Here is a 56651-nt window from a genome sequence, read left to right as displayed (position 1 = left end):
TCGCTGGCCACGCATCCCCTGATGCCCGGCGAGCATATCGAAGTCCGACTGTAGGGTGTGCCTGGGCGGCCCCGCGGGCCTCCGCCCACGCGTCCAGCTCCTCGATGAACGGATGATGCGCCTGCCATTCACGCACTGTTTGAACGCGTGGGCGGCGAAGCCGCCCACCCTACGATGCGCGGCCATGCAAGCGTTACGAGTCAATCGATCAAGGTCTTGACCATCACCCGCCCATCCGGCAGCGGGCTTTCCTGCCGCACCATCTGCTGGCTGCCCTTCGCAAACCAGAACGTCGACTCGCTCCCCGGCCGGTTGTAGTCGGTCTTCACCACCCAGCAATCCACCGGCCCGCCTGGGCCCGCGATGGCGGCCGAGCCGGTCACGCGGAACGAATATCGCTGCGGCGCCATGCTCCCGCCCGGATGATAGAAATTCACGCGCGCATCCAGCCCCTCGGCCAGCGGCAGCGCCTGCATGAACTCGATATCGGTCTCGAAGTTGTAGGTCGGCTCGTTTGACACCACCGACAGATCCTTGTGCGTGTTCTCGGCGAGATCCTGCATGCCGGTGACCTTGTCCGGCGCGAACACGAAGCCCTCGACCACGCGCTTGCCGTCCATCTCGCTCACGCGCTGGTGCGTCAGCGGCCGGAAGGTGCCCGCCTCGAACCACGAATCGAAGGTGCGCACCGACGGTTTCGGCAGCACGCCATCCCAGCGCTGCACGATGCGCATGCGGCGCTTGCCGCCCCGCTCTTCGAACCGGATTTCGCGCGTCCAGATATCGATCGGCTGGCTCGCGCCGGTCGACGGGGTGCGCATGAAGCGCAGGTAGTGGTGGGTGCCGGCCTTGACCAGGTCGATGCGCGGCAGCTGGCTGCCGACGTCGACATTCAGGACGGCGGCCTGGCTCGACAAGGACAAACCGAGGGCCAGGGCGGCGATGAGGGGGCGATACGGGACAGGCATGGCGGCTCCGCGAGTGGGTTGATCCACCCGAGTATCGAAGCTGTGCATGCGAGGCCGCAAGCAAAAATGGATATGCATGCCTGCGCGGGGCGTAAAAAAACCCGCCAGGCATACGCCGGCGGGTTTTGTCTATCCAGGCGGGCCCGGATTACGCTGCGAAGGATTCCAGCGCGGCGTTGAAGGTCGCGCTCGGACGCATCACGGCCTTGACTTTCGCGTCGTCGGCCTTGTAGTAGCCGCCGATGTCGACCGCCTTGCCCTGCACTTCCAGCAGCTCGGCGACGATCTTCTGCTCGTCGGCTGCCAGCTGCTTGGCCAGCGGCGCGAACTTGGCCGCCAGTTGGGCGTCCCCGGTTTGCGCGGCCAGCTCCTGGGCCCAGTACATCGACAGGTAGAACTGGCTGCCGCGGTTGTCGAGTTCACCGGTCTTCGGCGACGGCGACTTGCGGTTGTCCAGCAGGCGGCCGGTAGCGGCGTCCAGGGTCTGGGCCAGCACCTTGGCTTTGCTGTTGCCGGTCTTGAGGCCCAGGTCTTCCAGCGACACGGCCAGCGCCAGGAATTCGCCCAGCGAGTCCCAGCGCAGGTGGTTTTCCTCCACCAGCTGCTGCACGTGCTTCGGCGCCGAACCGCCCGCGCCGGTTTCGTACATGCCGCCGCCGGCCATCAGCGGGACGATCGACAGCATCTTGGCCGAGGTGCCCAGTTCCAGGATCGGGAACAGGTCGGTCAGGTAGTCGCGCAGGATGTTGCCGGTCACCGAGATGGTGTCCAGGCCGCGCGAGACGCGTTCCAGCGTGAAGCGCATCGCACGGACCTGCGACATGATCTGGATGTCCAGGCCGCTGGTGTCATGGTCCTTCAGATAGGTCTTGACCTTCTTGATCAGCTCATTCTCGTGCGGACGGTACGGGTCGAGCCAGAACACGGCCGGCATGCCCGAGTTGCGCGCGCGGGTGACCGCCAGCTTGACCCAGTCGCGGATCGGGGCGTCCTTCACCTGGCACATGCGCCAGATGTCGCCGGTTTCCACGTTCTGGCTCATCAAGACTTCGCCGGTCGCGAGGTCGACGATGTTGGCCACGCCGTCTTCGGTGATCTCGAAGGTCTTGTCGTGCGAGCCGTATTCCTCGGCCTGCTGCGCCATCAGGCCCACGTTCGGGACGGTGCCCATGGTCTTCGGATCGAAAGCACCGTGCCATTTGCAGAAGTTGATCACTTCCTGGTAGATGCGCGCGAAGGTCGATTCCGGGATGACCGCCTTGACTTCCTTCAGGCGGCCGTCGGCGCCGTACATCTTGCCGCCGGCGCGGATCATCGCGGGCATCGAGGCGTCGACGATGACGTCGTTCGGCGAGTGGAAGTTGGTGATGCCCTTGGCCGAGTCGACCATGGCCAGCGCCGGACGGTGTTCCTGGCAGGCGTGCAGGTCGCGTTCGATTTCTTCGCGCTGCGAGGCCGGCAGGTCGGCGATCTTGTTGTACAGATCGGCCATGCCGTTGTTGACGTTGATGCCCAGGCTGTCGAACAGGGCGCCGTGCTTCTCGAACGCTTCCTTGTAGAACATGCGCACGCAGTGGCCGAACACGATCGGGTGCGAGACCTTCATCATGGTGGCTTTCACGTGCAGCGAGAACAGCACGCCGGTGTTCTTCGCGTCTTCGATCTGCTTCTCGTAGAAGGCCAGCAGGGCCTTGCGGCTCATGAACATCGAGTCGATGATTTCGCCGGCCTGCAGCGCGACCTTCGGTTTCAGCACGATGGTCTGGCCCGACTTGGTCACCAGTTCCATCTTGACGTCGCGCGCGGCGTCCAGGGTCATCGACTTTTCGCCGTGGTAGAAGTCGCCGCCGGTCATGTGCGACACGTGGGTGCGCGATGCCTGCGACCATTCGCCCATCGAGTGCGGGTTCTTGCGTGCGTATTCCTTGACGGCCTTCGGTGCGCGGCGGTCCGAGTTACCTTCGCGCAGGACCGGGTTGACGGACGAGCCGATGCACTTCGCGTAGCGCGCCTTGATCGCCTTTTCTTCGTCGGTCTTCGGGTCGGCCGGGTAGTCCGGCAGGTTGTAGCCCTTGCCCTGCAGTTCCTTGATGGCCGCGGTCAGCTGGCCCACCGAAGCCGAGATGTTCGGCAGCTTGATGATGTTCGCGTCCGGCTCGAGCGTCTTCTTGCCCAGTTCGGTCAGGGCGTCGGGGACGCGCTGTTCCGGGGTCAGGTTTTCCGGGAACTGCGCCAGGATACGGGCAGCGACCGAGATGTCGCTCTGCTCGACCTTGATGCCGGCCGGCTTGGTGAAGGTGCTGACGACGGGCAGGAAGGCGTGCGTCGCCAGCAGCGGCGCTTCGTCGGTCAGGGTGTAGATGATGGTCGGATCACTGCTCATACGCTTTTTCCTCGATGATCGCGCGGGTGGCGCGATGGCTGAAAACGGTGGGTAACGCTCCCCTGTCTTGCTGAGGTCTTCTATAAGACATAAGACGGGCGTTTCACATTATGCACCAGTATTTTACTGTGCGCTATGGTTTTAAACGCTGCGCCCCTCCGGCCATGCCCGGCAGAAGGCAAACTCGGCAGTGAAGGCCAAACGACAAAACCCGCCGGGACCGAAGTCGGGCGGGTCTTGCTCTGCACAGAACTGCCTGCGCGGCCCTAAAGCCGCACGCACCTCGCTAATTAAGCGGACAGTGCCTTCAGGGCAGCAGCCAGACGGCTCTTGTGGCGGGCTGCTTTGTTCTTGTGGATGATCTTCTTGTCAGCGATGCTGTCGATGGTCGACACGGATTGCTGGAAGATGGTGGTCGCAGCGGCCTTGTCGCCAGCCTGGATGGCTTTGCGGACGGCCTTGATTGCGGTACGCAGGGTCGAACGCTGTGCCGAGTTGTGCGCGTTTTGCTTAACTGCTTGACGAGCGCGTTTGCGCGCTTGTGCGGTATTTGCCATGAAATTTCCTAAATCGGGGTCAAGTTGCGTTTGCAAACATTCGCGAGTGAAACTGGCATCTTGTGTGCCCGCCCAACGATTCGTGTCTGCTAACAGAATTCAGTACAGCCCACGATTATAGCGAAGGAAACCCTTTAGGGCAAATCATAAATGCATTATTGTCTCGGTCCGGGCACGTACTCAGGGTGTTGCCCAAGTATAATCGCCCGCCATGAACCTGCTCCGTACCCTCGCCGCCATCTCCAGCATGACCATGGTGTCCCGCATCACCGGTCTGCTGCGCGACAGCCTGTTTGCCGCCACCTTCGGCGCGAACAACTTCACCGACGCCTTCAACATCGCCTTCCGCCTGCCCAACCTGCTGCGGCGCCTGTTCGCCGAAGGCGCGTTCTCGCAGGCCTTCGTGCCCATCCTCACCGAATACAAGGGCAAGCACGGCCAGGAGGCGACCAAGTCGCTGGTCGACCACGTGGCCACCGTCCTGATCTGGGCCACGGTGCTGACCAGCATCGTCGGCATCCTGGCCGCGCCGGTGCTGATCTACCTGATCGGCGGCGGCCTGCAGCGGGAACCGGCGGCGTTCGACGCGGCGGTCCTGATGACGCGCATGATGTTCCCCTACATCGCCTGCATGGCCTTCGTGGCCCTGGCCAGCGGCGTGCTCAACACCTGGCGCCAGTTCAAGATTCCGGCGTTCACCCCGGTGCTGCTCAACATCTCCTTCATCGCCTCGGCCCTGGTGCTGGCCGATTATTTCGAGCAGCCGATCTATGCGATGGCGGTCGGCGTCTGCGTCGGCGGCCTGGCGCAGGTGGCGATCCAGATTCCCTCGCTGGTGAAGCTCGGCATGATGCCGCGCATCTCGCTCAACCCCTTCACCGGCCTGCGCGACAGCGGCGTGCGGCGCATGCTCGGCAAGATGGGGCCGGCCGTGTTCGCGGTGTCGGCGGCCCAGATCAGCCTCCTGATCAACACCACCATCGCCGCCAGCCTCGCCGCCGGCGCGGTCACCGCCCTGCAATACGCCGACCGCCTGATGGAATTCCCCACTGCCCTGCTGGGCGTGGCGCTGGGCACCATACTGCTGCCGAGCCTGGCGAAAGCGAATACCGAGGGCGACACCCAGGAATATTCCTCGCTGCTGGACTGGGGCCTGCGCCTGACCTTCCTGCTGGCCCTGCCCTCCTCGGTCGGCATGGCGACCCTCGCGGTGCCGATGATCGCGACCCTGTTCCACTACGGCGTATTCGACGCGGCCGACGTGGCGGCGTCCTCGATGCCCTTGATGGCCTACAGCGCCGGCCTGCTCGGCTTCATCCTGGTCAAGACCCTGGCGCCGGCCTTTTACGCACGCCAGGAAGTGCGCACGCCGGTCAAGATCGCGGTGGGCGTGCTGGTGGTCACCCAGCTGCTGAACCTGGTGTTCGTGCCGCTGTTCGGCACCGCCGGCCTGGCCCTGTCGATCGGCCTGGGCGCCTGCATCAACGCGACCTTCCTGTATTCCGGCCTGCGCCGCCGCGGGATCTACGTGCCGCAGCCGGGCTGGGGCACTTTCTTCCTCAGGCTGATCGTCGCGGTGTGCGTGATGGGCGCGGTGTCGTGGTTCGGGCAACTGCAATTCGACTGGATCGCGCTGCGCGCCACGCCGCTGCTGCGCGCCGGCGCGCTGGCGGCCATCATCGGCGCCGCCGCCGTTGCCTACTTCGCGGTCTTGCTGCTGCTGGGCTTCCGTCCGCGCGACTTCAAGCGGCGGGCAAAATGAACAAGCTCCGGCACCAAACGGCCGCGGGGCTGCTCTAATAGTCGTCCGAGATTGAAAGGAAAAAATGAGCATCCAGAACAATCCGCTTCACCAAAGCGTCGCCTGTGAGATCGAATCGGGGCTCAAGCTCGAGTACGAAAATGTGCCGCAACTGACCGACGCTCTTTGCATGATCGGCCTCGACAATGCGATCGTCGCGGTAAAACAGTAATGTGGATTTGCGAAGAACGAGACCGTCCTGAAGCATCCTGCCATCGATGGAATCGTGGCGCGCATGGTCGAGATCGGTCTTGCGCACATTCGCGATGCCAATGATCTCACCGTCAAGGAATTTACCGGCATCGTCACCGAAATAAAGAAATCGGTCGCGCGCCACTCGGAATACGGCCCTGGCGCCTATTACGAATTCATCAAGGATTTCGTTTGACGACACTGCCCCCAAGGCAGGGCATCGGCATCCTCTTGACTATCGCGTGAACCGCATCAACGGAATTTCCTCCGGCTCGATCAGGGAGGGATCGATCATTCCTTCGAGCTGGTACCCGAAGAATTCCTTCAATGCCGCTTCGCCGAGTTCCAGCGGATGAAATACGAAGGGATAGCTGTCGTCCTCATCGTCGGGATCGACTGCCGGGTGCTCGCCCGCCCAAAAAGGGACTTCGAAAGGCAAGCGTGGGCCGATGTCATCCAGGATTCCAGAATCGGGGCTCAGGCTCAGCGAGCGCTGCAGCGTCCCATTCTTCCAGATGGCGAAGCCAAAAAAGTCCACCACGCTATGCATCGCGTGCAGGTACAAGGTTCCAGGAGAAAACGCTTCGATGAACGCCGGGTCCAGCTGCGAGGGATAGTCAAGACAGAATTCGCCTGCTGCCACGACGGCGAGCCCGGGAAAGCAAGCGGCGACGATTTCCTCGTCACGCGGCGAGGTGTGCGACAGGTCGCCATCTTTTTCGAGAGGGCGGACTTGCAGGCCAAACAGCCGCTCGACCAACCCGGTCGTCGCACCGCGGTCCAGGACCGGGTTACTCCTTAAGATATCTGCAGCGTTGCCTTCGCTATAAAGCAGCATCCAGGTTTTCGCACCCATTTCCAGTCCCGACGATTGTTGAGATACCACGCAGTATAGGCCAGCAATGACGGCATCTTCTCCATTTCTTCTTGCGATGTCATTGCTTTTCGAACTTCGCCGGGGGGAAGCCGTTTTCACTTATGCCTGCAGGATAAAACAAAGGCAGATACCCCGATGCGCTTGCTCGTTCCAGGCTCATCATACATATTGACGGGTTATAAATCTCCGCCCCGGTGATTTGCCACGAACCTTTATTCCCAACCTACAAATGAACGCTGTCGAGCTCGATTCCGTCATCCATCGTTACGGCAAGGTCAAGGCGCTCGACGGCCTGAGTCTCACCGTCCGCCAGGGCGAAATGTTCGGTTTCCTCGGTCGCAACGGCGCCGGCAAGACCACCACCCTGAAAATGCTGATGGGCCTGCTACGGCCCGACAGCGGCCGGATCACCGTGCTGGGCCGTTCGGTCAAGCGCATCCCGGCCAAGCTCAAGCAGCGCATCGGCTACGTCTGCCAGGAACCGAATTTCTACCCGTGGATGACGGCCGACCAGCTGGGCGCCTTCGTCGGCAGCTTCTATCCGACCTGGGACGCGCCCGAATTCCAGCGCCTGCTGCGCATCCTCGACGTGCCGCGCGATCGCCGCGCGTCGGAGATGTCGGGCGGCACGCGGACCAAGCTGGGCCTGGCGCTGGCGCTGGCGCCGCGGCCAGAACTGCTGCTGCTCGACGAACCGACTGCCGGCCTCGACCCGGTGGCGCGGCGCGAATTCAACGACCAATTGCAGGTCTTGCAGCGCGAGCAAGGCACGACGGTGATGTTTTCCTCGCACCTGGTGGGCGAAGTCGAGCAGCTGGCGCAGCGCGTCGGCATCGTTCAGAGCGGCGCCTGCCGCTTCGAGGGCGAGGTGAGCGATTTGCGCAGGCAGGTGCGCAGGATCGTCGCCGATGCCGGGGTCGCGCCCGGTGAAGGATTCACGCAATTGCGCGGCGATATCTGGCAGGCCGACCCTGCGCTGTGGGAACAAAGCGCATGGCCGCCGGGCGTCGTCGTCGCATCCCTGTCGCTGGAAGATATTTTCCTGGCCTTCGCCCGCACCGACAGCGTGTCCGCCTGATGCGCGCCCTGCTCTACAAGGAGTGGCGCGAACACCGCTGGGTGCTGCTGGCCATCCTGCTGCTGCTGGCGCTGACCCAGGCCGTGGCGCTGCATGGCGCCGAGACGATGGGCAGTCCCATGGTGGCCTACCAGAAAGTCGTCGTGCTGATGGCGCCGCTGATGTCGCTGGTGTTGGGCTACCGCCTGGTCGTACGCGAATACATGGGCCGGACCCAGCTGTTCCTGGAGACCTTGCCCGTCAGCCGGACCCAGGTGCTGACAGTCAAATGGCTGCTGGGAATGACGGTGCTGTTGCTGGCCATGGCGGCCTGTCTTGGCGCGACCCTGCTCGCCGCCCGCGGCCAGGTCTCGCTGACGCCGCACTATGTCGCCCTGGTGGCCATCCGCAGCGCGAGTTTCGTGTTCCTCTGCTATTCACTGGCCTTCATGGTCGGCTTGACCGGCCGCTACCGCTTCGTGTTCTGGCCCCTGCTGCTGATATGCCTGATCGCGGCGGACACGACCGGCCAGTTGCCGGTCGCGAAATGGGCGCCGTTCTACCTGGTGCAGGAATCGATGGTCTTCGAAAGACTGGTCCTGCCCTTGCAGGCGGTCCTGACCACCTGCGCCATCGGCGCGGCGCTGGTCGCGGCCACCTTCGCGCTGGCGCTGTCGGCCGAGGGCTCGCTGGTGGTCGCCCTGTCGCGCCGCATGCGCCCGCGCGAACTATCCGCCGTGACGATCGGCTTCCTGGCGGTGATCATGGCGATCTCGGTGATCGAGGAGCGCAAACCCAAGCCGCCCTTCGAACTGGCGCACGCGGTGCGCAGCACCGGCAGCCCGCCGGTCGCGGTCGGCTTCGCAGGAGCCGCCGGCGAAGCCAGGACGCTGGCCAATGGGCTGTCGGCCGACCTGGCGCGCATGCAGGCTTTCCTGGCCCTGCGCGATGCGCCTGCGCTGACGGCCCTGCCCGACGACGCCCTCGATGGCGACGCCTTCCAGCGCGCCGCTCTTCCGAATACCGATGGCGTGGTGCTGCGCGCGGCCTTCACCAACAGCGCCTTCGACGCCGAGGGATTCCGGGCCTACGCCCTGGCCTCGTGGATGGGCTGGCATTCGCGTGGCCGCGCCGCGAATGAAGACCGGCGCTGGCTGCTGGACGGCGCCGCGCAGTGGCTGGTCGCACGCGACCTGCCGCGCCGGCAGGAGAAGCTGGCGCTGCGTGCCGCCTTCGGCGCGCGCCTGCTGCAGGCCCGGCCCGATGGCGCCCGGCGCGTCGTGCACGAGTGGCTGAGCGTGCGCGAACAGCTCGGCCCCTGCCTGGCCGACGCGCTGGCATGGCGCATGGTCGCCTCGCTGGCCCAGGACATGGGCGCGCCGCGCTTCCAGGCGCTGGCGCGCTCGGTGCTGGGCGAACGGCCATCCCGCGAAGCGGGCGACTCGCTGTTCGCTCCGGATTTCCCCGCACTCCTGGCGCAAAGCGGCGCACCGGACCAGGCCACCTTGGTGCGCCGCTTCGACACACTGTTCGCCGCCGAGGAGACGCGCCTGGCGCCCGCGCTCGACGCGATCGCGCTACCGCAGGCGCGCTTCAGCGCGCAGCGCATGGCCGGGAAAACCTACGAAGTGCATTACCGGCTGGGGCCGACGGACGGCGAGGTAGCGCCCTTCTCGGTCCTGTACGTCGCCCTCGGCCCCTGGGATGGAGAGATCCGGTCCGAATCGCTGGCCCGGGTCGACGCCACGCGCGCCGGCGTGCTGCCGGCATCGTTCGCGCGCGGCACCCGCCTGTTCACCGCGGTGGAGCGGCGCGACGCGCTGCTCGGCTGCAGCGTCAGGCTGGCGGCGCGCCGCTGGGAGCTGCAATGAGCGCCGCACTGCTTCGCAAGGAGCTGCGCAGCCTGCGCCCCTTCCTGTTCATCGTGCTGGCGCTGCTGCTGATGGAGACCGCCGGCGTCTTCCTGCTCCCCTTCGACGCGGTCCCCTTCCCCGCCCGCATGCACACGCTGTCCGAGGGACTGGGCGTCATGCAGCTCCTGTTCGGCTTCGCCCTCGGCACCAATCTGCTGGTGCGTGAAATCGACGAAGGCACGCTGAACTTCCTCGACGGGCTGCCGCTGACCCGGCGCGCGGTGTTCATGGCCAAGGTCCAGGCGGCGCTGCTGGTGCTGCTGATCTACCCCGCCTGCGCGCTGCTGTGGAATGCGGCCCTGCACACGGCCACGCGCGGCTCGCTCGACCATGCCTTGCGGCCTTCCCTGCTGCTGACGATGTTCGGCCTGTGCATCCTGGCGACGGCGGTGGCGCTGACGGCCGGCATGCTGCTGGGCTTCCTGCGCCACGTGGCCTGGCTGGTCCTGGCGCTGTGCGCGATCGGCATCAAGCTGCTGCAGGACAAGGCGCCGTCGCTGGCCTCGGCCCTCGATACGACCGACCTGCTGGCCCTGCGTTTCACCGGCGCCGCCTGGCAACTGCCGATGTCGTCCATCTGGACCCAACTCGGGGCGGCGCTGCTGTTCGGCGCCCTCGCCTTCGTCCTGTTCTGCAGCGCCGGCAAGGTCGGCGCGCGGGTGCGGCGCATCGGCGGGCTGCGGCGCTGGCTCACGCGCTTCGGCATCGGACTGATGGTCGCCGCCGTGCTCGCGGGCGTCGCGCTGCTGGCCGCGCGCAGCAGGGACGACGGCGCCCCGGCCGGCAGGAAAGGGGCCAACGCCGTCGAGTTCATGCCCGTCGCCAGCGGCCAGGCGACCACCCGGCACTACAGCTTCAGCTACCCGGCCCTGAGCAGCGCGCGCGTGCGCCCCTTGATCGCGGAAGCCGACCGCACCTTCGAGGCCGTCGCCGCCCTGCTCGGAACGAAGGGCGGCGCGCCGATCGACGTCGACCTGTCCGGCACCACCCGCAACCACGCCGGCACCGCCTATCTCGACCGCATCCGCATACGCGTGAACGACCGCGGCGCAAGCGACACCCTGGCGCACGAAACGGCGCACGTGCTGGCCCTGCGCCTGGCCGGCGGCGCCCAGTCGTCCCAGCTCGACGACATGATGGTGCTGAACGAAGGACTGGCCGAGTGGGTGGAGAACAAGGTCGGCACGGGGACGGGCGTCACTGAAAAACAGGAACTGGCGGCGGCCATCGTCTCGGCGCGGCGCCTGGTCAAGCCGCGCCAGCTGACCGACCAGGCCGCTTTCGCCGGCACGGTCGACGACAACCTGAAATACCCGCTGGGCGCGATCCTGGTCGATCGCCTGGTCAAGCGCTACGGCGCCGCGGCCCCGCACACCCTCCTGCGCACACTGGCGCGCGAGGATTTCCCGCGCGACCTCGACGGCTACGCCTTGTGGCAGACCGCTTTCCAGCTCGCCGGCTTCGACCTCGACCTCGTGCTGGACGATTACGCCCGCCACCTGAAAACCCTGGAAGCGACCCATGCGCGCCAGGTCGCGCGCTTGCCGCGCCCGCGCGGCAGCCTGGTCGAACAGGACGGGGAATACGCGATCGTCCTGCGTTTCGACCTGCCCCTGCCCGACGACGCCATGCCGCTGGTGCGCTACCGGCCCGGCAACAGCACCGATTCGTCCAGCTACCGCACCCGCTTCGGCGACGAACCGGATGCGGGAACGACCACCGTGGAAGTGCCCGAGGAGATGATCACGCGCGACCAGGTCTGCTTCCAGCCCGGCGTGGTGGTCGAATCGCTGACCTTGTATGAACCGTGGGTGTGCCTGCCGCTGGATGCGGCGAGCGCGGAGTGAGGCCGCGGTGCGCGGCGTTTCAGAGCGCCTGCGGCACCGATGCCAGCTTGTCGGGATTGCGCATGATGAAGACGGCCACGATGCGGTCGTCATCGACGATGAAGGACTGCACCGACTCCAGCTTTCCCTGCACATAACGCAGGATACCCGGCTCGCCGTTCACGAGCGCGGCCCGGTAGGCGACCTGCAGGGGAAACCGGTGTTCGAGCGCCCAGAATACGCCGGCGACGCGGCCCGCGCCCCTCAAGACATGCTGGAAGGACGCGACCTTGCCGCCGCCGTCCGCCACCAGCTGCACCTCGTCCGACATCAGGGCGCGCATGTCGGCGCGGCTGCCATGCCTGGCGGCCTGGATGAACCTGTCCAGCAGTTCGCGGTGCTTGTCCCTGGGGACGTCGAAGCGCGGACGCTCCTGCCGGACGCGCTCCGACGCACGATGCACGAGTTGCCGGCAGGCCGGCTCCGACTTCTTCACCACCTCGGCGATGTCGGCGTAATCGGCATCGAATACCTGGCGCATCAGGAAGGCTGCACGCTCTTCCGCCGACAAGCGTTCCAGCACCCACATGAAGGCGACCGACACCTCGTTCGCCAGTTCGAGCGTGCTCTCGGGTGTCGTTTCGTCCAGTTCCACCAGCGGTTCCGGCAGCCACCAGCCGACATAGGCTTCACGATCGGCCTTGGCCAGGCGCAGGCGATCGATGGCGAGACGGGTCGTCACGGTCACCAGCCATGCTTCCTGGGACACGATGCCCTCCTTGGCCGCGCCATGCCAGCGCAGCCAGGCGTCCTGCACCACGTCCTCGGCGTCCGCGCGCGTGCCGAGCATGCGGTAGGCAATCGACAACAGGCGCGGGCGCAGCATCTCGAAGGCCGCTTCCGGGGGCGTGTCGGCTTGGTCGGTCATGGTGCAGCTTTCCTTTCTTTTCCTACCGCGGCCGACATCAAAAACCTGGCGCGGGTTGATCCGGAATCTGGTTACGCAGCGAGATGTTCAACACGTTCCAGCCACGGATGGCGGCGATGCAGTAGCTGAGTTCCACGATCTCGGTCTCGCTGAAGTGCCTGGACACTTCCTCGTAGGCGGCATCGGTGTCATCCCGCTGCGGCAGCGCGTTGACGGCATCCGCCCAGGCCAGGGCCGCACGCTCGCGCGGGTTGAAAAACGGGGCTTCGCGCCAGCCGGCGATCGCGTTCAGGTGGCGCGGATCGGCGCCCTGCGCGAGCAGGAAGCGCCAGTGCATGTCGACACATACGCCACAGCCGTTCACCTGCGACACCCGCAGGTTCACCAGCTCGAAGAGACGCTCGCCGATCGAACTTTGACCCACTGTCTTCGACAGCTTGATCATTGCATGCAGCGCGTTGGGCGCCAAGGAAAAAAATGGAAGACGAGCAGTATGGGACATGGTGGCCTCTGGTCAGGGTGGAGGGCGCACCGCGCGCCCTCCTGCTCCTTAGACGGGCCAGGCCATCTCGCTGTGACAGGTTTCGGGCATTTTTTTCGACGCTGTCACAAATCGTGCATGGCGCCCGTCTTGTCGACAGCGGTGGCGCGAACGGCCCGCCGCCAGACCATAGATAAAGGAAAAACCGCCATGAAACGCCCAAACTGGTTCCAGGTATCGGCCGACGGTGCGAAAGCCGTCGGCGCACTGCACCATTACGCCACCACCGGGACGAACTTACCGAACGACTTGATCCACCTGGTGTTCCTGCGAACGTCGCAACTGAATGGCTGTGCGCACTGCATCGATATCCATACGCGCGACCTGATCAAGAGCGGCATGTCGATCGACAAGATCGTCCTGGTGCCGGTGTGGGACGAGGTGCGCTATCTGTTCTCGGACCGGGAGCAGGCGGCGCTGGCATGGACGGAAGAAGTGACCCGCGTCGGCGAAACGCATGCCTCCGACGAAGCCTACGCGGCGGCGCTGGCCAGCTTCGCCGAAAAGGACCTGGTCGAACTGACCATCGTGATTGCAACGATGAATGCCATCAATCGCCTGGGCGTCAGCTTCCGAATGAAGCCGCTCGCCAGGGCGTGATGCCGTGCGCGTTCCGGCTACCGGCCGGAATCCTGTGACTGGCCCGGCGGGTCTTGCGGCTGCGACGGCGGTTCCTCCGGCGCTTCGGCCGGTCCTTCGTCCTGCGACGGGTCCGGAACCGGCACGGGCGAGGGCTGCGGCGTCGGCGGCGCGGGCGTGGCGGGCGGGGTCTGCGGCCGCGCCGGCACGTTCGGCGGCAGCAGAACCGGCGCGCCCGTCTCCTGCGCCATGAATAGCCACTGCGCCAGGTGTTCGCGGTTCTCGAAGCCGCTGAAGCGCGGTTCGAAGTTCGCCTGCTTCAGCGGCGTCGCCTGCGACAGGCTGTGCACGCCGAGGATGGGACCGGCCTCGCCTGCCCGCACCAGGCCCCATTCGGGCTTGCCGGTGACCGGGTCGATGAAGACCTTGCGCAGGTGGCGGCGCGGATTCGGGAAGCGCTTGTCGCGCAGCAGGTCGTCCAGCGCCATCGGCGCACGCGGCTGGCCGCGCGGGGTCGCGGCGGCGTAGCTGTTCAGGGCCGCGCTGAACTGGGCGCCGGTTTCCAGCAGCTCCCGTTCCAGCTGGGCGCGGCGCAGCAGGGCCTCGACCTTCAGGGTGGCGGCGCCCACCAGGCCGATGATGAAGACGAAGACGATCAGGCCGAGGTAAGTGAACCCGCCTTGACGATGTTTACCACTCCGCATAGGGCTGCCCCTTGCGGTCGTTCCCCGGCGCGCCGCTGCGCAGGTTGCCGACCACGCCCTGCTCGCCTTCCGGCGGCGGCTCGATGATCCAGCCTTCGCGCGACTCCAGGATCGGGTCCATCGGCAGCTCGCGCAGGTATTTTTTCTCCACCAGCTGCTCGAGCGACTCCGGATAGCGCCCGGTGTCGGAGTGGAACTGGTCGATGATGTCGCGCGTGTTCCTCAGGTTCTCCTGCAGGATGGTTTCGCGGCTGGTGTCGATGCTGGGGAAGAAGCGCGGCACCGCGAGCGTGAGCAGCAGCGCGACGATGCCCAGCACCACCAGCAGTTCGATCAGCGTGAAGCCACGCGGGCGCTCGGGTCGGGTTGCCATCACCATCTTCTGTAGGGAATGCCGTTCAGGCCCGGTTTTTCGGACGTCGAGTAGACATCGTAGACATCGTCGCCTTCCTTCGGCTCGTCCGGCTCGCTGACGTAGCTGCGCTTGCCCCAGGTCTCGGCGTCCGGCGTCTCCGGGTCGGAATGGAAGGGGTCGCGCGGCAGGCGGCGCATGAAGTAGATCTTCGCTTCCTTCGGACTGCGCATGTCGCGCACGCCCTCGACCAGCATCTCCAGGCGCGGCGGATAGCCGGTCGCGCCCGCGGCCTTGGCCACCCTGCCCTCGTCGCTCGCCTTTTTATAGGCGTCGATGCCGGCGCGGATCTCGCGCAAGCCGCGGCGCAGCTCGGCCTCGTCGCGGCGCTGCGCCGTGATTTGCGCCACCGGCACCACCATGGTCCCCAGCAAGGCCAGGATCGCCAAGGTGACCAAGAGCTCGATGAGGGTGAAGCCGCGCCTGTTCATGGCTACTGGACCGGCGGATTCGCGGTGGTCGCGGGCGGCGGCGCGGGCACCGGCGTGACCTGCACCTCGGGCTCGGTGGCCGGCTGCGAGGCCGGCGGACCCGATTGCGGCGAACCGCTCGGCGGCGCCGACGGCAGCTGCGACGGCGGCACCGAGAACGGACGCTCGGGCGCCGGCGCCGGCGTGGCCGTGCCGGTAATCGGCGCCGCGCCGGCGACGGGACGCGGCGCGAGGACGGCGCCGGACGGCAGCTGCACCGGCACCCGCACCGTGCTGTCCGGACGGCGGCGGAAGCTGGCCTCGGTGCCGGCGCCGAATTCGGACGCCGCAGCCGGCGGACGCTGCACGGTGCGCACCAGGTGCGGCGTGATCGACAGCACGATCTCGGTGCGATCGAGCTGGTCGCGGGTGCTGCCGAACAGGCGCCCCACCACCGGAATGTCGCCGAAACCGGGCACCTTGCTGCCGCTGGAGCGGTCTTCGTTGCTGATCAGGCCCGCCAGCACCTGGTTCTCGCCATCCTTCAGCTGCAGCATCGTGGTGGCCGAACGGGTGCCGATGCGGTAGGCGACGCTGCCCGAGCGCGTGGTCACCGCTTCACCCAAGGTGCTGACCTCGAGCGCGATGCGGATGCCGACTTCGTTGTTCAGGTAGATGGTGGGCTCGACGTTCAGGGTCAGGCCGACGTCGACGTAGTTCGGCGTCTCGGAAGCGAAGCCGCCGATGCCCGAGGACACGGTGGCCGAGATGTTCGGGATCTTCTCGCCGATCACGACCTTGGCCTTTTCCTTGTTGCGCACGCGGATGCGCGGATTGGCCAGGGTGTTGGAGTCGCCGTCGGCCTTGTTGGCGTTGACGGTGCCGACCACGCCGCCGACCAGGATGGTGTCGCGGTTCAGGCCGCGCAATTCGTTGATCGTCACCGGCTCGCCGTTCGGCCCCTGCAGCGGCGAGAAGGACAAGGCGCGCGGCCAGGCGATGCCGAGGTCCACGATGCTGCTGCGCTTGATTTCCAGGACCTCGACCTCGAGCATGACTTCCGGCTCGGGCACGTCCTGCAGCGCCACCAGCTGGGTCGCCACCTTGATCGCTTCCGGACTGTCGCGCAGGATCACGAGGTTGAGCTTTTCGTCGACCACCACGTCGCGCGACTTCAGGATCGTCTTAAAGGTGTTGGCGATGTTCTTGGCGTCGGCATTCGCCAGGAAGAAGGTCTTGACCGTCATCTCCTGGTATTCGCGCAGCTTGGCCGGCACGTTCGGGTAGATCAGGATGGTGTTGCCGTCCATGACCTGGCGCTCGAGCTGGTTGCTCATCAGGAGGTAGTAGACCGCCGCCTCCACCGTGCTGTTCTTGAGGAAGATCGAGCTGCGGGCCTCAAGCTTGACGTCCTTGTCGAAGATGAAGTTCAGGCCCGAATGGCGCGAGATGATCTCGAAGATCTGCTTCAAGGGCGCGTCGCGGAATTCCAGGCTGATCGGCTTGCGGAAGGACGCCGCCAGCGCCGCCTCGCCGGTGGGCGCTTTCGCCGCGGCCTCGTCGACCTGCAGCAGCATCAGGCGCGCCGCTTCGTGGCTGGGACGCTCGGTCAGGATCGCGGCCAGCTGCTGGCGCGCCGTGTCGTATTCCTTGCGCTCGAAGGCCGCACGCGCGTCGCCCAGCATGGCGGCGTGGCGGCGGTCGGCCTCGACCTGGCGCAGGCCGGCGCGCGCGCGCTCGTTGGCGGGGTCGAAGGCGAGCACGCGGCTCCAGGCGGCCGCGGCTTCGGCGCCCTGGCCGGCCGCCATCGCGTTCTCGGCCTGCAGGATCAGGCGGGTGGCCGCCTTGTCGCGCGCGACCAGCAAGGCGCTGCGGTACTGGGCGTTGTTCGGGTCGGCGGCGACCGCCTCCTGGTACTTGGCCAGCCCGGCCGCGACCTGGTCCTGGGCCAGCAGCGCATTGCCCTCCTGGTAGGCGCGCTGGCCCGCGCAGCTGGCCAGCAGCAGGACCCCGAAGGCCGCGCAGAGCGCGCGCAGTGGTAGGCGAAGCATTAGTCGAACACTCCAATATTGAGCTGCTGAACCTGGTTCAGCGGCAGGTAGGTCAGGGTCAGCACCGGCGGCCGGATGGCGTCCACCCGGTAGGCGCCGTCGATCACGGCGGCTTCGCGCACGAGGTAGGTGCGGTCGCCGCGCGCCAGGAAGATTTCCCACCTGCCCTCCTGCAGCGACTTGCCGATATAGGTGAAGGGCAGCGGCGGCGCGCTCGGCGGCGGTGGCGGCGGCAAGGCGCCGGCGGGCGGCGGCGGCGGGGGCGGCGGGGTCCAGTCCTGGCGCGCGAACACGTCCCTGCCCTCGTCATCCTGGCCGAAGCGGTCGTCGCCGCCGATCAGGGTCTCGCGCGGGATCAGGCGCAGGATCGCCGGCGCCTCTTTCGCGGCGACGGCGCGTGCCCGCGGCGCGGCCTGGGCGCGTTCGACCGGTTCGGCCACCGCATCTTCCGGCGTGTTGTCGCCGAAGACGAGCAGGCCCGCGGCCAGCACCAGCGCCGCTCCCATCGCGATGTGGCGCGGCTTCATCGCGCGGCTCCGGACAGGTACAGGGTCAGGCGCAGGCGCGCCTCGACGTTCTCTTCACCGATGGCGTCGCGCCGGAAGCTGACGTCGTCGAGCGAGGCGTGCGGCAGCGCGCGCAGGGTGTCGAAGGCGAAGGCCCAGATGGCGCCGTAGCGGCCCTTGACCGGCAGGTTGACCTGGTAAGTCGTGAAGCCGCCGGCGCGGTCCTGGCCTGCGCGATACTCGCCCTGGCGCAGCACCAGGCCGTGCCTGGCGGCCAGCGCGAACAGTTCCTTCAACTGGCGCTCGACGCCGCGGCGCTGGCCGAGGGCGGCGTAGAAGTGCGCCAGGTTCTGGTCGGCGCCCGGCGCCGCGGGCGGCGGCGGCGGTGGGGCCGGACGCGCGGCGGCCAGGCGCGCGGCGTCGTAGTCCTCGGCCACCCGCATGCGCGCCGCGCCCAGCCAGGCCAGCGACGCGACGCACGCCAGCATCAGCAGCGTGGCCACGACCAGCACCGGATTCATGCGCGCCAGCGCGACGCGCAGGCGCAGCCACAGCGATCCGAGCGATGCCCCCTTCATTGGGAACCCCACTGTGCCACGAGCTGGAAGCGCAGCGGACGGTTCGGATCCTGTTCGGCGATCTCGTGGCGGCTCAACATGACGCTGCCGAACCAGCTCTGCTCCTGCATGCGCGCGACGTAGGCCAGCATGTCGTCGCTGGTGCGCGCTTCCGCCGTGATGCGCAGGGTGCGGCGCTTCGCGTCCGGCTCCAGGGCCAGCAGGGCCACGCTGCCCGGCGTCGCGGCGCGCACCGCCTCGAACAGCTCGCGCCACGGCAAGTTGAGCTGCATGACGGCCTCGTTGACGGCGCGCGCCTGCCCTTCCGACAGCGCCACTTTCGGCGTGGCCACCACCGGCAAGGGACGCGCGGCGCTGTCCCTGGCCGCGAGCGCGGCCTGCAGGGCTTCGAGCTCGGCCTGGTCTTCCTGCCAGCGCGAGAAGGTCATCACGGTGGTGAAGCACAGGGCCGCGACCGCGGCTAGGTAACCCGCGCTGCGCGGCGGGGTGCGCAGCAGGGTGCGGCGCAGCGAGCGCGGGGCGAAATCGATCTGGACGCGCTTCATGGTCACGCCTTTGCTCCGGTGCGGGCCAGCACCGCATGCAGCGGCCAGCCGGGCGCCGGGTCCTCGTCTTCCAGCAGGGTGCAGGCGAACTTCAGGCGCCCCGCCGAACTGGCCCAGCCGCGCGGCGCCGGGCCGCTCAGTTGCAGGCGCTCGGGCCGCCCCACGCCGACCCGCAGCGCCTCGCGCGCCACGTGCGCTTCCAGCCACTCGCGGTCGGCGCCCGGCGGGATCACGGCGGTGCGCACGGCGGCAAGCGCCGCGCCGTCGTAGGCCGCCAGCGACAGCACGTCGCCGTGCACCAGGCCGAACCAGGCGCCGGGCCGGCGCTGGCGCCGCGTGGCGTTCATGGCGGCGACGAACTGCGGCGCCACCTCGACCAGGTAGAAGCCGTGCTCGCGCGCCAGCGCCTCCAGCAAGGCCAGCAGCGCCTCGGGCGCGGCCGCCGCCAGGAAGGGAGCACGCGCGCTCCAGTCGGCGCTGATGCGCCAGTTGGCCGGCATGGCGCCGAACAGGGACTGGAAGCGCAGCGCGCAGGCCGCCTGCAGGTCGCCGGGACGGCTGGCGCCCTGCGGCGGCGCGACCTGCCACAGGCGCACCAGGTCGTCGGCCAGCACCACGGTCAGCGGCCAGCGCCGCAACCCGTCTTCCGCCGCCGCCGACAGCAGCGCGCGCAGGCCGTTCTCGAGCGCGTCCGGCGCGCCCGCTTCCACCGGCTGTACCGCCAGCACCACGGCGGACGCCGTAGGCCAGCCGCCCACCCGCAGCAGGGCCAGTCCATCCGGCGCGATGCCGAGCCGCAGCGATTGTCCGAATTTTCTACGCATGCAGGGTCACCCGCCTGATTTCGTCGATGGTGGTGGCCCCCACCCGCACCAGGTCCAGCGCGGCCAGGCGCAGGCTCCGGGTGCCGTTGGCCTGGGCCGCGGCCTTGATGCGGCGGATCGGCTGCTTGTCGACGATCAGCTCGCGGATCTCGTCGTTGAGGGTGAGGATCTCGGCGATCGAGCGCCGTCCCCGGTAGCCGGTGCCGCGGCAGTCGCCGCAGCCTTTCCCGCGCATGAAGACATAGTCGCCCACCTCGTCAGGCGCCAGGTGCACCGAGGCCAGCTCGAGCGCGTCCGGCGCGTAGCGCGCCGCGCAGTGCGGGCAGTTCATGCGGATCAGGCGCTGGGCCCAGATGCCGTTCAGGGCCGAGACGAAAGCGTAGGGGTCGATCCCCATGTGGGTGAAGCGGCCGAACACGTCGAACACATTGTTGGCGTGGACCGTGGTCAGCACCAGGTGGCCGGTCAGCGCCGACTGCACCGCGATCTCGGCGGTCTCGCGGTCGCGGATCTCGCCGACCATGATCTTGTCGGGGTCGTGGCGCAGGATCGAGCGCAGGCCTTTCGCGAAGGTCAGCCCCTTCTTCTCGTTCACCGGGATCTGCAGGATGCCGGGCAGCTGGTATTCGACCGGGTCTTCGATGGTGATGATCTTCTCGCGGCCGTTGTGGATCTCGGTGAGGGCCGCGTACAGGGTCGTGGTCTTGCCGGAACCGGTCGGCCCCGTCACCAGCAGCATGCCGTAGGCCTCCTCGGCCAGGGTGCGCAGGGTCGCCAGCGAGGGCGCGTCGAAGCCCAGCGCCTCCAGCGTCAGCGCGCCGTAGGATTCGATCATGGCGCGCTTGTCCAGGATACGGATCACCGCGTCCTCGCCATGGATGCTCGGCATGATCGAGACGCGCAGGTCAATGTCGCGCCCGCCCGACTCGACCCGGAAGCTGCCGTCCTGCGGAATGCGGCGCTCGGCGATGTCGAGTTCGGCCAGCACCTTCAGGCGCGAGATGATGTGCTCGGCCAGCTCGATGCCGCCGACCGTCGCCGCATGGTCGAGCACCCCGTCGATCCGGTATTTCACGGACAGGCCGCCGGCGGTGCTTTCCAGGTGGATGTCGGAGGCGCCCGCTTTCAGCGCATCGTACAGGGTCGAGTTGACCAGCTTGACCGCCGGACTGCCCGCTTCCGACACCGAGGCGAAGGACAGCACCTGGGCCGACTTGCCGTCGCGCCGCGCATCGCCGCCGCCGCCGACCAGGCTGTCGACCGCGCGCGCCGATTCCTCCTGCTTGGAGAGGTAGGCCTGGATGTCGGACTGCAGCGCCAGGCACAGGGGCAGCGGGTGGCGCGCGTCGGCGCGCGCCTGGGCGCCGAGCCAGGTCTGCAGGTCGAGGTCGAAGGGGTCGGCCACCACCCCGCTCAGGCGCCCGGCGCCGTCGCGCAGCAGCACGCAGTGGCGCGACATGGCCTGGGCCAGCGGCAGCAGGTCGAAGGCCGGCGCCAGGGCCAGCATGGCGGCCGTCTCCATCACCGGCAGCCCGAAGGGCGCGGCCAGTTCGCGCACGATCCTCCGCGGCTCGCGCCCGGTCAGGCCTTCGAGCTCCGCCACCAGGCCGCGGCGCGACGCCGCCGCCAGCGCGCGGGCGCGGCCCAGCAGGCCGGGGTCGAGCAGATTGTCGGCCGGCTGCGCGCTCACGACATATCCCCTGCCAGGTCGAAGATCGGCATGTACAGCAGCACCACGATGGCGCCCACCACCAGGCCGATGGCCGCCATCAAGAGCGGCTCGAAGGTGCGCGTGAAGCGGTCGATCCAGCGCGTGATCTCGCCATCGTAGAAGGCGGCCGACTGGGTCAGCATCGGTCCCATGTCGCCGGTACGCTCGCCCACCCGGAGCATGCGCAGCGAGATCGGCGTGGTAAGGCCGTTGGTCTCGAACGCGTGCGACAGCGGCTGGCCCGATTCGACCGCGGCGCGCGCGTTCGCCAGGCCGCGCCGCAGGCCGCTCGAGACCATCGGCTGCACGGTATCGATGGCGTTGACGATGGTGATGCCGCCCTCGGTCAGCATGCCCAGGGTCAGGTAGAGGCGCGAGAGTTCATAGATGCGGGCGCGCTCGCCGATGCCCGGCAGGCGCCCCAGCAGCCGCGCCACGCCGCCCGTCTTCACCAGGTGGCGCACGCCGGCGACCAGGCCGGCGACCAGCAAGACGGCGGCCACCAGGATCGCGCTGCCGTGGCTCGAGGCGAACTGCCCCCAGTCGAGCAGCAGCTGCGACATCCAGGGCAGCGAGCGTCCGGCGCCGTGGTAGACCTCGGCGAACTTCGGCACCACGTAGCCGATCAGGAAGGCGCTCACGCCGCCGCCGACCATCAGGAGGATCACCGGATAGATCGAGGCGCTGACGATCTTCGAGCGCACGGTGTCGATGCGCTGCTGGTAGTCGATGTAGCGGCTTAGTGCGCGCGGCAGGTCGCTGGTGCCTTCGGCGGCGCGCACGATGCCGACGTAGAGCGGCGGGAACAGATCGGGCTGGGCCGCCAGCACGCTGGAAAAGCGCTTGCCCTCGCGCAGCCCGCCCAGCAGGCGCTCCAGCACGCCGCGCGCGCCCGGGTTCGCTTCCTTTTCCAGCAGGGCTTCCAGGCCTTCGACGATGCCCAGGCCCGCATGCAGCAGGGCCAGCAGCTCCTGGCTGAACAGCACGATCGAGAGCCGCGCGCCGCCGCGCTTGCCGACGCCGGCGAAGGGATTGGCGCGGGCCGGCTCGATGCTGCTGACGAACAGCCCGCGCGCCTCGACCTGGGCCCGGGCGTCGACGGCGTCGGCGGCGTCGACCACGATGCTGGAGATCGACATGTCGGGCGCGAGGGTGCGAACGGCGAACTGCATGAAGACGGGCCCGGAAGAAAGAGATGACAGCAGTATGACGCGCGATTATTGCGAGGAGATGTCAGCGTTGTCTCCGGCGCCGCCGGGCTGGCCATCCTTGCCCAGCGAGATGATCTCGTACTCGCCCTTGCTGCCGGGCGCACGGTACTGGTAGGCGTTGCCCCAGGGATCAAGCGGCACGCCCTTCTTCAGATAAGGGCCATTCCACTTGGCGCCGGCGCTCGGCGGCGCCGTCATCAGGGCGCCCAGGCCCTCTTCGGCGCTGGGGTAGCGACCGACGTCGAGGCGGTAGGTGTCGAGCGACTTGTCGAAGGCTTCGATCTGCGCCTTGGCCACCGTGACTTCGGACTTGCCCAGCTGCGAGAAATACTTGGGACCGACATAGGCGGCCAGCAGGCCGATGATCACGATGACGACCAGCAGCTCGAGCAGGGTAAACCCTGCCTGGCGCCGCTGCTGGGCTTGTTGCGAAAGGAATTGCATCCGACCGGCTCCTGTTGACTCGTCCATGCTGCGTTGAAAAGCGTGCAGGAAAGGCTAACACGCCCTACTGAACGCCGACAAGATTTCTTTACATTGTGCCATCACGCCCGAGCGCCAGCATCGCAGCCGGGGCGCATCGACGGTTTGCGGAGCCGCAATCTCAGCGCGGCGCGGGCGAGGACGCGCCCAGCTGGCAGGCGCCGGCGCTGCAGACCGCGCCCGGATCGGGCAGGTAGCGGCAGATCGAAGCCATGCCGCTGTTCTGGTTCTGCGCCTGGCGTTCGGCCTTGTGGCGCTGCGCCAGTTCGAGCAGCGCCTTTTCGTCGGTGCGCGTCATCGAATACGGCAGGTATTCCTGCGGACCGCCGCAGGGATTGGCGCCGATCGCCACGGTGCGGCACTGGCCGTGCTCGGTGCAGGTGGCGTCCGCCGTCATGGCGCGGATGCGCGCCAGGGTGTCGCCGGCGGGCGCTGCGGGCGCGACGACGTCTTTGGATGGAAGCGTGCGGGACGGATCCTGGGCCTGGGTGGTGCAGGCGGCGCAGGCGAGCATGAGGGCAAGAATGAGTGTTCGCATGGACCCCATCTTCCCTGCTCTGCCGGGTGTGGTCAAGCGAATCACGATCCGCACGCACGTTCATAACAGAAAGAAAATCTGGTGTTTTTTTCGTCGCGGCCGAGCAACGTGTGCTGTTGCTGTAAGTCATCATTTGCCTTGAAGAATTTTTTGTTTCACTTGAGCATGCAAGCTCATCTTCGCTCATCTGAACGCAACTACAGGCAATTTCATTTCTAAATGTTAAATCTTTGTCGTTCGCTAACGAAAATAATTGAGCATCGGAAAAATTTACTCACTACAATAAGCCCGTTACCGACGAGCCTGCTCCACACGCACCATGAAATTCTTCAGCCTCCGCACCGTTACCGCCATCGTCCTGACCGCCCTCCTGACCGCTTGCGGCGCGGGCCAGCAAGACGCCGCCATGCCGACCCAGCTGGCGGCATCGACCGTGATCAGCGCGCCAGTCACGACGCCGGTCAGCGCCGTCCCGGCGACCGGCGCCGCCGCCGTCGCCGCCACCGTGCCGAACATGCCGGCGCCCGACTGCGCCGCCGAAGGCTGCAACAGCCTGCGCATCATCGACGGCAATGCCGAAGCCTTCCGCATCGATGCGATGCGCCGCGCCGCCGCCGGCGACAGCACCCAGTCCTAATGCTTTCGGCAGGCGCCGTCCGGCGCCGCCCATCTCACAACAGCCGTAGCTCCAGGCAGCGCGCCACCGCATGGGCGCGGTTCGCCACGCCGAGCGCGCGGTAAATGCGCTGCAGGTGGTTCTTCACCGTCAGCGCGCTGATTCCCAGGGCCTCCCCGGCTTCCTCGTTGCTCCGTCCCGCCCGCAGGCAGGCCAGGATGGCCAGCTCGCGCGCGCTCAAGGGGCGCGCCGGGACAGCCGTCGCGGCGGCCGGGCGCGTGCGCGCCGGCGCCCGCAGCAGGCCCAGATGCAGGTAAGGCAGCAGCAATTGCAGGAAGTGCCCCTGGCGCGGCCCCGGCCGCAGCGGCAGGCCGAACAGCGCGAACAGGGTAGCTCCGCCCTCCAGCGGCGCGCTGCCGTGCACCAGCACATTCTCGAAACCGCTCTCGCGCAATAGTTCGGCGCAGCCGGACAGTTGTCCGCCGGGCAGCACGGGGTCGAGTACGGCCGGCAGGCCCGGTCCGGCGCGCCAGGCGGCGGCCAATTCCTCACCCAACCTTGCCAGCAGCGTCAGCGCCGCGCCGTCGAGCACCGCGCGGTGCAGGCATTCACTGCGCACGACCGCCCCGGACGCGTCGAGCTGCAGGCAGAGCATGGCTTCGTGCGGCAGTAGCGCCTGCAGCGGCCCCTGCGCCCACAGGAACAGCGCGCGCAGGTCGAACAGCTCGATGCCGGATTCGATGGTGCGCAGCAGGTATTCCTGCTCCAGCTTGCTGAGGATGACCATGAATCGGTGTCAGGCGGCCGACGGCCACTTCATGCGTGGCCGCGCCGGCCAGGCGGCGAAGCGGTAGCCGGTGCCGCGCACCGTCTCGATGTGGTCCTGGTGCTGGTTGCCCAGGGCGGCGCGCAGGCGGCCGACGTGGGTGTCGACGGTGCGCTCGTCCAGAACCGCGTGGCTGCCCCAGACCGAATCGAGCAACTGGGAGCGGGTGAACACGCGCTCGGGATGGCGCATCAGGAAGGCGAGCAGGCGGAATTCCAGCGGCCCCAGCGCGATCGGGCGCGCGCCGGCGCTGGCGCGCTGGGTGCCGGGGTCGAGCCGCAGGCCGGCCAGCTGGACCGCGTCCAGGCCCGGTTGCGGCGCACGCCGGCGCAGCAGCGCGTGCATGCGCGCCAGCAGTTCGCGCGTGCCAAAAGGTTTGGAGAGGAAATCGTCGGCGCCGGATTCCAGCGCCAGCACCTTGTCGGCTTCCAGCCGGCGCGCGCTGACCATGATGGCCGGCAGCTCGCGGGTGCGCTGCTGGGCGCGCAGGCGGCGCAGCAGGGTCTCGCCGCTCTGCCCCGCCAGGTCCCATTCGAGCAGCAGCAGGTCGGGCAGGCGCTCCTCGAAGCGCAGCAGGGCCGCTTCGGCGCTGGCGCAGCAGGCCGCCTCGTAGCCGGCGGCGCCGAGGTTCTGCAACAGCAGGCGTTGTACCGCGGGATCGGGGTCGAGCACCAGGACGTGGACGGACATGGATGCGGCGCAGTCTGTATGGACGATGAGACAACTATGCCGCAAGCCTGAGATGCTGAATAATACAATTTCCGTTAGGAATTCATACTTTTTGCATATAAGTGGGATGGGCGGATTTTCCGCCCATCCCACGCCATCAACGGCGGGTGTAGCGGCGCGTGGCGCCCAGCAGCAGCAGGCCGGTCGCCAGCAGCATCCAGTCCGATGGTTCCGGCACCGCGGCCACGTCCACGCCGCTTGGGGCGTCGACCACGTCGGGCGCGCCCGGCATCAGCTCGATGCGTACCAGCGCGCCCAGCAGGTTCTCGAAGGCGTCGTCCAGCAGGCCGACGCTGAAGGTGGTGCCGTCGCCCAGGTCGGCGCCGTCGAAGCGGACGTCGAACTGGAACAGGCCACCCGGCGTCAGGTCCAGCAGGACCGCATTGAAGCCGCCACTGTTACCGAGGGTAAAGCCGCCGGCGATATCGCCGGAGACGTCGCCTTCCGGAGTGAAGCCGGTGAAGGCGCCGCTCAGGTTGCTGACGTAGGCCGTGGCCGGGCCGGCGCTGCCCAGGCCGTTGAATTGCAGGTCGAGGAAGCGCGCGGTCGAGAACGACGAGGTGTCGACCGCGATCTTGTACAGCGGGCCGGCGAAGGCCGGGATGGCGCCCAGCGCCAGGGTCAGGGCCAGCAGTGCGCGGGCGAAGAGTGCTTTGGTGTTGAACATGTTATCGATTCCTGTTGTCTGCGATTAGTAAGCGCCCGAGATCAGCTTGGCGGTGTAGTTGACCGCAGCTTTCGACGGGTTGGTGAAAGTGGTGGTGACGGTCACCGAAGCGCCCGGCGCCAGGCCGCCGCCGGGCAAGGTGAGGTAAGGCGCCCCGCCCTGCTCGCCCGACTTGTTATCGAGGGTGACGCCGGCCGTCAGGCCTTCGAGGCGCAGGTGCAGCGGACCGGCCAGCGCCGCGCCGCTGGTGTTGGTGACGGTCACGGTGCCGCTGAACTTGCCGGTGGCGCGGACCATGCTGACGCCGCTCTTCACGATCTTCACGGACGCGCTGACGTCGAGCGTCGGCGCGGTCAGGTTCAGGCTCACCACCACCGGGTCGTGGTCGGAGGCGCGGTAGGCGCCTTCCTGGTAGGGGTCCTGCGCCGTGTCGCCGAGGTTGTAGTCCAGGGTTTCCGGTTCGTCGGCATTGTTGTGCCATTCGGCGGCGCCCGCCACCTGGGTGTTCAGCGAGCTGCTCGCCAGTGCGTGGTCGAGGTAGCCGGCGGTGCCGCCGAACACGTAGGAATACGGCAGGCCGTTCGGACGCACGAAGCGCTCGATCAGGTTGACCATGCCGCTCGCGGTCAGGTGCTTGATCGGGCTCTCCATGGCATAGGCGTTCAGGTCGCCGATCACCAGCACGTCCGGGTCGCCGGCGGTCTGCACCACCTGCGGCAGGAAGTAGCTGGTCAGGCGCTGGGCCTGGGCCAGGCGGGTGGCGTCGAAGCAGCCCTGACCGTTGCCCAGGTCGCCGTCTCCGGCCAAGCCGCCGCCGCAGCCGCCCTTCGACTTCAGGTGGTTGACCACCACCGAGAACCTGGCGCCATTATTCGCCTTGAAGGTCTGGGCCATCGGCGGACGGTTGTTGACGCGGTCGCCGTCCGACAGCGCGCCGCCCTGCAGGGTCAATACGGCCGGCTTGTAGATCATGGCGACGCGGATCGCATCGGTGCCGGTGGTGGCCGGGGCCGGGACCACGGCATAGATCGGCTGGCCGATGGCGGCGTTGAGCTGCTCGACCAGGTAGCCGACCGAGACGTCGCGGTCGTTCTGGATTTCCATCAGGCCGACCACGTCGGCGTTCAGGGCCTTCAGCGAGGCGACGATCTGGTTGCGCTGGCGTACGAACTCGGCCGTGTTGTTGGCGCCGCGGCACTCGCTCGCCGAGGTGGTGCTGCCGATGGTGCAGCCGCGGCCGCTGCGGCCCCAGGCGTCGCGGCCGTCGGTGAAGGTGGTGAAGAAGTTCAGCACGTTGGCGCTGGCGACCTTCACGCCGGCCGGGAGTTCCGGCGGGGCGGTGCGCGGATTGCTGCGGGCGAAGCGCGGCTCCTCGGTCGGCTGGATCTTGAAGCCATAGCCGCCGCCGCCGATCGAGCCGTAGTCGAGCACGCCGGTCAGGCCGCTGACGGTGTCGCCGGTGCGCACGGTGCCGTCCTGGAACAGGTAGGGGATGGTGGCCGGCGCCACGAACAGGCCGTCGTCGAGCACGATCGCGTTGGCGGCGTTTTCGCGGAACAGCGCGGCCGCTTCAGGCGAACCCGACGGATAGCGGTTGGTCGGATTCTCGCGGCGGCCGTACGACAGGGTCAGCTCGCCACGGTTGCCGATATACAGGTTTTCGTTGACGGTCAGCTCGGTGGCGAAACGCACCAGCATGCCTTCATAACGCGCCAGGTCGGCGTTCGGGAAATCGATATTGGTCGGGGTGATGCTGAAGCCGCTGCCCAGCTTGTTCACCGCGCTGACTTCGCTGAACTCGGTGTAGCTGCGGGTGGCGCTGGCCGGGCGGTATTCGACCACCTTGCCGCTGACGCGCACGCGGTCGCCCACGGCGATGCTGCTCACCAGGGCCGGATTGCTGTTGAAGACGTAGATGCCGTCCGAGGTGGTCGGATCGCCGTCGCCGTTCAGGTCTTGCAGGAAGAAGCTGTTGTTGGCCAGCTTGGCGGTGACGATGCCCTCGGTCGACTGCACCGTGTTGGCGTAGGGGCTGGTGGCGCCGCTGCCCTGGATCTGCGGGATGCTCAGCTGGCCGGACACGCCGACGCTGACGGTGCAGCTGGCCTCCTGGCCGGCGTCGTTGGTGAAGCTGACGCGCACCGGATAGTTGCCGGTGGCCAGGCTGGCGTCGGCCTGCAGGGTCACGCTGGCGGTGCCGCCGACGCCGCTCGCTGCGTTGAAGCCGCTCAAGCTGATGCCGGCCACGGCGCCGGACACGATGCTCGCGCCCGTCACGGTGCTGTCGGTGTCGCTGGCGCGCAGGATGGCGGAGGCCGCGCTGCCGCGCTCGGCCGGCAGGCTGGCCGGGCAGTTCAGGACGATCGGCGCGGCGACCGGGCCGTTGTCGCAGGACGCAAACGGGGAGCTCGTGCGGCGCGGGGCGATCGGGCCGGCCGTGAAGTCCTGGGCATTGTTGTCGGTATCGATGCAGCCCGCGCCCTTGCGCGAGATGCTGGTGGTGGTCGACGGGGCCGGGGCCGGCGCGGTCTCGAACACGTTGGCGCTGCCGAAGCCGACGATCTCGACCATGCTCGGGTGGGCGGTGCCGGCGGCGATCGGGGTCGCCTGGGTCGACAGCGAGACGCGGCCGGCGGCCGCCGCCATGGCGATGGCGTTGCCACCGTTCAGGTCGCCATCGGGAATCGCTGCGCCGTTGCTGCCGGTGGCGAAGGTGATCAGGAAATACTGGCCGGGTTCGAGCGTGCGTGCCGGCAGCGCCAGCACGCTGCTGTTGCCGGTGCCGCCGGCCGAGTGATAGTGCACATAGAGGCCGGACAGGTTCACCGCTTCCGCGCTGCGGTTGAACAGTTCGATGAAGTCGCGGTTGTAGCTGGCATTGTTGTTGCCGCCGGCGCCGTAGATCTGGCTGACGACGATGTTGTTGGGTTCGGCGTAGGCAGAGCCGGCCAGGCCGGCGAGCAGCACCGCCAGCAGGGTGCGCCGCGGCAGGATCGATGCAACGATGTTTTTCATGGAGGTCCCGAGGATGGTCAAGGTGGCGTGTTAGCAAATGCATATTAAATGCGCAAATTGACAACATGATGACCACCGATTAGTCCGAACGGACTAATCCGTTGTAGCTAGGGAACACCCCTCAGCGCGCGCGGTAGGGCGTGGCCAGCGGCTCGCCGATGAACAGGCCTTGCGCCGGCCAGGCCACGCTCTTCCAGTAGGCCTCGATCGCGCTGTCGCCGCCCAGGTAGCGGCGCAACAGCACGGTCGGGTTCGGGAATTTCTGCCAGTGGTTGCAGGGCTCGCTGACGGTGCCGTAGCTGGCCGTCGCCCCGGCTTCGAGCCAGCGCAGGCTGCTCATCTGGCTCGTGCCCAGCAGGTCGCCGCCCAGCGAGGTCAGGTGGTCGGCCAGGGCGCCGGGCAGGAAGCCCAGGGTCTCGAGTTTGGCGACCTGGGCCATGCCGGTCTGGTAGACCATGACGTCGCGCGCCCCTTCCAGCACGTCGGCCTGCATCACCTTGGTGGTCAGGCGGCGCGCCGGCACCCGGCCCGGCGGCGGGAAGAAGCCGGCGCGGGTGTTGCGCGCCTTTTCCGAGGTCGCCAGGTAGTAGGCGGTGGCCGGCACGGTACGGAAGCCCGCCGCCACGCCGCGGTCGATCAGGGCCTTGGCTTCCTTGACCGAGCTGATCGGCAGCAGCATCGAGGGCCGCAGCGCGTGGTCGGTGAATGGCCGCGCCGATTTGCTGTTGAAATAGGGGCTGGGCTGGCCGGCGGCGCAGGTCTTGGCGCACTGGGCGCCATCGAAGCCGAGGGTGTAGGCGCCGGTCAGGGAGTTGCAGTCGACCGCATAGGGCGTGGTCCAGATCATCAGCACCGCCTGGATGTGCGGGCCGAGCTTGCTGTCGATCTCTTCCTTCAACAGGCGGAACTGGGCCGGCGTGAGGCGTTGCGGCTTGCCGGGGATGCGCACCCGCACCACGTTGGCGGCCGGAATGTCGCGGCGCTGGCGGTAGTAGTCGCCGACGGCGACGCTGTCGGGGTCGTCCTCGTTGATGACGATGGCCAGCTCGGCCGGCTTGAGGGCGGCGGCCGCGCCGGGAGCCTGCAGGAAGGCGGCGCAGGCCAGGAGGAAGGCAAGGAGGGTGCGCACGGCGGCGCGCGGGTCGAATGGCAGCTTGGTTCGCAAGGTCGTCGCAGGAGAGTGGAAGGTCAGGAAACCGTCCACATCATGCCACAGCTTGCCATTTTGTCAGCTCACGGATGATGACGTAGCGGCCTGCGCAGCGGCACCGTCTTGCGCTCGCGGCGCCGCCAAGCGCTCCAGCCCAGCAGGCCGAGGCCCGCGGCCAGCATCGCGTACTGGCCCGGCTCGGGCACCAGCGAGATCGAATACACCTCGAGCGCATCGACCCGGAACAGCTGGCCGCCGCGGCTGCCGTCGATGATGCTGATGCCCTCCTCGCCGCCGCCGTAGCTGACCTGCCAGGAGAACGCCGCGTTCAGGCGGTCGTTGAAGAACAGGTCGGAGCCGGCGCCGAAGGTCGGGCCGTGGTTGGGCTCGTTGTAGGTCTGGCGCAGGCCGCGGCTGGGCAGGATGTTGTCGCTCATGACCTGGCGCCACACGGTCGCATCGGTGTAGTTGAAGATGAAGGCGGTGCGCTGCCAGTCGTAGGGCGTCTCGTGCCAGCCGTCGGTCGAGGACCAGCTCTGCGGATTGTAACCGCCGACGATCCAGCTGTCGCCGAGGTCGTTGCTGACCTGGGCCAGGGTGAAGGTCATGCCGGCGCCGTCGGCGGCCGCGTGAAAATCGCGCGAGTTGTTGCCGAATTCGCGGGTGTAGATGTTGCGCAGGTCGAGGGGACCGGCGCCGAGCCAGCGTTCGAGCTGGCCGTAGAGGGTCAGGTCCAGCAGCGCGCCGCCGGTCTGCGCCTGCGCTGCGGGCGCGGCCAATCCTAGAGTCACGGTCATGGCCAGGGTCCCGGCCGCAACGAATGATTTCATGATGCCCCCTCATCGGTTCACGTCCGGGCATTCTACGCCCGAGTAAGGATGAGGGTTCGCACGGTTCCGGCGTGCAAGCACGGATGACCCCGCCGGCCGCGGGGCCGGCATCGCATCAGGCGCGCTGGTAGATGTCCTCGAAGCGCACGATGTCGTCCTCGCCCAGGTAGCTTCCGGACTGCACCTCGATGATGTGCAGCGGCAGCTTGCCCGGATTTTCCAGGCGGTGGTTCATGCCGATCGGGATGTAGGTCGATTCGTTCTCGGACAGCAGGCTCACCTTTTCGCCGCAGGTCACGCGGGCGGTGCCCGAGACCACCACCCAGTGCTCGGCGCGGTGGTGGTGCATCTGCAGCGACAATTTTTCGCCCGGCTTCACCGTGATACGCTTGACCTGGAAACGGTCGCCCGCATCGATGCCCTCGTAGTGGCCCCAGGGGCGGTAGACGCGGGTATGGTGCAGGTGCTCGGTGCGCGCCTTCGATTTCAGGTGGTCGACCACCTGCTTGACGCGCTGGACCTGGTCCTTGTGCGTCACCAGCACCGCATCCTGGGTCTCGACCACGACGATGTCTTCCACGCCGACCACGGCCACGATGCGCGATTCCGCGCGCACCAGCGAGTTCTTGACCTTGTCGAGGTAGACGTCGCCGCGCTGGGCGTTGCCGTTGGCGTCCTTGGGCTGGACTTCCCACAGCGCCGACCAGGAACCGACGTCGTTCCAGCCGATATCGGCCGGCACCACGGCGGCGTCGACCGTCTTTTCCATCACCGCATAGTCGATCGAATCCGAGGGGCTGTCGGTGAAGGCCTGCTCTTCCAGGCGGCAGAAATCGAGGTCGCGGTAGCCGGTGCTCACCGCTTTTTCGGCGGCCGCGGCGATCTGCGGCGCGTGTTCCTTCAGCTCGGCCAGGAAACGCTCGGCGCCGAACATGAACATGCCGCTGTTCCAGTAATAGCCGCCTTCGTCCAGGAAGGACTGGGCGGTGGCGGCGTCCGGCTTCTCGACGAAGCGCGCCACCGCGTAGCAGTCGCCGCAATTGGCCACCGCTTCGCCGCGGCGGATGTAGCCGTAGCCGGTTTCGGGCGAGGTCGGCACGATGCCGAAGGTGGCGAGCTTGCCCTGCCCCACCAGGGTCACGGCGCGCTCGACGGCGTCGCGGAAGGCGGCGCCGTTGTCGATCACGTGGTCGGCCGGCAGCACCAGCATCAGCGCTTCCGGGTCGATCGCTTTCAGGTAGTTCGCGGCGGCCGCCACCGCCGGAGCGGTGTTGCGGCCGACGGGCTCGAGCAGGATGCCGAGCGGCGTGATGCCAACTTCGCGCAATTGCTCGGCCACCATGAAACGGTGGTCGTTACCGCAGACCACCAAGGGCGCCATCACTCCCGGCCAGCCGGCCACGCGTTGCGCGGTTTCCTGCAGCATGGTCTTGTCGGCGACCAGGGGCAGGAGCTGCTTGGGCAGCACCGCACGCGACAGCGGCCACAGGCGGGTGCCGGCGCCGCCGGAGAGGATCACTGGGTAAATTTTCATGCGCTAACTTTCTCTGAAATTTTCTCTACTTCGATACTGGCCTGGGTGGCTTCTTCCTTGCGGCGTGAACGACGGCGGTCGCGCGCGTTGACCCATTCCTCGGACGAATATTCCGAGGCATGTTTCATCTCGCCCTTGCGGTCGACACTGTAATCCTTGAAAACTATCATTTCATGCAATGTTACATCATGCAACACCCGTGTGTATTCGAACAAGACGCTGCGCACCACTTCCGCGCCTTCACAGATGTGGCTGCCGTGGCCGATCCAGGTCGGGCCGACGATGCGCGCGCCGGCTTCGATGCGCACGTTGGAACCGATGTAGACCGGGCCCTCGATCGTGGTGCCTTCCCAGTCGATGCTGGTGTTCAGCCCGGTCCAGACGCCGGGTTCGATCTGGATGCCCGGCACGTCCATGTGGTTGACTTCGCCGGTCAGCACGGTCTGCAGCACTTCCCAGTAGTCGCTCATGGTGCCGATGTCGAGCCAGTTGAAGGGGCGGCCCTGGGCGTAGAACGGCAGGCCGCGCTCTGCCAGGAGAGGGAACAGTTCGGAACCGATGTCGAAGGGCACGCCCGACGGGATCAGGTCGATGACTTCCGGTTCGAAGATGTAGATGCCGGTCGAGATGAAGTTCGACTTGGCTTCGGCTTCGCTCGGCTTTTCCTGGAACTCGGTGATGCGGCCGTCGGCGTCGGTGACCACCACGCCATACGACGAGACCTTGTCCCAAGGAACCTCCTTGGTGATGACCGAGGCCATCGCGCCCTTGCGGCGGTGCTCGAGCAGCGCGGCTTTCAGGTCGAGGTCGATCAGGGCGTCGCCGCACAGGACGATGGTGGTGTCGTCGAAGAAGCCGCCGAATTCCTGGATCTTCTTCATGCCGCCGGCCGAGCCGATCGGTTCCGGCACGACCGCGCCGTCGTCCTTGATATAGCCCTCGAAGGAGTAGCCGATCTGCACCCCGAACTGCTCGCCTTCACCGAAGTATTCTTCGATCTTCTCGTGCAGCCAGCTGACGTTGACCATGATTTCGGTCACGCCGTGCTTCTTGAGGTGTTCGACCAGGTAGGCCATCACGGGTTTTCCCAGCAGCGGGATCATGGGTTTTGGCAGGTCATAGGTCAGCGGGCGCACACGCGTGCCCTTGCCTGCTGCAAGAATCATGGCTTTCATCGGACCGTCCTTAATGTAAATGAATTCGTTTATTTGGCTGTGGTTTGGTAACGCCATACGTCGGCGCACATTTGAGCGACATCACGTTCGGCGGTCCAGCCCAGTTCTTCCCGGGCCTTGGCCGGATCGGCGTAGCACTTGGCCACGTCGCCGGGGCGGCGGTCGACGATCTGGTAGGCGATCTTGCGTCCGCATGCGGCTTCGAAGGCGCGCACCATTTCCAGCACGCTGTTGCCGCGGCCGGTGCCGAGGTTGTAGGTAACGATGCCGGGCTCCCTGGCCAGGCGGTCGAGGGTCTTCACGTGGCCGATCGCGAGATCGACCACGTGGATGTAGTCGCGCAGCCCGGTGCCGTCGGGCGTCGGGTAGTCGCCGCCGAAGACGGACAGTTTTTCACGCTGTCCGTTGGCGACCTGGGCGATGTAGGGAACCAGGTTGTTGGGGATGCCGCTCGGCTCTTCGCCAATCAGGCCGCTCTCGTGGGCGCCGACCGGGTTGAAGTAGCGCAGCAGCGCGATGCGCCAGTCGGGCTCGGCCTTGGCGAGATCGCGCAGGATGTCTTCGATCATCAGCTTGCTGCGGCCGTAGGGGTTGGTCGCCGACAGCGGGAAGTCTTCGCGGATCGGCACCGAGGCCGGGTCGCCGTAGACGGTGGCGGACGACGAGAACACGATGGTCTTGACGCCGAACTTGGCCATGGTCTCGAACAGGATCACGCTGCCGTTGACGTTGTTGTCGTAGTAGCGCAGCGGCTGGGCCACCGACTCGCCCACCGCCTTCAGGCCGGCGAAGTGGATCACGGCGTCGACCTTGTGGTCGCCGAAGATGCGCTCCATGGCGGCGCGGTCGCGGATGTCGGCTTCTTCGAACTGGAAGGTTTTTCCGGTAATACGTTGCACCCGCTCCTGCACCGACACCACGGCGTTGGAGAGGTTGTCGACCACGACCACGTCGTGGCCGGCCTGCTGGAGTTCGACGACGGTATGTGAACCGATGTAACCCATACCGCCAGTAACCAGGATCTTCATGTCTTTTTGCTCTCTGTGATATGTGAAATGTATTAACAAGATGACAATCAACGGCCTAGCATATCACGGCCGTTGCGGAACTCCACGCACGCTAGCGCGGCAGCTGTTGCAGCGCCGCACGGCGGTCTCCTGGGCTTGTTTTTATGTGGGGCAAATGGCTTCTGTGGCCACTGCTCGAGCAATGCTTTTGTAGGGTGGGCAATCCTTTGCCCACGCGTTCAACGAATCAATGCGTCGCCACAATGCATCCGTGAGTTGAACGCGTGGGCGGAGGACCGCCCACCCTACTCAACCTGTCTGCCCTTGAAGGCTTCCTTGATCAACAGGCCGATGAACGCCATGTCTTCGATGAAGTAGCGCCGGAACATGCGGCGCGGCTCCTGCAGGAAGCGGTAGAACCATTCCAGCCCGGACTTCTGCATCCACACGGGCGCCCGCTTCACCTTGCCGATGGCGACGTCGAAGGTGCCGCCGACGCCCATCGCGAAGGGAATCCGCATGTGCGCCTGGTACTTGCCGAGGAACTGTTCCTTCTTCGGCGAGCTGATCGCCACGAACAGCAGGTCGGCGCGGCTGGCGCGGATCTGCTCGGCGACAAGAAGCTCCTCCTCTTCCCCCTTCCAGTAGCCGTTGCGGTAGCCGGCCAGCACCAGCCGCGGATGCTTGCGCTGGTAAGTCTCGGCCACCTTGCTCACGACTTCCTCGCGCGCGCCCAGCAGGAACACGCGCCATCCTTTTTCGCCGGCGCGCCGCATCAGCGCCTCGAACAGGTCGACCCCGGCCACCCGCTCCTTGAGCGGCTTGCCGAGCAGGCGCGAGGCCCACACCACCGGCATGCCGTCCACGTTCACCAGCGCGCAGTCGTTGATGATCTGCCGCAGTTCCGGGTCGCGGCTGGCCTTGACCAGCTTGTCCACGTTCACGACCACATGCTGATGGGGCAATCCGGTAGCGATGAATCCTTCCACCTTGCCCAGCGTCTCTTCCATTGTCAGGTTGTCGACCTGGCAGCCCATCAGCGTAATGCGGTCGTTCATGGACAATCCTTTCTATTCGGTCTTGCGCATCGCCTGCAGCTCGGTCGCCAGCACCGCGACGATGCGCTCGGCGGCCTTGCCATCCCACAGCTGCGGGCGGCGGCCCTGCTTGCCATCGCCGCGCAAGACCTTCCTGGCTTCGCGCACGATGACTTCCGGATCGGTGCCGGCCAGGACATTGCTGCCCTCGTCGACCGTCACCGGGCGTTCGGTATTTTCGCGGATCGTCACGCAGGGCACGCCCAGCGCGGTGGTTTCTTCCTGCAGGCCGCCGCTGTCGGTCAGCACCACGGCCGCATCCTTCCACAGGTTCAGGAAGGCCATATAGGCCTGCGGCCCCGCCAGGGTGACGTTCGGGCCCAGGTCGATGCCGAATTTCTCGATATTGGCGCGGGTGCGCGGGTGCACCGGGAAGATCAGCGGCAATTCTTCGCCGATCTGCTTCAGCGCGCCCGCGATGCGCGCAAACGTGACGGGGTCGTCGACGTTGCTCGGACGGTGCAGGGTCACGACGCCATAGCGCCCTGCCCCATGCCGGGCCTTGAAGCCGCTGGTCTCGAAAGCCGAGGTATCGGCGCTGGCCAGCTTGTCGGCCTGGTACAGCACGTTGTCGACCATCACGTGGCCGACGTAGTGCACGGCCGATTCCGGCTTGCCTTCGCGGCGCAGGTGCTCGACGGCCGCCGGTTCGGTGGCGAAGAACCAGTCCGAGATGCTGTCGGTGACCAGGCGGTTGATTTCTTCCGGCATGCTGATGTCGCCGCTGCGCAGGCCGGCCTCGACGTGGGCGACCGGGATGACCAGCTTCTTGGCCACGATCGAGCAGGCCAGGGTCGAGTTGACGTCACCGACGACGAGCACCGCGGCCGGGCGCTCGGCCATGCACAGCTCCTCGAAGGCGACCATGATCTTGGCGGTCTGCTGGGCGTGGCTGCCGCCGCCGGCGGCCATGAACACGTCCGGCTGGGGAATGCCGAGTTCCTCGAAGAACACGTCGTTCATCTCGCGGTCGTAGTGCTGGCCGGTGTGGATGATCTTGAAGGTCAGCGCGGCCTGGCCTTCCGGCTGGGCCTGCAGCGCGCGCACGATCGGCGCGATCTTCATGAAATTCGGACGGGCGCCGGCGACGAGGTAAATCAGCATTTGGACATTTCCCTTAATAATTATAAGTTTTCTACTTGGCAAGTAATTAATGCAAGAACGATATTGTAAACCTGCATTCGATCGGAACGGCGGACGATACGCTCGTGATCCGCAGCACTTCGCAGGGCCGCTTCGACTCGTAGGTGCGTGACGACCAGCCCAGCGGCGGATTCTCGGCGCCGCGCACCAGTTCCAGCTGCAAATCGGCCCCACTCACCTGCATCTGCAGCACGAAGCGCTTGCCGCGTACCGACAGGCCGTGGCTGGTCAGGCGCACGTCGAGTTCCGGCGCGAAGTGCCAGAACTGCTCGACCTTGTGCGCCTTGCGCGCCGACACCTCGTCGCGCACGGTCAGGGTATTGCTGGCGCCGTCGAAGCGCACGCTGCGCGCATGGCGCACCGGGTCCGGCAGGCGGGTATAGCCGCCGTGCGAGCCGCGGAAATCGAATTCGTGGGGCGAGGTCGGCATGCGCTCGATGCGCGCATGGGCCTTGCGCAGCCACATGAAGCGGCCGCCGCTGACCGACTGGTCGAGGCCATCGATGCGCACCGTGTTGTGGCTCGAGGTGCCGCGGAAGTAGTCGCGCCACTTCTGGTCTTGCCAATAGGAATAGGTGCCGGAATCGATCAGGCATTCCTCGCCGGCGATCGACAGGCTCATCGACAGCGCGTCGGCATGGCCGTGCGCCGCGATGCCGAGGTAGCCGAGCGGGCCGCAGTCGAGCAGGCCCTTGATCTCGCTGGGCTCGCCGAAATGGTTGCCGAACAGGAAGTAGCCGCCGTCCGGGAAGGCCCAGCCGGTGTCGACCTCGTGCGGATCGCAATCGGGGCGCTTGCCCGGCAGCGCATGCAGCAGCCATTGCACGCCGGGATGGCGATCGGCCGCGCCGCCGAACACCGTGTCGCCCAGCGCCAGCAATTGCGCCGCGCGGTCCATGCCGGAAGCATCGAGCCGGAACACGCAGCCGTCGTCGGCGTCGCCCACGTTCGGCACATGGCCGCCGATGTCGCGCACCGAACGCAGGAAGCGCAGCGCGCGCTGCAGCGCGGCCCAGTAGGTGCGCGGGAAGGGGCCGCCGGTCGCCTGCCCCATCAGGCCGGCGACGAACAGGAATTCGCTGGAAAAGATGTGATAGGCGAAGGCCTGCTCGCGGTTGACGCCGTCGCGCGAGAACTGCAGCACCGCCTCGCGTTCGAGTTCGCGTCGCGCCTGGTCCAGCCATTCGCCCGACTCCTTCCAGCAGGGCCAGGTGCTGGCGCCCACGTACAGGCCGGCCAGCTCGCCGATCAGGTGGTTGTTGGCCGAGGAATGGCGCGACAGGTGGCGCGCGATGGTGCGGCAGTGGGCGTGGATGCTGTCGAGCCAGTCGGCGCGCAGCTTCTGGCCGGATTCGCCGGCGAACAGGGGACTGGCCTCGCCGCCCGCCAGCTGCCACACCAGGCTCCAGTTGACCAGGCGGATGCCCAGTTCCAGCGAGCTGGTCCAGTTGGGGCCTGTGAGCGGCGGACATTGATCCAGCCAGCTGCGCAGCTGCTGTTCCAGCGCGTGCAGCCAGCGCACGTCGCGGCTCAGGGTCCAGGCCTGGGCCAGGCGCACTAGGTGCAGGTGGCGGTTCAGCTCCCACACGTGCTTGATGTCGCCGACCTGCTCGCGCCGCGTGATGGCGATGTCGCCGGCGTAGACCGCGGGGCCGGTGACGCCGGTCTCGGGGTCGCGGTTCCAGGCGGTCGGTACGCCGACGTCGAAGCGGCGCTCGGCGAACAGCACCACGTGGCCGGCGCAGATGCGGTCGGCATCGAGCAGCAGCGCCTCGATTTCCTGGGGGGCGAGGATGGGCGCGCCATCGACGTTCAGGCTCAGGGCGCGCGGCAGCGGCGCGGGCGCGGTGCGGCCGGCCATGCGCCGCCCCATCCGGGTCGCGGCGGCCTGGCGCATGCGATACCCCACCTCGGCCACCGACATGCAGCGCAAGCGGTTGACCAGCCATCCGAGCCTCATTGTTCCACTCATTCCATCCCCCTCGCTATGCGATGTTGTTGTCGCGAAGCTGTCGATAGACCGCTGAAATCTGCTTGATCACGACGCCGGACTCGAATCGTTCTTCAATCGTTGCACGCGCCCGCCTGCCCAGGCGCAGCCGCTCTTCCCCGTCGCCGAGGATGCGCGCCAGCTGCTGCGCCAGCCCTTCCACATCGCCCGGCTGCACCACCAGGCCGTTGTCTCCGTCGCGCACCGCGTCGGGGATGCCGCCGACGCCGCTCACCACCACGGCCTTGCCGGCCGCCATCGCTTCCAGCATCGCCATCGGCAAGCCTTCCGCATGCGAAGGAAGGCAGAACACGGCGGCGCGCGCCAGTTCTTCCTGCTTGCGCGCGGCGGTAATCCAGCCCAGGGGCGTCACGCGCTCCAGCACGCCCAGTTCGGCGGCGCGCCTTTGCACTTCGTCCAGCGCGCCCTGGCCGCCGATCGCCAGCTCCACCTGCGGGAACCGTTCGCGCAGCAAGGCCAGTGCTTCCACCAGTTCAAAGATCCCCTTGCGCGGCTCGACCTGGCCCAGGAACAGGATGCGGCCGGGCTGCACCGCGTCCTCCCCCAGCGGCGGCAGCGGCACCGAATTCGGAATCACCGCCACCTTCGCGCAGGGCGCGAAGCCGCGCAGGAAGTCGGCCCAGCGGCTCGATAAAGCGATGACGGTGGAACTTTTCTCCAGCGTGTGGCGGATCCAGCGGCGCATGAGGCCGTTCGACCCGGCCACGAAATCGTCGAAGCAGGCGCCGTGCAGGTGGAACACCGTCTTGCAGCCGGCCGCCCGCGCCAGCCCCAGCAGAAGTGCCTTGCGCACGAAGCTCCCCTTGGAGGCCGCATGCGCGTGCACCACGTCGGGCCGACGCGCCAGGCACGCCACCGTGCCCCACACACCTTTCACGAAAGCGCCGATCTTGCGCGTCTTCGACCCTTCGGCGTGGGTCGGGACGTAATGCACACCTTCGCGTTCGAACAGGCCGTCCTGGCGCAGCAGCGACACCACGGTCGCCACGCCGCCGCGTCCCCCGGGGTCGGTGCCGAGCATCAGCACGCGCGGCCTGGCCGGGCGCGCCACGCTCGCTGCCGGCGCCGCTGCCCGGCTCACACCATCTCTCCCGAAGGGAAGATGCAGAATTTGCAGATTAGAAATTGTTCTGGATAGTACAACAACGTTTTCTCCGGGACGCGCACGATATAAACCCTGCTGGCGCACACGGCGCGCTTCGTGGTCAGACTGCTACGCATGCCTATACAGCCTCGTCCGCACGCCGCAGGATGGTTGTGTACGTTTCTGCAACTATTCGACCGAGAATAGCATAGGTCCGATGGGCCTTAACGTACGCTGGGCCACGTTGCGCGAACGCGTCCGCCAGCCCGCGGTCGTCCAGCAGGCGCCGGATCGCGGCGACGAAGGAGGCGGTTTCCATCGGCACGCACAGCCCCGCCCCGCTCTCTTCCACCACCAGGCGCTGGTCGGGAATGTCGTTGGCGACGCTGGGAATGCCCAGCGCCAGGTACTCGACCAGCTTGGTCGGCGAGGACACGTCGAACAGTACCCCGCGCGGGATCGGCGACAGGCCGATCTCGGCCCGCACCGCATAGCCCAGCGCCTCCTGCTGCGGCAGCCAGCCGGTCAGCAGCACGTGGTGCTCGATGCCGCGGCGCGCGATCTCGGCGCGCATCCAGTCCATTTCGTCGTTGGAGGCGGCGTCGCCGGCGATCACCAGCAGGGCGTCCGGCGCCTCGGCCTTCAAGCCTTCCGCCACGTCGAGCAGGAAGTCGGAGCGGCGGGCGCGGGCGATGCGCCCCAGGTAGAGCACCACGCGGCGCCCATCCAGGCGCGGATCCGTGCTCGGGGTCACGGCGGCGCGGCCGAACACGCGCTCGTCCACGCCCATCGGCACGGCGGTCATGCGGCTGCGCGCGAAGCCCTTGGCCGCCAGCCAGTCGGCCATGGCTTCGCTCTGGACGAAGATGTGGCGCGCCCCGGGCAGCACCAGGCGGTAGACCACGAAGCGCGAGGCGGCCGCGCGCAGCGCATGGGCCAGCCACTTGACGCCGGTGAACTCGTCGCGCCGCACGGCGAAGCCTTCGACGATGGGAAACGACATCCAGTAAAAGAAAGGGACACGCAGTACGGCGGCGGCCAGGCGGCCGAGCAGGCCGGAGGCGATCTTGTCGCGCACCTGGATGCAGTCGGGCCGGATGCGCCTGCTGGCGCGCAGCAGGCCGCGCAGGTCCCACAGCGGCGACAGCAGCGCGGCGAAGCGCGAGCGCAGGCTGCCCACCAGGTGCATGCCGCCCGCCGGCCACGGCGCCGCATCGAGGCCGCCCGCCTGCCCCACCAGCTCGGTCGTGATGCCGTAACGCGGCATCTCGCTGCCGAACAGGGTCAGCAGGTCGGCGCGCGCCGGCGGCAGGGGATCACGGACGATGAAGGCGATGGACAGGGGCTTGCGCATACGGTTGACCTGGTGTTCATGCCAGCCGATTCTAGCGCAGCGGTTCGCGGGCACGATTCACCGGGGTGCGCCCTGTGTGCGCTACAGCACGGTTGGGCGAAACTCAGGCGGCGCGCGCGTCCTTCCACGCGACCAGGCGCTGCATCAGCGCGGCGCTGGCCTGGCTGTCGAGCTTGCGGCAAAAGTGGGCGTTCGAGGCCCGGATGCGCTCGAAGTCGGCGCCGTCCAGCACCTTGGGATTGCGCGCGCCCTGCTCCGGCCACTGCACGTAGCGGTAGTTGTCGCTCAGGACGCGCGGTGCGTAGGACGAGTGCATGACCAGGGTCTGGAAGAACAGCTCGTCCGGGCATTGCACCGTGCGGCACAAGCGCAGGAAACGCGGGTGCGCATCGGCCAGGCGCAGCACCTCGGCCACGCAGCCGCGCGACAGCGCCCACCAGGACGAGCCGCCGTGCGGCGCCAGGCCATCCGGCAGGCGCCGGCGCCGCCCGGTCAGGCGCAGCAGCGCGTTGGCGGCGCCGCAGGCGAGCCGCTCGGGGACGCTGCCGCCGACGCGGTGAAACAGCTGGTAGCGGTAGGCGACGTTCCAGCCATCTGGGCCGATCGGCGTGGTCTCGATCAGCTCGCGCTCGCGCACCCGCGCCAGCTCGCGCTTGAGCAGGGCGTTCGGCAGCAGCGGGAAGTCCTGGGCCGACAGGAAGATGACCTTGTCGAAGGCGGGCTGCTCGAGCAGGATCTGGCGCAGCGAGGTTAGCGTGGCCTGCACCTGCGAGAACCCGCCCCAGCGCACGTCGACGCGCGGCTCGACCAGGCGCGCGGCCGGGTGCAGGTCGGCGGGGTCGATCGCGCTCTTGCGGTCGAGGTGGACGTAGACGACGAAATCCGGATCGTTCAGCTGCTTGACCAGCGCGTTGAGCTGTTCGACGTCCTTGTGCGCGGCGATCAGGAATACCTGTTTCATGTGCGGGTACGGGTGGCAACGGCGAAAAAAAATCCCCGACGGCGCGAGCCGCGGGGATCTCGTGCGCGCCGAGTCTAGCACGCACCCGTGCGGGACAGCGCCCGCTTGCAGGCTTAGTTCAGCGTCACGGATTGCCCGCCCACCGTCACGGTGCGCACCGAACCCGAGGTGGTGATGTTCACTGTCGGCTTGCGGCAGCCGACGTCGAGCAGCACCAGGTATTCGGCGGTCGTGTTGGCGTTCGCCTTCAGGTAGAAGGCGCCGTTGTCCTCGACCACATTGGTCTTGGCGCCCGGGCCGATCCACTTGTCGAAGGTGGCGTTCGGGGTCAGGGAGCGCATGCACAGGCGCTGGCCGCCCGCGGACACTTCCACGTTCAGCGCGTCCTTCTTCTGCATGATGGCCGGGGTGTGCACGTTCCACTCGTAGGTGCGCGCCACCGTGCTCGACAGGCGGTCGCGCACCAGGATCGCGTTGCCGGCGTTACGCAGGTGCCAGACCTGGCGCTTGGCCATGGTCAGCTGGCCGCCATACGACGGGGTCGCATCGCCTTCGGCGTAGTCGTAGGTCGGCTGGGCGGTGAAGGCGGTGATCTTGCCGTTGCGCTGCAGCTGTTCGCGGTAGCCGTCCACCATCTGGCCCTTGCCGCCGTCGAAGGTGATCGCGTTCTGCGAGCGGGTCTGGTGGTACCAGTCGCTCCAGTAGGGCGAGCCGTACCAGTCGTACCAGCCGGCCTTGACCAGCAGCGGCTGGCCGGCCACCGACAGCAGCAGGCCGTTCTGGTCGCCGTGGCTGTGGTTGAACGAGCCGTAGGGGCTGGACTTGAAGAAGGTCGAGGTGCGCGAGGTGGAGCCGAGGTCGCTGTGCATCGCGACCCAGCCGGTGCTCGGGTAGTAGGCCGAGTTCGACGGCGGTTCATAGACCTTGGTGTCGGTCACCGGCAGCGGATACTGGGCCTGCAGCAGCGACATCGCGTCTTCCATGCCGGTGGTGTTCTTCACGTACCAGGCGGCGCGCGGCGACCACATGCGCGAGGCAAAGGCGCGGAACACGCGCTGGTCGGGCTTGGTCTCGGAGGCGTCGCCGAAGGCGTGGGTGCGCGCGCCCGGCGGGATGAATTCCATTGCGAAGTCGAGGAAGCCGAGGGTCCAGGGCTTGCCGAAGAAATTCACGCCGGACGCATGGGTGAGCGGATCCCACAGCGCCAGCAGGTAGCCGGCCGCGTATTCGGCGTAGGCGGTGCCGTTGGCATAGCCGCCTTCCGGGCCGCTCCACGGGTTCGGACTCAGCGCGTAGGCGCGGAAGGAGAAGTCGAACCACTTCTGGGCATCGGGGATGTCGCCCAGGGTCATGGTCGAGATCAGCACCAGGAACACCAGGCTGGTGTTGCCGTGCGAGTCGAACGGGTACTGGTCGAGGCGGCCATTGTCGCCGGCCAGGTTGTTGTAGATCTCGGCGGTGCGGGTCTTGATCGACGCCAGCCAGCGCTGCTTGCGGGTGGCGTCCAGCGAATCGGCCAGCAGGTCCATGGTCTTGGCCAGGCCCCAGGCGATCTGGCGGGTGGCCTGGTCCTGGTTGTTGTAGCTGGTCGGGCCGGACGGATTGAGGGCGGCCAGTTCGTCGCCGCGCTTGAGCGCCTCGGTCAGGTAGATCTGCTCGCCCTTCAGGCGCCACATGGTGGCCGCAGCTTCCATCTGGCGGCTTGCCTCGTTGATGCGCTGGCGTACGTCCGTCTGCTGGTTGGCCATGGCCGCGGTCAGCGGCGCGCTGATGACGATCGACCAGCGCGAATCGGACAAGGCCGGCACGGCGGTGACCTGGGCCTTGACTTCGTTGCCGAGGCGGCTCAGGTAGGATTCCAGCGCCGATTTCTTGGCATAGTTCCAGGTCGAGAACGGGGTGAATGACGCCGGCACCGAGCGCGGACGCGCCTTGCTCACGATGCGGTTGCGCAGGGTGGCGTTGTCCGGCACTTCGAACACGTTCGAGCGGCTGGTGATCGAGAAGGTGCGCGGGTTCGACCAGTCGTTGCTGCCGACCGGGCGCACGCGCCAGGTGTAGTTGCCGAGCGCCAGGGCCTTGGTCGGCAGATACCAGTTGCGGTCGACGATGACCTTGGTCGGCGAACCGCCGACCGGCGTGATCTCGAGTTCATAGCTGGCCGGGCCGGTGGCGTGGCGCGCCCAGGTGAAGCCCGGCGGGTTCTGCGCCTGCATCTGGTTCATTTCAGGCTTGGCCTGCACGACCAGCGGATCGTTCGACTGGACCCAGTCGGCGCGTGCGGCAGCGCTCGCGAACAGCGAGGCGAAGGCAGCGGCCAGGACGAGGCTCTTCCGAGAAAATTGCATTGTGGGTACTCCGACAAAAACGTGATTGCGTGCGCCGCGCCGGACGGCCTGCGGCTCGAAGATGGTTGCCCTACTTACTGAATGAAGACGGTGACTTACTTTCTAGCTGTGCCTTGTTAACGGCACTTGACGGGGTTTATGCTACCCCAAAGTAAGTTGAGTGCAGGCAAATTCTCCAGAGAAAACGCACATTTTTCGCTTGCTTTGCGGAAATCCCACGCTAAAAAATCAACTCTTGCCGAACAATCTTTTCAGGCTTCTAACGCCTGTAATGCGCCTGAAAAGACAAATGCGCAACCCTGCCAGATTGCTACCGGGTGGTAGCAATTTGTTCACGCAGCCACCGAGCGCGCTTCGGCCTGCAGGCCGCGCATGCGTTTCAGGTAACGCAGGCAATAGATGCCGAAGGAAAGCGGCGCCTTGTCCATATGGCGCCGGCGCACGCTGAACTCTTCCTGGCGCGCCTTGATCCGGTTGGCGGACGACACGCTGCCCTCGTGGTCGCGGAACACCGTCAGCGCCTGGTCGATCATCACCGGCCGTGCGTGCTCCCCAAGGCGTAGCCACAGGTCGATGTCCATCGCGTACTTCAGCCCCTCGTCGAACATGCCGACCCGCTCGAAGGCCGACTTGCGGATGAAGACCGCCGGATGCGGGACCGAGGCCCGGCCCGCGACGAAGGAGCGGTAGGAAAACGGCGGCATGGCGTAGGGCGGCACCATCTTGCCGTCCTTGAGGATCTGGATATTGCCGAACACCCAATCGACCGGGGCGCCGCCCTTCCCTTCCTCGAAGGCGCGCCGCACCACCGCCAGCACGTCGGCGCCGTTGTAGTAGTCGTCGGAATGGAGGTGGGCGATGTACTCGCCGCGGGCGGCTTCGATGCCCTGGTTCATGGCGCGGCTGATGCCCCCCTTCACGTCGCGCAGCACGCGCTTGCTGCCCGGCCGGTCGCGCCTGTAGGCGTCGATCATCTCCAGGGTGCCGTCGGTCGAGCCGCCGTCGACGAAAATGTGCTCGAAGTCCTGGCAGGTCTGGGACTGGACCGAGGCCAGGGTGTCAGCCAGCGTGGCGGCGCTGTTCCAGGTGCACGTAACGATCGAGAAGGTTGGTTTGATCTGCATACAGCTCCAGTAACTGAGGTAATAAGTGCCCGGCGTCGGCCCCGAAGCTGGCCGGTGGAACACCCTGTGGCGGTGGTTCGGCAAGCTGGGCGCGCACGCGTCCGACCAGCTCGTCCATGCTGTCGGCCAGCTGCAGCTGGCCCTCGTACTGCTGGTAGGCGGCCAGCTCCGGGGTGCCGCCGCGCGCCAGGGCCACGCACTGGCGCCCCAGCGCGAGCGCTTCCAGCACCGTGGTGCTGCAGGCTTCTTCGCACAGCGAGGGCACCACCGCCAGGTGGGCGCGCACGGTCAGTTCCAGCGCCTGGGAATATTCCTGCCAGCCGAGGAAGCGCACTTGCGGGCCGGCGTAGCGCGCTTCCAGCGCCGCGCGCTGGGGGCCGTCGCCGGCGATCGTCACGCGCGCATGCGCCGGCAATCTGCCTTCGCTGGCGGCCAGGAATTCGCCGAAGCCCTTGCCGGCGTCGACCCGGCCGACCAGCACCACCTCGCCGTATTGCGGCGGTGGGGCTTCGCGGGCGGCGCGCAGCAGGCGCGGGTAGTCGACGAAGTTGTGGATCACGCGGCAACGCGACAGGTCGGCGTCGGGCACGGCGCGCAGGAACTGGCGGCGCAGGAAGTCCGACACGAACACCGTCTTGTGGCGCGCGAAGGCCTGCGCGGTCTGGGAGCGGTAGCCGGTGACGGCGATCGCGGTGACCGACTTGCGCATGGCGCCCGCGTGTTTCGTGATGCAAGCCGAGCAATTGCCCGGCACCAGGTTGTCGCACACTCCCTCGTCGCGGAAGCGCAGGTGGGTCAGGCACTCGCTGCCCTGGTCGTGGCGGGTCTGGACGTAGTTGATGCCCTCCTCCACGTGCAGGCCCACCATCGGCACGTGGCCGTGGTAGTGCACCACGTCGAAGCCCGGCGCGTGCAGGTTGATGGCCGCCGCGATCTTGCGCGCGAAATAAGGGCGCTTCAGCGGATTGAAGACGCCCATCTGCAGCTCCTTCCAGCCCGGGCGCGCGTAGTCGAAGCCGGGGCGGAAGTGGCCGCGAAAGCCGATCTGCTCCGCGCAGCGCTCGATGCCGCGGTCGTTGCGGCCCAGGATCTCGACGTCGTGGCCCTCGCACAGCAGGCGGTTGGCCAGGGTGACCACATGCTTGCCGAGGCCTCCCACCTGCTCGCCCGGCAAGTCTTCCGACACCATCAGGATACGCATTGTGTCCTCCCCTTATGCAGCACTCCCATACTCTCCTTTGACAGGGTTTTCATGACGGGTTCACCCGGCGGGCTGCCAATGCGCCTTCACGCGCGCCCAGGCCAGCAGGCGGTCGTCGCGGTCGACCACGAACAGCAGGCCATGCACGCCCAGCAGCAGGCAGGTGGCGCCCAGGATGAACAGGAATTCCGCGAAGCCGCGGTCGAACAGCGTTTCGGCCGCGCCGGCGGCGATCGCCACCAGCGCCACCCCGCCCAGCCCCGGCGCATAGCCTTGCGACAGCAGGCGCCCGATCGAGGTCGGCACCGTGCGGCCGTGGACGTAGAGCAGGAAGACGGCGGTGAACAGCAAGGAACCCGCCAGGTGGCCCCAGGCCGCGCCATCGATGCCCCAGCCGGCCACGCCCAGGTAGACCAGCCCCAGGCCGGCCAGCGCGCGGGTGACGGCGAACAGGCCGGATACGCGCGGGTGGCCCATGCCGTCGTTCACCAGGGACGGCAGGCTGGTGAGCGAATCGACGAACTGCGACAGCGCCATCACCGCCAGCACCAGCGCGCCGTTGCGCGCGAATTCCTCGTTCATCCAGTAGCGCAGGATCTGGTGTGCGAACACCGCGACCAGCACCAGGATCGCCGCATTCAGGAACACCACGTAGCGGGTCGCCTTCAGGTAGGCGCGGTCCAGGCGCGCCAGCTCGCCCTTCGCCGCCAGCGCGCTGGCGGCCGGGAAGAACACGCCGGACAGGCGGAAGGTCAGGCTCAGCACCCGGTTCGCGAGCGTGGCCGCCACCGTGAAGTAGGCCAGCCCGGTGACGCCGACCAGGGCGCCGATGATCAATTTATCCGCGTGGGCGTAGGACAAGGTGGCGAAGCGCGAAAGAAAAGAATACGCCGAAAAGGACAGCAGCGCATTGCGCGCCCCTTGCGAGGGCCAGCGCCAGCGCACCCCGGGCAACAAACGCCGCACCGCGCGCCACAGGATGGCGCAGTGGATGGCGCTGGCGGCCACGCGCAGCAGCACCACTTCGAACAGGCCGTAGCCGAGCAGCAGCACGCCGACCGTGGCGAGCGGCACCAGGGTCCCGAACACCATCTCGACGCGCGCCGAGATGTCGTAGCGCATCAGCGACTGCGGCACGCTGTTCAGGTAGCTCTGGATTTGTCCCAGCAGGAAGCCGGCCGCCGCCAGGCGCAAGGTGGCAATCGCTTCCGGCACGAGCGCTTCCGGCACCGAGAACACGCTGGTGACGAACCACCCGGCGCCCAGCAGCAGGCCGAGGGCGCCGAGCGCGCCGATGATGGCGTAGCTGGCCAGGCCGAAGGAAAGGGTCTCGAAGATCCCCTCCCTGTCCTCGCGCGCATTGTGTTCGGCGATGTACTTGACCGAGCCGGCGGTGACGTTGATGTCGATCACGGCGAAATAGCCGACGATGGCCGTCACCAGCGAATACACGCCGTAGCTGGCGTCGCCCAGTCCCTTCACCACCAGCGGCACCGTGGCCAGCATCACCAGCGCGGGAATCGCGGCCCCGAGCAGGTTGGACCAGGCGTTGCGGGCCAGGTTCAGGTTCAGGTTCAGGCTCGGCTTCATCAGGCAGCCACCAGGTGCGGACGCGGCATGACCGGCTTCACGGCCGGCCTGGCGGCGGGCGCTACCTTCGCCACCGCGACGGCCAGGTAGGGCAAGGCCAGGCAGAAGGCCAGCATCTGCGTGGTGCGCACCTGCGGGAACGGCGTGCCGATCAGGAAATCGGGAATCATGAAGGCGATGCCGGCGACCCCGGCCGTGGCCAGTCCCAGCAGCTCGGGCGGCAGGGTCTTGAGCGCCTTGCGGGCGAACAGCACGAAGGCGGCGATGGTGCCGATGAGCAGCGCCGTGCCCAGCAGCCCGCTCTTGAGCGCCACGTGCAGGATGCCGCTGTGCAGGAACAGGCCGCCGTCCGGATTGTTCTGCCAGGAGATGTACTGGTAGCCCGTGTACCTGCCCCAGGACCCGATGCCGGCCAGCGGGTTGGCCAGGATGTCGCCCAGCGCGAACTTCAGTTCCAGCACGCGCTCGCTCTCGGGCCCGAAGCGGCGCGACTGCATGTCGTAGACCAGGCTCGACAGCCCTCCTCCCGCGCCCTTGGTCTGGGTCAGGCGCTGCACCGCGACATAGGCCAGCGCGGCGCCGACCACCGGCAGGCCGCCGGTCATGAGCTGGATGCGGCGCTTGAGCGGGAAGCGCATCATGATCACCAGGAAGGCCAGCAGGAAGCCAATCCAGGCGCTGCGGCGGTAGGACAGCACGATGCACAGGCTGGTGGCGATCAGGGTCGCCCACTCGATGCCGCGCCAGAATTTCGGGCGGTCGGACTTGACGGTCTGGAACAGGTGCACGGCGGCGATGGCGAAGGCGATGGCGCATACCAGGCTGTCGTTGATGTCGAAGAAGGTGAGCCGAATCTTGATCGCGTTCATGTTCGCGTACACATTGTTCGGGTCACCACCAAAGGCCGCCCAGCGCACCAGGCCGAACAGGGCGCGGCCCAGGCCCAGCAGCAGGATGAAGTGGGTCAGCTCGAGCACCTGCTCGCGGGTGCGGAAAGACAGCAGGATCAGCGAGACCAGCGGCGCCATCCAGACGATGTTGGAAAAACCCTGGGGCGACAGCGACTCCTTGAGCGGCACGTCGAGCATCATGCCGACGCCGACGTGGCCGACCAGCAGCACGAACCAGCCGAGGAACCAGGGCCGCAGGCTGCAGGCCGGGGTCGGCTGGCGCTGGAAGCCGGCGGCGACACGGGCGCAGGCCCAGGCGCCCAGCACGTACCACAGCAGCAGGCCGAAGAACAGCATGCCGGAACCGCGGCTGTAGATGCTGCGCGAGGCGAAGATCGCCATGTTGCCGTAGCTGGTCGAGTTCATGCAGAAATACACGGCCAGGTAGGGATAGACCAGGAAGCGCGGCCACACCAGGCCGACGCCGATGCCCGCCACCGCGGCGATCGAGAGCCCGATGATGAAGGCCCACGGCAGCGAATAGTAAATGTAGGGCAGGATCTCGTTCATCGGCTGCTGGCCCGCTTATCCGCGCGCAGGCTGGCGCGCGGCGTGGCCGGCGTGTCCGGACTGGGCCTGCACCGGGGCGCCCTCGAGGCCGGCGCCGAGCAGGCGGGTGCGGTCGCGCGGCGCCATCGCGCCCAGCAGCTCGGTGACGAAGCGGTCCTGCACGCCCCAGGCCTGGGCGTCGCTGGCCTGGATGGTCGAGACCCGCACCAGCATGCCGTCCGGGATCTCGCCCGACAGGCCGTAGGCGAGGCGGCGCAGCTTTTGCTGGATGCCGGTCTTGGTGGCGTGCTCGCCGATCGTGATCCAGTAGGTGATCGGCTCGTTGCGCTCGTGCAGGCGCGCGACCAGGCGCTTGACCGGCAGCTGGCCGAATCGGGTCGGCAGTTCGCCTTCCTGGTCCTTGATCATCTGGAAGCCTTGCGCCACGTAGCAGACTTCCGGCAGGTGCAGCTGCAGCGCCTTGCTCTGGTCGCCGCCGTAGGCGATCGACAGCATCACGCGCCGGCCCTCGCGATTCACGTAGGTGCGCGACAGGGTCTGGTCGTAGATCTTTTCGAGCACGCTCTGCTGCTCGGGGTCGGGCTGCAGCGGCACCACGCTGGGGTCGATGGTCCAGTCGCCGAAGCGCTGCGGGACCATTTCTTCCAGGCTGAAGCGTTCATGGGCCTGGGGCACGCGCGCCTTCGGGGTCAGGGCGCCGGTCAGGGCCGAGGTGCCGGCCATGGCCAGGCCCAGCACCAGGCTGATCGCGAAGCGGCGGTTCATGTCGCCTCCTTCAGGCGCATGCCGCCGCGGTCGCGTCCCGGCCCGCCGGGCCCGCCGCCGCGGCTGTCGCGGCGCTTGATCCACCATTGCAGGCCGTTGTCGACCGCCAGGATCAGCAGCAGCGCCGTGATGAACAGCACCATGCCGGCGAAGCCGTGCAGGAAGCCCTGGCCGGCGGCGTCGCCGAAGTAATAGGTGATGAGGGTGAGCGCGATCACGCGGATCACGTTGGCGGTGAACGAGATCGGCACGATCAGGATCGCCAGCGTGATGTTGCGGAAGGCCGAGGGGTGGCGCATCAGGTTCAGGTAGAACAGGCCCAGCGCTTCCAGCGTGAGCAGGGTCTGCAGGCCGGCGCAGGCGTCGGCCACCAGCAGCTGGTACTGGCCCATCTGCAGCACCACGCCGGAACGCGAGATCGGGTAGCCGAGGGCGAACAGGATGTGCTCGGTCACCCAGGACACCGCCATCTTCATCGGCATCGTCACCGCCGCCACCAGTTCGCTCGGCAGCGGCACCATGAACAGCATGAAGAAGAAGGGGAACCACAGCACGCGCAGGGCGCGCGAGCCGAATTTCAGCAAGACGATCGCCGCCGTCACCAGCAGGATCGAGGCGACTTCGAACATCAGGATCTTCTGCGAGCGGCCCAGCAGGTGCGCCATCAGGCCGATGGCCAGCACCGGCCAGCCGAGCCAGGCGTTCACGGGCGGCTGGGCCGCCGCCAGCATCTCCGGCCATTTCCGCCAGATCAGCCACAGCGCCAGGAAGAAGATGATCGGGCCGTGGCCCTGCTCTTCGCCGATCCAGGCGCCGGTGAACAGGTCGTAGAAGGTGGGGCCGAGCAGGAAGGCCAGGCCGGCCAGGATCGGCCACCATTCGGGCAGCGCGCGGCGGATGCCGGCCATGCTGGTGGACAGGTCGTGCGGCTGGGCCGCACGATCGACGCCGTCGGTGCGGACCGCGCCGGCCATCTCAGAACTCCACCACCACGGAGCCGACCACCTCGGCCCCGGACTCGGCCATCTGCTCGGCCATGCGGCTGACGTTGGCGATGCGGGTGCGGTGCTTGCAGGCCACCAGCAGCACGCCGCCGGCACGCCCCGCCACGGCCAGCGCGTCGGCGCCGCTGGCGAACGGCGGCAGGTCGTACAGGACCACGTCGTAGCGCGACTCGAGCTGGGTATTCAGGTTGCGGAAGCCTTCGCGCGCCAGCAATTCCTGCGGGTTCGGCGGCAGGGTCCCGGCCGGCATCAGGGACAGGTCGACAAAGGCGGGGACGCGGGTGATGACGTCGAGGTCGGCGCGCCCGGCCAGCAGGTCGGACAGGCCCTGTTTCGGCTTGACGCCGAACATCTCCTGCTGGCGCGGATTGCGCAGGTTGGCGTCCACCAGCAGGGTCTGCTCACCCAGCTGGGAGAACACCACGGCGAGATTGGCCGCGAACAGGCTGGCGCCGTCTTCGGGTGTCACGCCGGCGATCGCCAGGGCGCGGCGGCCGCGCGCGAACCAGCGCAGCATCAGCTGGCTGCGGATCGCGCGCAGGGCTTCGACCTGGGGCGAGAACGGGTCGTAGGCCGCCACCAGCTTGGGCGAGAGATTCGCCTGCCCTTTCTGCAGATAGGGGTAGGAGAACTGGCGCGCCAGCACCTGCTGGATGTCGTCCTCGCTCACCAGGCCCAGGCGCACGGCGGCTTCGCCGAAGCGGATCCCGAGGTCCTTCTGCATGCGCAGCACGCGCTCGGCGTCGTCGACGGTCAGCTTGCCCTGGTCGAGCAGCAGCGCGCCCATGCTCGATTCGGCGGCCGGGTCGTGCGGCAAGGCGGATAGCACGGATGAATTCATGGTCTGTCCTTGGTTGTCCTTCTTGTTCTGCGCGGTTTCGGGTGCGGGCAGCCGGTCTCAGTTCAGCCTGAGCAGCCGGCGCGGCGTCATCAGGGCGCGTATGCCGCCGGTCCTCGGACGCTTGTTGCGCCATTCGATGGTGCCCAGCACCGGGATGCCGAGCATGTCCTTGATGTCGCCGCTCGAGCGCACCGGACGGTTCAGCAGTTCCAGCAGCAGCGCCAGGCCGACGCCGAGGATGGTGCCGAGCACGATCGACACCAGGGTGTTGAGCAGCACGCGCGGACCGGTCGGCGCGGTGGGCGGCACCGCCGGGTTCAGGATCGAGATGTCGGACTGTTCGGACTGCGACTCGATGCGGGTCTGCGAGAAGCGCTGGCTGGCCGAGTCGAAGGCCCGCTGGGCGCTGTCGAGGTCCTTCAGCATCACGCCGAGTTCGTCGCGGGTGCGGTTCAGTTCGAGCACGCGGGTCTTCTGGGCCGCCAGCTCGGCGCGCAGCTCGGCTTCTCGCTGGCGGTACACCTGTGCGTTGGCGCCGACGCTCTTCGACACGCTGCCCAGCGCCGCGTTCAGCTCGGCGCGCATCTTGCCCACTTCGGCCTGGGCCGACTGGTAGGTGGGGTGGTTGCGGCCGTAGCGCGAGGCCGCCTCGGCCAGCTTGGCTTCGCCGCTGGCCAGGCTCACGCGCAGGCTCTGGACCAGGGCGTTGTTGGCGACGTCGGGGGAACCGATGCCGCTGGCCATGCCGGCGCGCGAGCTGGCTTCCATGGCCTGGGTCTGGGCCGCGACCAGCTGGGCCGACAGGTCATTCAGGCGCGACAGCTCGACGTCGACCCGGTTGTTGTCCAGACTGACGATGCCCTTTTCCTGCTGGTACTTGGACAAGCGCGCCTGCGCCGCTTCCAGGTTGTCGCGCAGCTGCTTGGTCTGTTCGTTAAAGTAGTGCGAGGCCTTCTTGGCCGGCTCGGTCTTGAGCTGGACGCTGATCTTCTGGTATTCGTCGGCAAAGGCGTTGGCGACGGCGGCGGCGAAGGCCGGGTCGGCGCCGCTGAAGCTGACCGCCACCACGCTCGACTCGCGCGAGGGCATGATGTCGAGTTTCTTGAGCAGCAGGTCGGCCAGCCAGTCGCGCACCGAGCCCTTGCCTTCGCTGGCTTCGCGCCACTGGGCCTGCACCGCCGGGCTCGAGGCCAGGCGCAGCGAGTCGACCACGCGCAGGGCCACGGTCTTGCTGGTGATGATGTCCATCTGGGTCGCCATATAGCCCGGCATCAGGTTGCCCGGCATGGTCATGCCGCTGACCGGGTCCACGCCCTTGTAGTTCAGCAGCACGGACGCGGTGGCCTTGTAGGTCTTCTGCTGCATCAGGCTCCAGCCCAGGGCGAGCAGGACCGTCACGAGCAGCGTCCCGAGGATGATCTTCTTCCTCGCGAGTAAGATGAGCAGAAATTGATGGACGTTCATGGCCTTACCTTTGCAACGTTGCTTTGACAAGCGGGGTGGACAAAAACACTTCTGATTCTCGTAGGGTGGACGGCTCTGCCGTCCGCGCGTTCACATTCCGATGCGAAGATGCGGGCTTGCGTTGAACGCGTGGGCGGAGGACCGCCCACCCTACGGACAGCGAAAACCTCAGAACCAGGACTCGCGAACCACGATCACATCGTCAACCTGGACCAGGTCATTCGCCTTGACATCAATCGTCACCGGATTGCCGCCGGCATCCTTGCGCGTGATCTTCATGCCCTTGTTGCTGCCGCGCTGGTTCAGCCCGCCGCCGGCCGCGACCGCCTGCTGCACCGTCATGCCGCGCTCCAGGCGGAAGGCGCCGGGACGGGCGACTTCGCCGCTGACGTAGGCGCGCGGCGCACGCTCGACGTAGATGATGTCGCCGCCGGCCACCTCGTAATCCTTGTTCAGCTCGCCCTTGCGCACCATGTCGACCACGTCGATGGTCTCGCGGGTGGTGGCGCCGTTGCGGGTGCGCACCAGGTTGATCATGTCGCCGCCCTCGCCGTGGATACCGCCGGCCATGGCCAGCAGGTCGAGCACCTTGCGCCGCCCTTCCACCGCATAGCGGCCCGGACGGTTGACATAGCCCAGCACCGACACCTGCTGGCTCGCCAGCGTGGTCACCAGCATGTTGACCTGGGCTTTCTTGAGGTAGCCGCCCTTCTCCAGCATGTCGCCGATCTTCTTCTCGGCCGCCGCCACCGACAGGCCGCCCACGGCCACCTGGCCCAGCAGCGGGAAGGTGATGTTGCCGCTCTCGCTGACGCGGGTCTCGAGCGAGAGGTCCGGGCTGCCGTAGACCGACAGTTTCACCACGTCGCCCGGCCCCAGCAGCACTTCGGCGGCGCCGGCGATCCCGACCGTCAGCACGAGCGCGGCGGCCATCATCCACTTCACGAATCGTTTCATGATTGTTCCCTTCGGTTCCGTTATCGGTTGTCGTCCAACGCTTGCCGTCTGCTTACTTCAGGCCCATCACGCCGCGGTCGAGCGCAGCCTTGTCGGCCGCGGGCGCGTCGGGGACGATGGCCGGGGACGCATCCGCTGCGCCGGCGTCGCCGGCGGGCGCCACCGACGACTGGCCGGGGCCGCCCGCACCGGCGGTCTGGGTGGCGCTGGCCGGCGCCACCGCGCTCGGCGCATAGTCCTTGTTCAGGTAAGAAACCTTGGCGGTGCTGCGCAGGCGCTGGATCTCGGCCGCGGCCAGTTCCTTGTTCTTCTTGTTGGCCAGGTACTGGGTGATCTGCGGCGCCGCGATTTCCAGGGTGACCGGCGCGTCACGCACTTCGGCGATCGCGATCAGCATGGCGCGCTCGCCCTCCTTGACCACGAACAGCTGGCCCTTGGGCATGCCGAGCAGCTTGGCGGACAACTGGGGATTCAGGTCGGCGGTGCTGCGCGTGACCTGGGCGCGGCCGTACTTGATGTTGCGCGCGTCGAGGAAGACGGCGACCTCTTCCAGCGACTTGGCCCCGTCGGCGGCGGCGCGCACTTCCGGGGTCAGGTCATTGGCCGAAAGAATCAGTTCGTTCATGGCGAACTGCTTGCGGTTGGCGAAGAATTGCGGATTCTTGTTGAAATAGTCTTCCACTTCGGCCGGCGTCGGGCGCTGCGGTTCGCCGAGGCGCTTCTGCATATAGGCCTGGGCGATGATCAGGGAGCGGGCCCTTTCGACGGCCTGCATCACCTTCGGGTCGCGGTCGAGTTTTTCCTTGGCGGCTTCGCTTTCCAGCAACTCGCGGTCGATCAGCGCCTGCAGGATCTGCTTGCCGGCCTCGCCCTGGCGCGCGGCCGGCACGCCGGCGCGCTGCATTTCCTCGTTCAGTTGCAGCACCGTGATTTCCTCGCCGTTCACGCTGGCCAGGGCCTGGCCCGGTTTCGATTCGGCGGCCTTGTCCTTGTTGCCGCAGCCCGCCAAAGCGGCCGCGGCCAGCACCAGCGCCGCCGTGCCCAGCAGGCGCTTCGGGTTCGAGAGGGAGGTATTCCTGGCTGCAAATGGGAAGGTTTTCAAG

General features: G+C 67.3%; 53 protein-coding genes (1 of these 53 only partly in view). 9 read left to right on the top strand and 44 right to left on the bottom strand.

What is annotated here, in order from left to right; all coding sequences use genetic code 11:
* Positions 1-54: the 3' portion of a pseudouridine synthase gene (locus LQ564_RS21745; RefSeq protein ID WP_231060196.1), read on the top strand. Its footprint begins 492 nt before the window's first position; the window shows 54 of its 546 coding nt (coding positions 493-546); its start codon lies off the left edge, out of view; the stop codon is at positions 52-54.
* Between the two features lie 146 nt (positions 55-200).
* Here LQ564_RS21745 and LQ564_RS21740 read toward each other — a convergent pair whose 3' ends face one another.
* The 3 genes from LQ564_RS21740 to rpsT all read right to left on the bottom strand — a co-directional run bounded on the left by LQ564_RS21740 (position 201) and on the right by rpsT (position 3908).
* Positions 201-968, bottom strand: coding sequence for a DUF3108 domain-containing protein (locus LQ564_RS21740; protein WP_231060195.1), 768 nt, complete (start codon positions 966-968; stop codon positions 201-203).
* A 148-nt stretch (positions 969-1116) separates the two neighbouring features.
* Positions 1117-3351 carry an NADP-dependent isocitrate dehydrogenase gene (locus LQ564_RS21735; protein WP_231060194.1) on the bottom strand — a complete coding sequence of 745 codons (2235 nt, stop codon included), beginning with the start codon at positions 3349-3351 and terminating at the stop codon, positions 1117-1119.
* Between the two features lie 290 nt (positions 3352-3641).
* Positions 3642-3908 carry a 30S ribosomal protein S20 gene (gene rpsT / locus LQ564_RS21730; protein ID WP_036216299.1) on the bottom strand — a complete coding sequence of 89 codons (267 nt, stop codon included), beginning with the start codon at positions 3906-3908 and terminating at the stop codon, positions 3642-3644.
* 211 nt (positions 3909-4119) lie between these two features.
* On the opposite strand from rpsT, the gene murJ reads away from it, so the two are divergent.
* The 3 genes from murJ (at position 4120) to LQ564_RS21715 (ending at position 6097) form a co-directional block, all read left to right on the top strand.
* Complete coding sequence (gene murJ / locus LQ564_RS21725; protein WP_231060193.1) at positions 4120-5670, top strand: murein biosynthesis integral membrane protein MurJ; 1551 nt, start codon at positions 4120-4122, stop codon at positions 5668-5670.
* A gap of 64 nt (positions 5671-5734) precedes the next feature.
* Positions 5735-5881, top strand: a complete 147-nt coding sequence (locus tag LQ564_RS21720) for a hypothetical protein (protein WP_231060192.1) — start codon at positions 5735-5737, stop codon at positions 5879-5881.
* Between the two features lie 54 nt (positions 5882-5935).
* Positions 5936-6097 (top strand): hypothetical protein, encoded by a 162-nt coding sequence (locus LQ564_RS21715; protein WP_231060191.1) that lies wholly within the window; start codon positions 5936-5938, stop codon positions 6095-6097.
* A 39-nt stretch (positions 6098-6136) separates the two neighbouring features.
* On the opposite strand, the gene LQ564_RS21710 is transcribed toward LQ564_RS21715, so the two are convergent.
* Positions 6137-6877 (bottom strand): DUF6928 family protein, encoded by a 741-nt coding sequence (locus LQ564_RS21710; protein ID WP_231060190.1) that lies wholly within the window; start codon positions 6875-6877, stop codon positions 6137-6139.
* A gap of 130 nt (positions 6878-7007) precedes the next feature.
* Here LQ564_RS21710 and LQ564_RS21705 point away from each other — a divergent pair, with 130 nt between their 5' ends.
* Genes LQ564_RS21705 through LQ564_RS21695 form a run of 3 tightly spaced genes read left to right on the top strand, consistent with a single transcriptional unit; the run spans position 7008 to position 11595 of the window.
* Positions 7008-7856, top strand: coding sequence for an ABC transporter ATP-binding protein (locus LQ564_RS21705; RefSeq protein ID WP_231060189.1), 849 nt, complete (start codon positions 7008-7010; stop codon positions 7854-7856).
* Positions 7856-9706: an ABC transporter permease gene (locus LQ564_RS21700; RefSeq protein WP_231060188.1), complete on the top strand. Its 1851-nt coding sequence runs from the start codon at positions 7856-7858 to the stop codon at positions 9704-9706. Before LQ564_RS21705 ends, LQ564_RS21700 begins: the two co-directional genes overlap by 1 nt.
* A complete protein-coding gene (locus tag LQ564_RS21695) occupies positions 9703-11595 on the top strand; it encodes an ABC transporter permease (protein WP_231060187.1) in 1893 nt (630 codons plus the stop codon). The genes LQ564_RS21700 and LQ564_RS21695 overlap by 4 nt, the downstream gene beginning before the upstream one ends.
* Before the next feature lie 19 nt (positions 11596-11614).
* On the opposite strand, the gene LQ564_RS21690 is transcribed toward LQ564_RS21695, so the two are convergent.
* Both LQ564_RS21690 and LQ564_RS21685 read right to left on the bottom strand, forming a co-directional pair.
* Complete coding sequence (locus LQ564_RS21690) at positions 11615-12502, bottom strand: RNA polymerase sigma-70 factor (protein WP_231060186.1); 888 nt, start codon at positions 12500-12502, stop codon at positions 11615-11617.
* Between the two features lie 37 nt (positions 12503-12539).
* Positions 12540-13004: a carboxymuconolactone decarboxylase family protein gene (locus tag LQ564_RS21685; RefSeq protein ID WP_231060185.1), complete on the bottom strand. Its 465-nt coding sequence runs from the start codon at positions 13002-13004 to the stop codon at positions 12540-12542.
* 189 nt (positions 13005-13193) lie between these two features.
* On the opposite strand from LQ564_RS21685, the gene LQ564_RS21680 reads away from it, so the two are divergent.
* Positions 13194-13643 carry a carboxymuconolactone decarboxylase family protein gene (locus tag LQ564_RS21680; protein ID WP_231060184.1) on the top strand — a complete coding sequence of 150 codons (450 nt, stop codon included), beginning with the start codon at positions 13194-13196 and terminating at the stop codon, positions 13641-13643.
* Positions 13644-13660: 17 nt separating this feature from the next.
* On the opposite strand, the gene LQ564_RS21675 is transcribed toward LQ564_RS21680, so the two are convergent.
* The 12 genes from LQ564_RS21675 to LQ564_RS21620 form a co-directional block, all read right to left on the bottom strand.
* Entirely contained in the window at positions 13661-14326 is a 666-nt protein-coding gene (locus tag LQ564_RS21675) for a type II secretion system protein (RefSeq protein WP_231060183.1), read from the bottom strand.
* The gene (locus LQ564_RS21670; RefSeq protein WP_231060182.1) at positions 14313-14699 is read right to left on the bottom strand and encodes a type II secretion system protein; all 387 of its coding nucleotides are present in this window, start codon (positions 14697-14699) and stop codon (positions 14313-14315) included. The genes LQ564_RS21675 and LQ564_RS21670 overlap by 14 nt, the downstream gene beginning before the upstream one ends.
* Complete coding sequence (locus LQ564_RS21665; protein WP_231060181.1) at positions 14699-15169, bottom strand: type II secretion system protein; 471 nt, start codon at positions 15167-15169, stop codon at positions 14699-14701. The genes LQ564_RS21670 and LQ564_RS21665 overlap by 1 nt, the downstream gene beginning before the upstream one ends.
* Positions 15170-15171: 2 nt before the next feature.
* Entirely contained in the window at positions 15172-17199 is a 2028-nt protein-coding gene (locus LQ564_RS21660; protein ID WP_231060180.1) for a secretin GspD/PilQ domain-containing protein, read from the bottom strand.
* The gene (locus tag LQ564_RS21655; RefSeq protein WP_231060179.1) at positions 17199-17726 is read right to left on the bottom strand and encodes a hypothetical protein; all 528 of its coding nucleotides are present in this window, start codon (positions 17724-17726) and stop codon (positions 17199-17201) included. Before LQ564_RS21655 ends, LQ564_RS21660 begins: the two co-directional genes overlap by 1 nt.
* Positions 17723-18283: a hypothetical protein gene (locus LQ564_RS21650; RefSeq protein WP_231060178.1), complete on the bottom strand. Its 561-nt coding sequence runs from the start codon at positions 18281-18283 to the stop codon at positions 17723-17725. The genes LQ564_RS21655 and LQ564_RS21650 overlap by 4 nt, the downstream gene beginning before the upstream one ends.
* A complete protein-coding gene (locus tag LQ564_RS21645) occupies positions 18280-18828 on the bottom strand; it encodes a PilN domain-containing protein (RefSeq protein ID WP_231060177.1) in 549 nt (182 codons plus the stop codon). The genes LQ564_RS21650 and LQ564_RS21645 overlap by 4 nt, the downstream gene beginning before the upstream one ends.
* A gap of 2 nt (positions 18829-18830) precedes the next feature.
* On the bottom strand, positions 18831-19652 hold the full coding sequence (locus LQ564_RS21640) for a hypothetical protein (protein ID WP_231060176.1): 822 nt from the start codon (positions 19650-19652) through the stop codon (positions 18831-18833).
* Positions 19645-21342 carry a GspE/PulE family protein gene (locus tag LQ564_RS21635; RefSeq protein ID WP_231060175.1) on the bottom strand — a complete coding sequence of 566 codons (1698 nt, stop codon included), beginning with the start codon at positions 21340-21342 and terminating at the stop codon, positions 19645-19647. The genes LQ564_RS21640 and LQ564_RS21635 overlap by 8 nt, the downstream gene beginning before the upstream one ends.
* Positions 21339-22535 carry a type II secretion system F family protein gene (locus tag LQ564_RS21630; RefSeq protein WP_231060174.1) on the bottom strand — a complete coding sequence of 399 codons (1197 nt, stop codon included), beginning with the start codon at positions 22533-22535 and terminating at the stop codon, positions 21339-21341. Before LQ564_RS21630 ends, LQ564_RS21635 begins: the two co-directional genes overlap by 4 nt.
* 45 nt (positions 22536-22580) lie before the next feature.
* On the bottom strand, positions 22581-23018 hold the full coding sequence (gene gspG / locus LQ564_RS21625) for a type II secretion system major pseudopilin GspG (RefSeq protein ID WP_231060173.1): 438 nt from the start codon (positions 23016-23018) through the stop codon (positions 22581-22583).
* A gap of 160 nt (positions 23019-23178) precedes the next feature.
* On the bottom strand, positions 23179-23595 hold the full coding sequence (locus LQ564_RS21620) for a hypothetical protein (RefSeq protein ID WP_231060172.1): 417 nt from the start codon (positions 23593-23595) through the stop codon (positions 23179-23181).
* A 319-nt stretch (positions 23596-23914) separates the two neighbouring features.
* Here LQ564_RS21620 and LQ564_RS21615 point away from each other — a divergent pair, with 319 nt between their 5' ends.
* Positions 23915-24232: a hypothetical protein gene (locus LQ564_RS21615; RefSeq protein WP_231060171.1), complete on the top strand. Its 318-nt coding sequence runs from the start codon at positions 23915-23917 to the stop codon at positions 24230-24232.
* A gap of 34 nt (positions 24233-24266) precedes the next feature.
* Here LQ564_RS21615 and LQ564_RS21610 read toward each other — a convergent pair whose 3' ends face one another.
* The 26 genes from LQ564_RS21610 to LQ564_RS21485 form a co-directional block, all read right to left on the bottom strand.
* Positions 24267-24998: a LuxR C-terminal-related transcriptional regulator gene (locus tag LQ564_RS21610; protein ID WP_231060170.1), complete on the bottom strand. Its 732-nt coding sequence runs from the start codon at positions 24996-24998 to the stop codon at positions 24267-24269.
* A gap of 9 nt (positions 24999-25007) precedes the next feature.
* Positions 25008-25727: a winged helix-turn-helix domain-containing protein gene (locus LQ564_RS21605; protein ID WP_231060169.1), complete on the bottom strand. Its 720-nt coding sequence runs from the start codon at positions 25725-25727 to the stop codon at positions 25008-25010.
* Between the two features lie 136 nt (positions 25728-25863).
* Positions 25864-26433: an NF038129 family PEP-CTERM protein gene (locus tag LQ564_RS21600; RefSeq protein WP_231060168.1), complete on the bottom strand. Its 570-nt coding sequence runs from the start codon at positions 26431-26433 to the stop codon at positions 25864-25866.
* Between the two features lie 24 nt (positions 26434-26457).
* On the bottom strand, positions 26458-29448 hold the full coding sequence (locus tag LQ564_RS21595) for an ExeM/NucH family extracellular endonuclease (RefSeq protein WP_231060167.1): 2991 nt from the start codon (positions 29446-29448) through the stop codon (positions 26458-26460).
* Between the two features lie 121 nt (positions 29449-29569).
* The gene (locus LQ564_RS21590; RefSeq protein WP_371873527.1) at positions 29570-30613 is read right to left on the bottom strand and encodes a TIGR03790 family protein; all 1044 of its coding nucleotides are present in this window, start codon (positions 30611-30613) and stop codon (positions 29570-29572) included.
* A 68-nt stretch (positions 30614-30681) separates the two neighbouring features.
* Entirely contained in the window at positions 30682-31428 is a 747-nt protein-coding gene (locus tag LQ564_RS21585) for a PEP_CTERM-anchored TLD domain-containing protein (protein ID WP_231060166.1), read from the bottom strand.
* Between the two features lie 115 nt (positions 31429-31543).
* Entirely contained in the window at positions 31544-32962 is a 1419-nt protein-coding gene (locus LQ564_RS21580) for a mannose-1-phosphate guanylyltransferase/mannose-6-phosphate isomerase (RefSeq protein ID WP_231060165.1), read from the bottom strand.
* Positions 32959-34137 carry a nucleotidyltransferase family protein gene (locus LQ564_RS21575; protein WP_231060164.1) on the bottom strand — a complete coding sequence of 393 codons (1179 nt, stop codon included), beginning with the start codon at positions 34135-34137 and terminating at the stop codon, positions 32959-32961. The genes LQ564_RS21580 and LQ564_RS21575 overlap by 4 nt, the downstream gene beginning before the upstream one ends.
* A gap of 29 nt (positions 34138-34166) precedes the next feature.
* Complete coding sequence (gene galE / locus LQ564_RS21570; RefSeq protein WP_231060163.1) at positions 34167-35165, bottom strand: UDP-glucose 4-epimerase GalE; 999 nt, start codon at positions 35163-35165, stop codon at positions 34167-34169.
* A gap of 284 nt (positions 35166-35449) precedes the next feature.
* Positions 35450-36202, bottom strand: a complete 753-nt coding sequence (locus LQ564_RS21565; RefSeq protein WP_231060162.1) for a WecB/TagA/CpsF family glycosyltransferase — start codon at positions 36200-36202, stop codon at positions 35450-35452.
* Positions 36203-36214: 12 nt separating this feature from the next.
* Complete coding sequence (wecB, locus tag LQ564_RS21560; protein WP_231060161.1) at positions 36215-37345, bottom strand: non-hydrolyzing UDP-N-acetylglucosamine 2-epimerase; 1131 nt, start codon at positions 37343-37345, stop codon at positions 36215-36217.
* Positions 37346-37391: 46 nt separating this feature from the next.
* The gene (locus LQ564_RS21555; protein WP_231060160.1) at positions 37392-39344 is read right to left on the bottom strand and encodes a heparinase II/III family protein; all 1953 of its coding nucleotides are present in this window, start codon (positions 39342-39344) and stop codon (positions 37392-37394) included.
* Positions 39345-39369: 25 nt separating this feature from the next.
* On the bottom strand, positions 39370-40476 hold the full coding sequence (locus LQ564_RS21550; protein WP_231060159.1) for a glycosyltransferase family 4 protein: 1107 nt from the start codon (positions 40474-40476) through the stop codon (positions 39370-39372).
* Between the two features lie 142 nt (positions 40477-40618).
* The gene (locus LQ564_RS21545) at positions 40619-41833 is read right to left on the bottom strand and encodes a glycosyltransferase (protein WP_231060158.1); all 1215 of its coding nucleotides are present in this window, start codon (positions 41831-41833) and stop codon (positions 40619-40621) included.
* Positions 41834-41936: 103 nt separating this feature from the next.
* The gene (locus LQ564_RS21540) at positions 41937-42794 is read right to left on the bottom strand and encodes a beta-1,6-N-acetylglucosaminyltransferase (RefSeq protein ID WP_231060157.1); all 858 of its coding nucleotides are present in this window, start codon (positions 42792-42794) and stop codon (positions 41937-41939) included.
* A 113-nt stretch (positions 42795-42907) separates the two neighbouring features.
* Complete coding sequence (locus tag LQ564_RS21535; RefSeq protein ID WP_231060156.1) at positions 42908-45142, bottom strand: DUF4962 domain-containing protein; 2235 nt, start codon at positions 45140-45142, stop codon at positions 42908-42910.
* A gap of 332 nt (positions 45143-45474) precedes the next feature.
* Positions 45475-46266 carry a glycosyltransferase family 2 protein gene (locus LQ564_RS21530; RefSeq protein WP_231060155.1) on the bottom strand — a complete coding sequence of 264 codons (792 nt, stop codon included), beginning with the start codon at positions 46264-46266 and terminating at the stop codon, positions 45475-45477.
* Positions 46202-47467, bottom strand: coding sequence for a glycosyltransferase family 4 protein (locus LQ564_RS21525; protein ID WP_231060154.1), 1266 nt, complete (start codon positions 47465-47467; stop codon positions 46202-46204). Before LQ564_RS21525 ends, LQ564_RS21530 begins: the two co-directional genes overlap by 65 nt.
* A 60-nt stretch (positions 47468-47527) precedes the next feature.
* A complete protein-coding gene (locus LQ564_RS21520) occupies positions 47528-49057 on the bottom strand; it encodes an oligosaccharide flippase family protein (RefSeq protein WP_231060153.1) in 1530 nt (509 codons plus the stop codon).
* On the bottom strand, positions 49057-50517 hold the full coding sequence (locus LQ564_RS21515; protein WP_231060152.1) for an O-antigen ligase family protein: 1461 nt from the start codon (positions 50515-50517) through the stop codon (positions 49057-49059). Before LQ564_RS21515 ends, LQ564_RS21520 begins: the two co-directional genes overlap by 1 nt.
* A 15-nt stretch (positions 50518-50532) precedes the next feature.
* Positions 50533-51282, bottom strand: a complete 750-nt coding sequence (gene epsI, locus LQ564_RS21510; protein ID WP_231060151.1) for an exosortase-associated protein EpsI, B-type — start codon at positions 51280-51282, stop codon at positions 50533-50535.
* Positions 51279-52190, bottom strand: coding sequence for an exosortase B (gene xrtB, locus LQ564_RS21505; protein WP_231060242.1), 912 nt, complete (start codon positions 52188-52190; stop codon positions 51279-51281). Before xrtB ends, epsI begins: the two co-directional genes overlap by 4 nt.
* A gap of 67 nt (positions 52191-52257) precedes the next feature.
* Positions 52258-53127 (bottom strand): chain length determinant protein tyrosine kinase EpsG, encoded by an 870-nt coding sequence (gene epsG / locus LQ564_RS21500; RefSeq protein WP_231060150.1) that lies wholly within the window; start codon positions 53125-53127, stop codon positions 52258-52260.
* 57 nt (positions 53128-53184) lie between these two features.
* A complete protein-coding gene (gene epsF / locus LQ564_RS21495; RefSeq protein WP_231060149.1) occupies positions 53185-54591 on the bottom strand; it encodes a chain length determinant protein EpsF in 1407 nt (468 codons plus the stop codon).
* Between the two features lie 168 nt (positions 54592-54759).
* The gene (epsE, locus tag LQ564_RS21490) at positions 54760-55548 is read right to left on the bottom strand and encodes a polysaccharide export protein EpsE (RefSeq protein ID WP_231060148.1); all 789 of its coding nucleotides are present in this window, start codon (positions 55546-55548) and stop codon (positions 54760-54762) included.
* A 52-nt stretch (positions 55549-55600) separates the two neighbouring features.
* Entirely contained in the window at positions 55601-56650 is a 1050-nt protein-coding gene (locus LQ564_RS21485) for an EpsD family peptidyl-prolyl cis-trans isomerase (RefSeq protein WP_231060147.1), read from the bottom strand.
* Position 56651: the final 1 nt, after the last annotated feature.

Origin of the sequence: Massilia phyllostachyos, assembly GCF_021044825.1 — a bacterium.
GTDB classification, from domain to species: domain Bacteria; phylum Pseudomonadota; class Gammaproteobacteria; order Burkholderiales; family Burkholderiaceae_D; genus Telluria; species Telluria phyllostachyos.
The sequence above is the reverse complement of the archived record's forward strand: the minus strand, read 5'-3'. Positions and strand labels throughout refer to the sequence as shown.

Bases quoted from the DNA above. Each gene is read 5' to 3' on its own strand.
- LQ564_RS21740 (WP_231060195.1), bottom strand. From the start codon at position 968: ATGCCTGTCCCGTATCGCCCCCTCATCGCCGCCCTGGCCCTCGGTTTG.
- LQ564_RS21735 (WP_231060194.1), bottom strand. From the start codon at position 3,351: ATGAGCAGTGATCCGACCATCATCTACACCCTGACCGACGAAGCGCCG.
- rpsT (WP_036216299.1), bottom strand. From the start codon at position 3,908: ATGGCAAATACCGCACAAGCGCGCAAACGCGCTCGTCAAGCAGTTAAG.
- murJ (WP_231060193.1), top strand. From the start codon at position 4,120: ATGAACCTGCTCCGTACCCTCGCCGCCATCTCCAGCATGACCATGGTG.
- LQ564_RS21720 (WP_231060192.1), top strand. From the start codon at position 5,735: ATGAGCATCCAGAACAATCCGCTTCACCAAAGCGTCGCCTGTGAGATC.
- LQ564_RS21705 (WP_231060189.1), top strand. From the start codon at position 7,008: ATGAACGCTGTCGAGCTCGATTCCGTCATCCATCGTTACGGCAAGGTC.
- LQ564_RS21700 (WP_231060188.1), top strand. From the start codon at position 7,856: ATGCGCGCCCTGCTCTACAAGGAGTGGCGCGAACACCGCTGGGTGCTG.
- LQ564_RS21695 (WP_231060187.1), top strand. From the start codon at position 9,703: ATGAGCGCCGCACTGCTTCGCAAGGAGCTGCGCAGCCTGCGCCCCTTC.
- LQ564_RS21690 (WP_231060186.1), bottom strand. From the start codon at position 12,502: ATGACCGACCAAGCCGACACGCCCCCGGAAGCGGCCTTCGAGATGCTG.
- LQ564_RS21685 (WP_231060185.1), bottom strand. From the start codon at position 13,004: ATGTCCCATACTGCTCGTCTTCCATTTTTTTCCTTGGCGCCCAACGCG.
- LQ564_RS21680 (WP_231060184.1), top strand. From the start codon at position 13,194: ATGAAACGCCCAAACTGGTTCCAGGTATCGGCCGACGGTGCGAAAGCC.
- LQ564_RS21675 (WP_231060183.1), bottom strand. From the start codon at position 14,326: ATGCGGAGTGGTAAACATCGTCAAGGCGGGTTCACTTACCTCGGCCTG.
- LQ564_RS21670 (WP_231060182.1), bottom strand. From the start codon at position 14,699: ATGGCAACCCGACCCGAGCGCCCGCGTGGCTTCACGCTGATCGAACTG.
- LQ564_RS21665 (WP_231060181.1), bottom strand. From the start codon at position 15,169: ATGAACAGGCGCGGCTTCACCCTCATCGAGCTCTTGGTCACCTTGGCG.
- LQ564_RS21660 (WP_231060180.1), bottom strand. From the start codon at position 17,199: ATGCTTCGCCTACCACTGCGCGCGCTCTGCGCGGCCTTCGGGGTCCTG.
- LQ564_RS21655 (WP_231060179.1), bottom strand. From the start codon at position 17,726: ATGAAGCCGCGCCACATCGCGATGGGAGCGGCGCTGGTGCTGGCCGCG.
- LQ564_RS21650 (WP_231060178.1), bottom strand. From the start codon at position 18,283: ATGAAGGGGGCATCGCTCGGATCGCTGTGGCTGCGCCTGCGCGTCGCG.
- LQ564_RS21645 (WP_231060177.1), bottom strand. From the start codon at position 18,828: ATGAAGCGCGTCCAGATCGATTTCGCCCCGCGCTCGCTGCGCCGCACC.
- LQ564_RS21640 (WP_231060176.1), bottom strand. From the start codon at position 19,652: ATGCGTAGAAAATTCGGACAATCGCTGCGGCTCGGCATCGCGCCGGAT.
- LQ564_RS21630 (WP_231060174.1), bottom strand. From the start codon at position 22,535: ATGCAGTTCGCCGTTCGCACCCTCGCGCCCGACATGTCGATCTCCAGC.
- gspG (WP_231060173.1), bottom strand. From the start codon at position 23,018: ATGCAATTCCTTTCGCAACAAGCCCAGCAGCGGCGCCAGGCAGGGTTT.
- LQ564_RS21620 (WP_231060172.1), bottom strand. From the start codon at position 23,595: ATGCGAACACTCATTCTTGCCCTCATGCTCGCCTGCGCCGCCTGCACC.
- LQ564_RS21615 (WP_231060171.1), top strand. From the start codon at position 23,915: ATGAAATTCTTCAGCCTCCGCACCGTTACCGCCATCGTCCTGACCGCC.
- LQ564_RS21610 (WP_231060170.1), bottom strand. From the start codon at position 24,998: ATGGTCATCCTCAGCAAGCTGGAGCAGGAATACCTGCTGCGCACCATC.
- LQ564_RS21605 (WP_231060169.1), bottom strand. From the start codon at position 25,727: ATGTCCGTCCACGTCCTGGTGCTCGACCCCGATCCCGCGGTACAACGC.
- LQ564_RS21600 (WP_231060168.1), bottom strand. From the start codon at position 26,433: ATGTTCAACACCAAAGCACTCTTCGCCCGCGCACTGCTGGCCCTGACC.
- LQ564_RS21595 (WP_231060167.1), bottom strand. From the start codon at position 29,448: ATGAAAAACATCGTTGCATCGATCCTGCCGCGGCGCACCCTGCTGGCG.
- LQ564_RS21585 (WP_231060166.1), bottom strand. From the start codon at position 31,428: ATGAAATCATTCGTTGCGGCCGGGACCCTGGCCATGACCGTGACTCTA.
- LQ564_RS21580 (WP_231060165.1), bottom strand. From the start codon at position 32,962: ATGAAAATTTACCCAGTGATCCTCTCCGGCGGCGCCGGCACCCGCCTG.
- LQ564_RS21575 (WP_231060164.1), bottom strand. From the start codon at position 34,137: ATGAAAGCCATGATTCTTGCAGCAGGCAAGGGCACGCGTGTGCGCCCG.
- galE (WP_231060163.1), bottom strand. From the start codon at position 35,165: ATGAAGATCCTGGTTACTGGCGGTATGGGTTACATCGGTTCACATACC.
- LQ564_RS21565 (WP_231060162.1), bottom strand. From the start codon at position 36,202: ATGAACGACCGCATTACGCTGATGGGCTGCCAGGTCGACAACCTGACA.
- wecB (WP_231060161.1), bottom strand. From the start codon at position 37,345: ATGCTGATTTACCTCGTCGCCGGCGCCCGTCCGAATTTCATGAAGATC.
- LQ564_RS21555 (WP_231060160.1), bottom strand. From the start codon at position 39,344: ATGAGGCTCGGATGGCTGGTCAACCGCTTGCGCTGCATGTCGGTGGCC.
- LQ564_RS21545 (WP_231060158.1), bottom strand. From the start codon at position 41,833: ATGCGCAAGCCCCTGTCCATCGCCTTCATCGTCCGTGATCCCCTGCCG.
- LQ564_RS21540 (WP_231060157.1), bottom strand. From the start codon at position 42,794: ATGAAACAGGTATTCCTGATCGCCGCGCACAAGGACGTCGAACAGCTC.
- LQ564_RS21535 (WP_231060156.1), bottom strand. From the start codon at position 45,142: ATGCAATTTTCTCGGAAGAGCCTCGTCCTGGCCGCTGCCTTCGCCTCG.
- LQ564_RS21530 (WP_231060155.1), bottom strand. From the start codon at position 46,266: ATGCAGATCAAACCAACCTTCTCGATCGTTACGTGCACCTGGAACAGC.
- LQ564_RS21525 (WP_231060154.1), bottom strand. From the start codon at position 47,467: ATGCGTATCCTGATGGTGTCGGAAGACTTGCCGGGCGAGCAGGTGGGA.
- LQ564_RS21520 (WP_231060153.1), bottom strand. From the start codon at position 49,057: ATGAAGCCGAGCCTGAACCTGAACCTGAACCTGGCCCGCAACGCCTGG.
- LQ564_RS21515 (WP_231060152.1), bottom strand. From the start codon at position 50,517: ATGAACGAGATCCTGCCCTACATTTACTATTCGCTGCCGTGGGCCTTC.
- epsI (WP_231060151.1), bottom strand. From the start codon at position 51,282: ATGAACCGCCGCTTCGCGATCAGCCTGGTGCTGGGCCTGGCCATGGCC.
- xrtB (WP_231060242.1), bottom strand. From the start codon at position 52,190: ATGGCCGGCATCCGCCGCGCGCTGCCCGAATGGTGGCCGATCCTGGCC.
- epsG (WP_231060150.1), bottom strand. From the start codon at position 53,127: ATGAATTCATCCGTGCTATCCGCCTTGCCGCACGACCCGGCCGCCGAA.
- epsF (WP_231060149.1), bottom strand. From the start codon at position 54,591: ATGAACGTCCATCAATTTCTGCTCATCTTACTCGCGAGGAAGAAGATC.
- epsE (WP_231060148.1), bottom strand. From the start codon at position 55,548: ATGAAACGATTCGTGAAGTGGATGATGGCCGCCGCGCTCGTGCTGACG.